Annotated in this window: 56 protein-coding genes (2 of these 56 running past the window's edge); 35 read left to right on the forward strand and 21 right to left on the reverse strand. The window is 63.9% G+C overall.

Annotated features, from left to right (window positions below):
- The 3 genes in view from ABZ942_RS13040 to ABZ942_RS13050 are tightly spaced (each overlapping or abutting the next) and all read left to right on the forward strand, a layout consistent with a single transcriptional unit that may run on beyond the window.
- A protein-coding gene (locus ABZ942_RS13040; protein ID WP_357381346.1) for a glycosyltransferase crosses the window boundary here: on the forward strand, positions 1–610 show its 3' portion. Its footprint begins 584 nt before the window's first position; only the last 610 of its 1,194 coding nucleotides appear in the window; its start codon lies beyond the left edge, outside the window; its stop codon occupies positions 608–610.
- Positions 607–1,620 (forward strand): glycosyltransferase, encoded by a 1,014-nt coding sequence (locus ABZ942_RS13045; RefSeq protein WP_357381348.1) that lies wholly within the window; start codon positions 607–609, stop codon positions 1,618–1,620. Before ABZ942_RS13040 ends, ABZ942_RS13045 begins: the two co-directional genes overlap by 4 nt.
- On the forward strand, positions 1,617–2,918 hold the full coding sequence (locus ABZ942_RS13050) for a glycoside hydrolase family 130 protein (RefSeq protein WP_357381350.1): 1,302 nt from the start codon (positions 1,617–1,619) through the stop codon (positions 2,916–2,918). The genes ABZ942_RS13045 and ABZ942_RS13050 overlap by 4 nt, the downstream gene beginning before the upstream one ends.
- 28 nt (positions 2,919–2,946) lie before the next feature.
- Here the strand turns inward: ABZ942_RS13050 and ABZ942_RS13055 are convergent, their stop codons facing one another.
- Positions 2,947–3,408 (reverse strand): hypothetical protein, encoded by a 462-nt coding sequence (locus ABZ942_RS13055; RefSeq protein ID WP_357381352.1) that lies wholly within the window; start codon positions 3,406–3,408, stop codon positions 2,947–2,949.
- A 105-nt stretch (positions 3,409–3,513) separates the two neighbouring features.
- A complete protein-coding gene (locus ABZ942_RS13060; protein WP_357381354.1) occupies positions 3,514–4,080 on the reverse strand; it encodes a helix-turn-helix domain-containing protein in 567 nt (188 codons plus the stop codon).
- Positions 4,081–4,204: 124 nt separating this feature from the next.
- Between ABZ942_RS13060 and ABZ942_RS13065 the strand changes: the two genes are divergently transcribed.
- Positions 4,205–5,527 carry a family 1 glycosylhydrolase gene (locus tag ABZ942_RS13065; protein WP_357381356.1) on the forward strand — a complete coding sequence of 441 codons (1,323 nt, stop codon included), beginning with the start codon at positions 4,205–4,207 and terminating at the stop codon, positions 5,525–5,527.
- Positions 5,528–5,582: 55 nt separating this feature from the next.
- Positions 5,583–6,527, forward strand: coding sequence for an alpha/beta fold hydrolase (locus tag ABZ942_RS13070; RefSeq protein ID WP_357381358.1), 945 nt, complete (start codon positions 5,583–5,585; stop codon positions 6,525–6,527).
- Positions 6,528–6,578: 51 nt separating this feature from the next.
- On the opposite strand, the gene ABZ942_RS13075 is transcribed toward ABZ942_RS13070, so the two are convergent.
- Together ABZ942_RS13075 and ABZ942_RS13080 are read right to left on the reverse strand one after the other, a co-directional pair.
- The gene (locus tag ABZ942_RS13075) at positions 6,579–8,198 is read right to left on the reverse strand and encodes an MDR family MFS transporter (RefSeq protein ID WP_357381360.1); all 1,620 of its coding nucleotides are present in this window, start codon (positions 8,196–8,198) and stop codon (positions 6,579–6,581) included.
- A gap of 12 nt (positions 8,199–8,210) precedes the next feature.
- Positions 8,211–8,837, reverse strand: coding sequence for a TetR/AcrR family transcriptional regulator (locus ABZ942_RS13080; RefSeq protein WP_357381362.1), 627 nt, complete (start codon positions 8,835–8,837; stop codon positions 8,211–8,213).
- A 288-nt stretch (positions 8,838–9,125) separates the two neighbouring features.
- On the opposite strand from ABZ942_RS13080, the gene ABZ942_RS13085 reads away from it, so the two are divergent.
- Both ABZ942_RS13085 and ABZ942_RS13090 read left to right on the forward strand, forming a co-directional pair.
- Positions 9,126–9,509 carry a hypothetical protein gene (locus ABZ942_RS13085; protein ID WP_357381364.1) on the forward strand — a complete coding sequence of 128 codons (384 nt, stop codon included), beginning with the start codon at positions 9,126–9,128 and terminating at the stop codon, positions 9,507–9,509.
- Positions 9,510–9,599: 90 nt separating this feature from the next.
- Positions 9,600–10,145 carry a hypothetical protein gene (locus ABZ942_RS13090; RefSeq protein WP_357381366.1) on the forward strand — a complete coding sequence of 182 codons (546 nt, stop codon included), beginning with the start codon at positions 9,600–9,602 and terminating at the stop codon, positions 10,143–10,145.
- A gap of 9 nt (positions 10,146–10,154) precedes the next feature.
- Here ABZ942_RS13090 and ABZ942_RS13095 read toward each other — a convergent pair whose 3' ends face one another.
- Positions 10,155–11,492 carry an aspartate aminotransferase family protein gene (locus tag ABZ942_RS13095; RefSeq protein WP_357381368.1) on the reverse strand — a complete coding sequence of 446 codons (1,338 nt, stop codon included), beginning with the start codon at positions 11,490–11,492 and terminating at the stop codon, positions 10,155–10,157.
- Positions 11,493–11,578: 86 nt separating this feature from the next.
- Between ABZ942_RS13095 and ABZ942_RS13100 the strand changes: the two genes are divergently transcribed.
- The 3 genes from ABZ942_RS13100 (at position 11,579) to ABZ942_RS13110 (ending at position 14,423) form a co-directional block, all read left to right on the forward strand.
- On the forward strand, positions 11,579–12,490 hold the full coding sequence (locus ABZ942_RS13100; protein ID WP_357381370.1) for a LysR family transcriptional regulator: 912 nt from the start codon (positions 11,579–11,581) through the stop codon (positions 12,488–12,490).
- A gap of 318 nt (positions 12,491–12,808) precedes the next feature.
- Positions 12,809–13,537 (forward strand): C40 family peptidase, encoded by a 729-nt coding sequence (locus ABZ942_RS13105; protein WP_357381372.1) that lies wholly within the window; start codon positions 12,809–12,811, stop codon positions 13,535–13,537.
- 61 nt (positions 13,538–13,598) lie between these two features.
- Positions 13,599–14,423: a transglutaminase domain-containing protein gene (locus ABZ942_RS13110; RefSeq protein ID WP_357381374.1), complete on the forward strand. Its 825-nt coding sequence runs from the start codon at positions 13,599–13,601 to the stop codon at positions 14,421–14,423.
- An 83-nt stretch (positions 14,424–14,506) separates the two neighbouring features.
- Here ABZ942_RS13110 and ABZ942_RS13115 read toward each other — a convergent pair whose 3' ends face one another.
- Positions 14,507–14,680 (reverse strand): hypothetical protein, encoded by a 174-nt coding sequence (locus ABZ942_RS13115; protein ID WP_357381376.1) that lies wholly within the window; start codon positions 14,678–14,680, stop codon positions 14,507–14,509.
- A 64-nt stretch (positions 14,681–14,744) separates the two neighbouring features.
- On the opposite strand from ABZ942_RS13115, the gene ABZ942_RS13120 reads away from it, so the two are divergent.
- Positions 14,745–15,086: a hypothetical protein gene (locus tag ABZ942_RS13120; RefSeq protein ID WP_357381378.1), complete on the forward strand. Its 342-nt coding sequence runs from the start codon at positions 14,745–14,747 to the stop codon at positions 15,084–15,086.
- Between the two features lie 4 nt (positions 15,087–15,090).
- On the opposite strand, the gene ABZ942_RS13125 is transcribed toward ABZ942_RS13120, so the two are convergent.
- Positions 15,091–15,837, reverse strand: a complete 747-nt coding sequence (locus ABZ942_RS13125) for a glutamine amidotransferase (RefSeq protein WP_357381380.1) — start codon at positions 15,835–15,837, stop codon at positions 15,091–15,093.
- A 408-nt stretch (positions 15,838–16,245) separates the two neighbouring features.
- On the opposite strand from ABZ942_RS13125, the gene ABZ942_RS13130 reads away from it, so the two are divergent.
- The gene (locus tag ABZ942_RS13130) at positions 16,246–17,067 is read left to right on the forward strand and encodes a helix-turn-helix transcriptional regulator (RefSeq protein WP_357381382.1); all 822 of its coding nucleotides are present in this window, start codon (positions 16,246–16,248) and stop codon (positions 17,065–17,067) included.
- A 115-nt stretch (positions 17,068–17,182) separates the two neighbouring features.
- On the opposite strand, the gene ABZ942_RS13135 is transcribed toward ABZ942_RS13130, so the two are convergent.
- Positions 17,183–17,458, reverse strand: coding sequence for a DUF397 domain-containing protein (locus ABZ942_RS13135; RefSeq protein WP_357381384.1), 276 nt, complete (start codon positions 17,456–17,458; stop codon positions 17,183–17,185).
- Positions 17,459–17,639: 181 nt separating this feature from the next.
- On the opposite strand from ABZ942_RS13135, the gene ABZ942_RS13140 reads away from it, so the two are divergent.
- Genes ABZ942_RS13140 through ABZ942_RS13155 form a run of 4 tightly spaced genes read left to right on the forward strand, consistent with a single transcriptional unit; the run spans position 17,640 to position 23,276 of the window.
- Positions 17,640–18,596 (forward strand): BTAD domain-containing putative transcriptional regulator, encoded by a 957-nt coding sequence (locus ABZ942_RS13140; protein ID WP_357381386.1) that lies wholly within the window; start codon positions 17,640–17,642, stop codon positions 18,594–18,596.
- The gene (locus ABZ942_RS13145; protein ID WP_357381388.1) at positions 18,596–20,614 is read left to right on the forward strand and encodes a hypothetical protein; all 2,019 of its coding nucleotides are present in this window, start codon (positions 18,596–18,598) and stop codon (positions 20,612–20,614) included. The genes ABZ942_RS13140 and ABZ942_RS13145 overlap by 1 nt, the downstream gene beginning before the upstream one ends.
- Before the next feature lie 12 nt (positions 20,615–20,626).
- Positions 20,627–21,943, forward strand: coding sequence for a hypothetical protein (locus tag ABZ942_RS13150; protein WP_357381390.1), 1,317 nt, complete (start codon positions 20,627–20,629; stop codon positions 21,941–21,943).
- Complete coding sequence (locus ABZ942_RS13155) at positions 21,933–23,276, forward strand: DUF4407 domain-containing protein (protein ID WP_357381392.1); 1,344 nt, start codon at positions 21,933–21,935, stop codon at positions 23,274–23,276. Before ABZ942_RS13150 ends, ABZ942_RS13155 begins: the two co-directional genes overlap by 11 nt.
- Before the next feature lie 205 nt (positions 23,277–23,481).
- Here the strand turns inward: ABZ942_RS13155 and ABZ942_RS13160 are convergent, their stop codons facing one another.
- The gene (locus ABZ942_RS13160) at positions 23,482–24,432 is read right to left on the reverse strand and encodes a serine hydrolase (protein ID WP_357381394.1); all 951 of its coding nucleotides are present in this window, start codon (positions 24,430–24,432) and stop codon (positions 23,482–23,484) included.
- A 388-nt stretch (positions 24,433–24,820) separates the two neighbouring features.
- On the opposite strand from ABZ942_RS13160, the gene ABZ942_RS13165 reads away from it, so the two are divergent.
- On the forward strand, positions 24,821–25,297 hold the full coding sequence (locus ABZ942_RS13165) for a hypothetical protein (protein ID WP_357381396.1): 477 nt from the start codon (positions 24,821–24,823) through the stop codon (positions 25,295–25,297).
- 124 nt (positions 25,298–25,421) lie between these two features.
- Here ABZ942_RS13165 and ABZ942_RS13170 read toward each other — a convergent pair whose 3' ends face one another.
- The 7 genes from ABZ942_RS13170 to ABZ942_RS13200 all read right to left on the reverse strand — a co-directional run bounded on the left by ABZ942_RS13170 (position 25,422) and on the right by ABZ942_RS13200 (position 32,857).
- Positions 25,422–25,664, reverse strand: coding sequence for a hypothetical protein (locus tag ABZ942_RS13170; protein WP_357381398.1), 243 nt, complete (start codon positions 25,662–25,664; stop codon positions 25,422–25,424).
- Between the two features lie 138 nt (positions 25,665–25,802).
- Positions 25,803–26,849, reverse strand: coding sequence for a dipeptide ABC transporter ATP-binding protein (locus ABZ942_RS13175; protein WP_357381400.1), 1,047 nt, complete (start codon positions 26,847–26,849; stop codon positions 25,803–25,805).
- A complete protein-coding gene (locus ABZ942_RS13180; protein WP_357381402.1) occupies positions 26,846–27,892 on the reverse strand; it encodes an ABC transporter ATP-binding protein in 1,047 nt (348 codons plus the stop codon). Before ABZ942_RS13180 ends, ABZ942_RS13175 begins: the two co-directional genes overlap by 4 nt.
- Before the next feature lie 29 nt (positions 27,893–27,921).
- Positions 27,922–28,902, reverse strand: a complete 981-nt coding sequence (locus ABZ942_RS13185) for an ABC transporter permease (protein WP_357381404.1) — start codon at positions 28,900–28,902, stop codon at positions 27,922–27,924.
- 80 nt (positions 28,903–28,982) lie between these two features.
- Positions 28,983–30,755 carry an ABC transporter substrate-binding protein gene (locus ABZ942_RS13190; RefSeq protein ID WP_357381406.1) on the reverse strand — a complete coding sequence of 591 codons (1,773 nt, stop codon included), beginning with the start codon at positions 30,753–30,755 and terminating at the stop codon, positions 28,983–28,985.
- Between the two features lie 48 nt (positions 30,756–30,803).
- On the reverse strand, positions 30,804–31,820 hold the full coding sequence (locus tag ABZ942_RS13195) for an ABC transporter permease (RefSeq protein WP_357381408.1): 1,017 nt from the start codon (positions 31,818–31,820) through the stop codon (positions 30,804–30,806).
- A 602-nt stretch (positions 31,821–32,422) separates the two neighbouring features.
- On the reverse strand, positions 32,423–32,857 hold the full coding sequence (locus tag ABZ942_RS13200) for a hypothetical protein (RefSeq protein WP_357381410.1): 435 nt from the start codon (positions 32,855–32,857) through the stop codon (positions 32,423–32,425).
- A gap of 121 nt (positions 32,858–32,978) precedes the next feature.
- On the opposite strand from ABZ942_RS13200, the gene ABZ942_RS13205 reads away from it, so the two are divergent.
- The 5 genes from ABZ942_RS13205 to ABZ942_RS13225 all read left to right on the forward strand — a co-directional run bounded on the left by ABZ942_RS13205 (position 32,979) and on the right by ABZ942_RS13225 (position 39,395).
- Positions 32,979–33,398 (forward strand): hypothetical protein, encoded by a 420-nt coding sequence (locus tag ABZ942_RS13205; RefSeq protein WP_357381412.1) that lies wholly within the window; start codon positions 32,979–32,981, stop codon positions 33,396–33,398.
- Positions 33,399–33,822: 424 nt separating this feature from the next.
- A complete protein-coding gene (locus ABZ942_RS13210) occupies positions 33,823–35,781 on the forward strand; it encodes an ATP-binding protein (RefSeq protein WP_357381413.1) in 1,959 nt (652 codons plus the stop codon).
- 478 nt (positions 35,782–36,259) lie between these two features.
- Positions 36,260–36,559, forward strand: a complete 300-nt coding sequence (locus ABZ942_RS13215) for a BPTI/Kunitz domain-containing protein (protein WP_357381415.1) — start codon at positions 36,260–36,262, stop codon at positions 36,557–36,559.
- Positions 36,560–38,077: 1,518 nt separating this feature from the next.
- Positions 38,078–38,638, forward strand: coding sequence for a hypothetical protein (locus tag ABZ942_RS13220; RefSeq protein WP_357381417.1), 561 nt, complete (start codon positions 38,078–38,080; stop codon positions 38,636–38,638).
- 604 nt (positions 38,639–39,242) lie between these two features.
- Positions 39,243–39,395 (forward strand): hypothetical protein, encoded by a 153-nt coding sequence (locus ABZ942_RS13225; RefSeq protein WP_357381419.1) that lies wholly within the window; start codon positions 39,243–39,245, stop codon positions 39,393–39,395.
- Positions 39,396–39,462: 67 nt separating this feature from the next.
- On the opposite strand, the gene ABZ942_RS13230 is transcribed toward ABZ942_RS13225, so the two are convergent.
- Together ABZ942_RS13230 and ABZ942_RS13235 are read right to left on the reverse strand one after the other, a co-directional pair.
- Complete coding sequence (locus tag ABZ942_RS13230) at positions 39,463–40,392, reverse strand: inositol monophosphatase family protein (protein ID WP_357381421.1); 930 nt, start codon at positions 40,390–40,392, stop codon at positions 39,463–39,465.
- A gap of 18 nt (positions 40,393–40,410) precedes the next feature.
- Positions 40,411–41,493, reverse strand: coding sequence for a hypothetical protein (locus ABZ942_RS13235; protein ID WP_357381422.1), 1,083 nt, complete (start codon positions 41,491–41,493; stop codon positions 40,411–40,413).
- 726 nt (positions 41,494–42,219) lie between these two features.
- Between ABZ942_RS13235 and ABZ942_RS13240 the strand changes: the two genes are divergently transcribed.
- From ABZ942_RS13240 to ABZ942_RS13285, 10 genes are all read left to right on the forward strand, one after another.
- Complete coding sequence (locus ABZ942_RS13240) at positions 42,220–43,059, forward strand: TauD/TfdA family dioxygenase (protein ID WP_357381424.1); 840 nt, start codon at positions 42,220–42,222, stop codon at positions 43,057–43,059.
- The gene (locus tag ABZ942_RS13245; RefSeq protein ID WP_357381426.1) at positions 43,056–45,200 is read left to right on the forward strand and encodes a cobalamin-dependent protein; all 2,145 of its coding nucleotides are present in this window, start codon (positions 43,056–43,058) and stop codon (positions 45,198–45,200) included. The genes ABZ942_RS13240 and ABZ942_RS13245 overlap by 4 nt, the downstream gene beginning before the upstream one ends.
- Positions 45,201–45,228: 28 nt before the next feature.
- A complete protein-coding gene (locus ABZ942_RS13250; RefSeq protein ID WP_357381428.1) occupies positions 45,229–46,452 on the forward strand; it encodes a UDP-N-acetylglucosamine--N-acetylmuramyl-(pentapeptide) pyrophosphoryl-undecaprenol N-acetylglucosamine transferase in 1,224 nt (407 codons plus the stop codon).
- Positions 46,453–47,070: 618 nt separating this feature from the next.
- On the forward strand, positions 47,071–48,033 hold the full coding sequence (locus ABZ942_RS13255; RefSeq protein ID WP_357381430.1) for a hypothetical protein: 963 nt from the start codon (positions 47,071–47,073) through the stop codon (positions 48,031–48,033).
- Positions 48,030–48,371, forward strand: a complete 342-nt coding sequence (locus tag ABZ942_RS13260; RefSeq protein WP_357381432.1) for a hypothetical protein — start codon at positions 48,030–48,032, stop codon at positions 48,369–48,371. Before ABZ942_RS13255 ends, ABZ942_RS13260 begins: the two co-directional genes overlap by 4 nt.
- A 20-nt stretch (positions 48,372–48,391) precedes the next feature.
- On the forward strand, positions 48,392–48,577 hold the full coding sequence (locus ABZ942_RS13265) for a hypothetical protein (protein ID WP_357381434.1): 186 nt from the start codon (positions 48,392–48,394) through the stop codon (positions 48,575–48,577).
- 28 nt (positions 48,578–48,605) lie between these two features.
- Positions 48,606–48,989 carry a hypothetical protein gene (locus ABZ942_RS13270; RefSeq protein WP_357381436.1) on the forward strand — a complete coding sequence of 128 codons (384 nt, stop codon included), beginning with the start codon at positions 48,606–48,608 and terminating at the stop codon, positions 48,987–48,989.
- 154 nt (positions 48,990–49,143) lie between these two features.
- Complete coding sequence (locus ABZ942_RS13275; RefSeq protein WP_357381438.1) at positions 49,144–49,998, forward strand: nucleoside hydrolase; 855 nt, start codon at positions 49,144–49,146, stop codon at positions 49,996–49,998.
- A gap of 32 nt (positions 49,999–50,030) precedes the next feature.
- A complete protein-coding gene (locus ABZ942_RS13280) occupies positions 50,031–50,471 on the forward strand; it encodes a DUF4254 domain-containing protein (protein ID WP_357381440.1) in 441 nt (146 codons plus the stop codon).
- Between the two features lie 81 nt (positions 50,472–50,552).
- Positions 50,553–51,404, forward strand: coding sequence for a hypothetical protein (locus tag ABZ942_RS13285; protein ID WP_357381442.1), 852 nt, complete (start codon positions 50,553–50,555; stop codon positions 51,402–51,404).
- Positions 51,405–51,434: 30 nt separating this feature from the next.
- On the opposite strand, the gene ABZ942_RS13290 is transcribed toward ABZ942_RS13285, so the two are convergent.
- The 3 genes from ABZ942_RS13290 to ABZ942_RS13300 all read right to left on the reverse strand — a co-directional run bounded on the left by ABZ942_RS13290 (position 51,435) and on the right by ABZ942_RS13300 (position 54,034).
- On the reverse strand, positions 51,435–52,142 hold the full coding sequence (locus ABZ942_RS13290; protein WP_357381443.1) for a hypothetical protein: 708 nt from the start codon (positions 52,140–52,142) through the stop codon (positions 51,435–51,437).
- Between the two features lie 87 nt (positions 52,143–52,229).
- On the reverse strand, positions 52,230–53,183 hold the full coding sequence (locus tag ABZ942_RS13295; protein WP_357381445.1) for a DNA methyltransferase: 954 nt from the start codon (positions 53,181–53,183) through the stop codon (positions 52,230–52,232).
- A gap of 152 nt (positions 53,184–53,335) precedes the next feature.
- Positions 53,336–54,034, reverse strand: coding sequence for a hypothetical protein (locus ABZ942_RS13300; protein ID WP_357381447.1), 699 nt, complete (start codon positions 54,032–54,034; stop codon positions 53,336–53,338).
- Between the two features lie 460 nt (positions 54,035–54,494).
- On the opposite strand from ABZ942_RS13300, the gene ABZ942_RS13305 reads away from it, so the two are divergent.
- The 3 genes in view from ABZ942_RS13305 to ABZ942_RS13315 are tightly spaced (at most 2 nt apart) and all read left to right on the forward strand, a layout consistent with a single transcriptional unit that may run on beyond the window.
- Positions 54,495–55,448: a hypothetical protein gene (locus tag ABZ942_RS13305; protein WP_357381449.1), complete on the forward strand. Its 954-nt coding sequence runs from the start codon at positions 54,495–54,497 to the stop codon at positions 55,446–55,448.
- A complete protein-coding gene (locus ABZ942_RS13310) occupies positions 55,439–55,834 on the forward strand; it encodes a pilin (RefSeq protein ID WP_357381451.1) in 396 nt (131 codons plus the stop codon). The genes ABZ942_RS13305 and ABZ942_RS13310 overlap by 10 nt, the downstream gene beginning before the upstream one ends.
- Before the next feature lie 2 nt (positions 55,835–55,836).
- A protein-coding gene (locus ABZ942_RS13315) for a hypothetical protein (RefSeq protein ID WP_357381453.1) crosses the window boundary here: on the forward strand, positions 55,837–56,687 show its 5' end (the start). It continues 988 nt past the right edge of the window; only the first 851 of its 1,839 coding nucleotides appear in the window; the start codon lies at positions 55,837–55,839; the stop codon falls past the right edge of the window.

The following is a 56,687-nucleotide window of genomic DNA, read 5'->3' on the forward strand; positions in this document are numbered from 1 at the left end:
GATCTCGCGGACGCCGGTCATCCTGACCTGGGGCCTGCTCGGCGAGGGCAAGGGCATCGAATGGGGCATCGACGCGATGGCCCACCTCGCCGATCTGCGTCCGGCCGCGCACTACCGGGTGGTCGGGCAGACCCATCCCCGAGTGCTGGCCCGACACGGCGAGTCCTACCGCACCGGCCTCGTCGACCGCGCCGCGCGGCGCGGCGTCACCAACGCCGTGCACTTCGACGCCCGCTACCTGTCCAGCGACGAGCTGCACCGGCTGATCCAGCAGGCCGATGTCGTACTACTCCCCTACGACTCGCGCGAGCAGGTGACTTCCGGAGTTCTGATTGAAGCCGTCGCAGCGGGTAAACCAGTGGTATCGACGGATTTTCCGCACGCGCGGGAACTGCTGTCGAGCGGCGCCGGCCTCCTTGTCGATCGCGAATCACCGACCGCCATCGCGTCCGCGCTGCGCAAGGTGTTCACCGAGCCCGGCCTGGCGGCCCGGATGAGTGCCGAAGCGAAACGCATTGCGCCAGACCTACTCTGGCCCGCAGTGAGCAGGAAATACCATGCGCTTGCCGCAGAGACGCTGCAAGCCGATGCGAAGTTGGCGACAGCATGAGTGAAACCATCACCATTTCTTACGCCCACCTGGTGCGACTCAGTGACGAGGTGGGGATCTTCGAGCACGCCAAGTTCACTACGCCACGCCTCGAAAACGGTTACTGCGTAGACGATGTCGCGCGGGCCCTGGTGGTCGTGCTCCGTGAGCCGGAGCCGACCGAGGAACTGGACGCGTTGGTACAGGTGTACGCGAGCTTCATCTTCGACGCGCTCACCGAGGACGGCCGCAGTCACAATCGCCGCGGCACCGACCGGAACTGGCAGGACGAGCCGAGCCTAGAGGACCACTGGGGTCGCGCGATCTGGGCGCTCGGCACCGTGGCCGCCCGCAGGCCGGAACTGGCAGAAAAGGCATTGGCGCACTTCACCGTCGCCGCCAAGCAGCGCTCCCAGTTCCCGCGCGCGATGGCCTTCGCCGCGCTCGGCGCGGCCGAGGTGCTGCGCGCCGATCCCGGAAATCTCACAGCGCCGAAGCTGTTGGCCGATGCGGCCAAGCTGATCGGCCCGCCGACCCGTCGCCTCGACTGGCGCTGGCCCGAGCCGCGGCTGCACTACGCCAATGCCGTGCTGGCCGAGGCACTCCTGGTGGCCGGTGCCGCGCCGGGGCAGGGTCGCACGCACGCCGACGGATTGGCGATGTTGCGCTGGCTGCTGGAGACCGAGACCGCGGGCGACCACCTGTCGGTCACCCCGGTCGACGGCTGGACGACCGGCGAGAAACGTCCCGGCTTCGACCAGCAGCCGATCGAGGTCGCCACGCTGGCCGACGCCTGCGCCCGCGCCTACGACGACACCAAAGACCACCATTGGCAAGAGGCGGTCATGTTGTGCGAGGCCTGGTTCCGTGGCTCGAACGATGTCTCGACCCCGCTCATCGACCCGGCCAGCGGCGGTTGCTGCGACGGGCTGGAACCCACCGGGCGCAACGAGAACCAGGGCGCCGAGTCGACCCTCGCGCTGATCTCCACGATGCAGCAGGCCCGTCGCCTGCAACAGGCGGCCGGGTGACCAACACCTCGGCGGTGACGACAGCTGACCTGGCCCGCCGGGGCGGCCAGGCCCTGTTCCCGGACGGGAGCCGGGTCCTGGCCAGGCTGTTCCAACCCGGCCAAGAGCTACTCGGACACGGCATTTCGCGCGCGGAGGCCATCATCGCGCGGGTGCTGCGGCTGTCCGACGCGGAGGTGTCGAGCACCCTGGCGTCCGCGCTGCGCCGTTTCGGCGACCGGCACCGCGACCTCACCACGATCTTCGGCGCGCACAGTGCGGTGGTCGAGCATCTGCTGCCCACAGTGCTCACCGCGGATCGACGGCAGCTGATCGGCGCCTGCTTCACCCAGGAGTACGCGGTCGAGGCGGCGGCGCTGTTCAATCCGTCGATGGTCGCGCACCCGGACCAGACCGGCCTCGCCCCAGGCGAATTGCGTTTCGTCATGAGCGTGCGCGCCCTCGGCGAGGGACATATCTCGAGCATCGAGTTCCGTACCGGCGTCCTCGCGGGCGGCGATTCGATCCGGCTGAACACACCGACACCGTTCCTGGAGGCAGGCCGGATCGCCCTGTCGACGGCCGGAAGCTACACGGTGACCTTTTCTGCGGACCGTCCGATGTCAGAGCGGATCCTCTTCCCCGCCAGCGCAGACGAAACCCACGGCATCGAGGACGCGCGCTTCACCCGTTTCACCGAAAGCGACGGGAAAGTAACGTATTTCGCCACCTACACCGCGTTCGACGGTGGCCGGGTCGCGCCGAGGTTGTTGCACACCGACGATTTCGTCACCTTCGACAGCACCCGGCTCGACGGCGGCGGCGCCACCGACAAGGGGATGGCGCTGTTCCCGCGGCGGGTCGACGGCCGCTATCTGATGCTCTCGCGCTGGGATCGGGAAACCATCAGCGTGGTCAGCTCGCCGGACGCGCGGGCCTGGAGCGATCCGGTCACCATCTACCGGCCGACGCAGCCCTGGGAGCTGATCCAGCTCGGCAACTGCGGGCCGCCGATCGAAACACCCAGCGGCTGGCTCGTTTTGACGCACGGCGTCGGACCGGTGCGCACCTACGGGATCGGTGCGATCCTGCTCGACCTGCACGACCCGACCCGGGTCATCGGCGCACTGCGCCAGCCCTTGCTGGCACCGACCGAGTCCGAACGCGACGGCTACGTGCCCAATGTCGTGTATTCCTGCGGCGCACTGGTCCACCAGGACACCCTCGTGCTGCCCTACGGCTGCAGCGACTCGGCCATCAGGTTCGCGTTCGTGGATATGCCCGCATTACTGCAGCGACTGACCGCCGCGAGCCTGTGACGATGCGGCGCCCGATCTGACCGGGTCATCACCGAAGCACGACAAACTGGCCGGACTCCCACCCGCCATCATCGGACGGGGTACCGCAAGTGAACCCGCTCTTGGCGCTGGAAGGGAGACCGCACACCCTCCCCGCATGCGCCAGTGCGGCCCTGCCGTCGCGATCCGTAGAGTTGGCGACCTGCTCGAAGGACGGGTTACCCCCCGGCAGTGTGTACGGCTTACCGATGTAGTCGAACCCGTCGTGCACCCACGGATCGGCGATGACCTGGGGTGACTGCGGATATGGGACGGGAAGGCCGGAGAAGGCGAATGTGGTGAGCACCGGCCGGTCACATCCGATGGTCCCGTTGGCCAGGATCGCGCAGTTGTAGTTGTCTTTGCTGAAAAAGACGGCATCGTCATCGGCGTGCGCGGTGGCGACGAGCGTGACCGGCGCCACCGCAATCAGGGCGGCAAATCCGGCGGAAAGTTTCGCGATAGTGCTCATCGAGTTCTCCTTCACGTATGCGAGATCCCGTACGCGGGCATGTCCTGAGGCATGAACCCTCCAGCGTCTATCAGCAATTATTCAGCATATTCCGGGTTTATAGCGCTAACCGGCGGTGTAACGCTGCCAAGCATGTTCGAGCTGGGCGACCATATCGATCGTCGGGTCGATCAACCACCTGGCCTGCAACCCGTCGGCTAGCGCGAAGAACATGGTGGCTGCGGCGTCGGCGTCGACTCGGCCAGACAAGGTGCCCGCCTGCTGCATCCCGCGCAGGGCGTGTGCGAACGTTGCGGTGCCCAACCGGTAGCGCTCCAGCATGTAGTCGTGCGCCGGGTGGCGCGGGTCGGCGGCGGCGGCCTGCATGTGGGTGAACAGTTCGATCAGTCCGGGCACCGTCGCGTTGCGCCGGACCACCGCCAGGAACGCGGCGGGCACCGGGCCGCGCATGGTCGCGAGGTCGGACTCGTCGCGCTTACGCAGCACCGCGACGAACAGCTCCTCCTTCGACCCGAAGTAGTGCAGCAGCCCACCCTGGCTCAGGCCGACGGCTTCGGCCAGCTCGGCGACCGAGGTGGCCAGGAAGCCGCGCTCGGCGATGGTGCGCAGCGCGGCATCGAGGATCTGCTCCCGTCGTTCGATGCCTTTGCCGTAGGGACCCCGTTTCGCCACCGGGTCAGTGTAGGCATGGGCCGGCCCGGCCTTGCCATCGAAAACCGAGCGCTGTACGGTTTTCATTCGAGGGCCGTTCGCCGAGGTCCGGCTGGTCACCACAACGAACGGGAGACACCACCCGATGCGATTCCGTCTTCGCGGCCTCGGCTTGGCCGCCCTGGCCGCTGCCACCGTCCTGACGGGCCTGCCCGCCTCGGCCGCCGCCCGCCCGGCACCGCCGGCACAGGTCGGGCCGCTCGGTCCGGATTTCCTGTGGGGTGTCGCGGCCTCCGGCTATCAATCCGAAGGGCATGCGCCGGACAGCAATTGGAGCCGCTACGTCGCCGCGGGCAAAACCGATGACCCGTACCGTGATTCGGTCGACTTCTACAACCGCTACGCCTCGGACATCGATCTTGCAGCCGGGCTAGGCGTAAAGGTGTATCGGATCAGCGTCGAGTGGGCGCGGGTGCAGCCGCAACCCGGCGTGTGGTCCGAGGACGGATTGCGCTTCTACGACAACGTGCTCGCGAAGATCACCGCCGCCGGGATGCGGCCGATGATCACGCTGGACCACTGGGTGTTCCCCGGCTGGGAGGTCGACCGCGGCGGCTGGCACAACCCGGGGATGGTCGAGGATTGGCTGACCAACGCGCGCACCGTGGTCGACCGCTACGCCGCCCTCGATCCGCTCTGGGTGACGTTCAACGAGCCGACCTTCTACGGCGTCAACGAGTTGCGCCACGGCGGCCTGCCCGGCACCGACCTGCCCGGCATGCAGGACCGACTAGCCCAGGCGCACAACACCATCTACGACCACATCCACCAGGTACAGCCCGGCGCCATGGTGACCAGCAATGTCGCCTACATCCCCGGCGGCGAGGACGCGATCAACAAGCCGTTCGTCGACAAGATCGCCGCGCGGCTGGACTACGTCGGCATCGATTACTACTACGGCCTGTCGCCGGACACCGCGACCTCGATGGTGCAGAACTTCAGCCAGCTCTGGCGGAACCCGCTGCAGCCGGAGGGTATCTACTATGCGCTGCAACACTATTCGCGCGAGTTCCCCGGGAAGCCGCTCTACATCGTCGAGAACGGCATGCCCACCGAGAACGGTAAGCCGCGCGCCGACGGCTACACCCGCGGCGACGACCTGCGCGACACGATCTACTGGATCCAGCGTGCGAAGGCCGACGGCATGAACGTGATCGGCTACAACTACTGGAGCCTCACCGACAACTACGAATGGGGCAGCTACACACCGCGTTTCGGCCTGTACACGGTGGACGTGCTGACCGATCCGAGCCTCACCCGTCGGCCCACCGACGCCGTGCCCGCCTACACCGACATCACACGCGCAGGAGGCGTCCCCGCCGACTACCGCCCGACGCACGCACCGCAGCCCTGCTCCCTGGTCGACGCCGCGGCCAGCTGCCTCGACCCGCTGACCGTGCCACGCTGACCACATCCGCGGTTACGAAATACACCGCCACGCACGAAACGACGAAGGAATCTCCATGAATACAAGGTGGCGGCGGCTGACCGCAGCGGGCGCGGCGGCGGGAATACTGACCGGAATCTGCGCGCCGGGGGTGCAGGCCCAACCCGGTGATACCCAATCGACCACGGCTGCAAGCGATATCGCCACTGCACCAAGCGTGGGCAAGAACCCGGACGGCAGCGTTCCACCCGAGGGATCCGACGACTGGACCTGCCGACCCACCGCCGCACACCCGCGACCCGTCGTACTCGTGCACGGCACCTGGGGCAACCAGAATGACTGGAACGTGCTCGCCCCGCAGCTGAAAACCGAAGGCTACTGTGTCTTCTCGCTGAACTACGGCCGCGACACCGCGAGCGTGCTCGGCGCGCTACCCGGAATGTACGGGGTCGGCGACATCCGCAAATCCGCCGAGGAGCTCGCCGCCTTCGTCGACCGGGTCCGCACCGCAACGCATTCGGCGAAGGTCGACCTCGTCGGTCATTCTCAAGGCGCCCTGATGTCTCGCCGATACCTTCGCTTCGCAGGCGGCGCCGACAAGGTAGACCACCTGATCTCGCTTGCGGGCACCAACCACGGCTCCACCATGCGCGGTGTAGCAAGCCGGATCCCGTCCGGCAGCGCCAATTCGGCCTTCGCCGCTGGACTGACGGAAATCGCCGGAACCGCCGCGGCCCAGCAGCTCGTGGGCAGCGACTTCCTCCGCGACATCAACGCCGCGGGCGATACCGACCCCGGCATCAGCTACACCGTGATAGCCAGTACCCACGACGACGCCTCCACCCCACCGGAAGCCACTTTCCTGCAGGCGGGACCCGGCGCGACCGTCGACAACGTGTGGGTCCAAGACTTCTGCGCCACAGACACTTTCGAGCACGGCGTCCTGCCGCAGTCCCCTACCGTCGCCTACATCATCAAGAAGGCGCTCGACCCCGACTACACGGGCACCGCCTGCCCCTGACACAGATTCGGGCGGTAAGGCCGATCGCCCTACCGCCCAAATCTGTTGTCGTCAGCTGTGTTCGGTGACGAGCCGAGGATCCGGCTGCGCATCCTCGGCCGGCTCCGTCTCTGCCATCACCGCTTCGCCACGGGCGACCATGCCCGCCTCGTCGGAGAGCTTCAGCTGCGGGATGAACAGCGCGAGCACGAAGACGATGACCGCGCCGGGGATCAGGTACCAGAAGCCCGGCACCAGCGCGTTCACGTACGCACCGACGATCGCGTCGTGCAGCCCCTCCGGCAGGTGCTTGACCACCGACGGCACCAGCGCGCTCGGGTCGAGCTTGGCCGCCATCACCTCCGGACCGTGCGACATGAACGCGTCGGTGAGCCCCTCGGTCAATCGGTTGGTGAAGATCGAGCCGAAGATCGCGACACCGATCGCGCCACCCATCTCCCGGAAGTAGTTGTTGGCACTGGTCGCGGTCCCGATTTGGTTGGGCGCCACGGCATTCTGCACGACGAGCACAATGATCTGCATGATCAGGCCGAGGCCCGCGCCGACCACGAACAGCATCGCCGAGACGACCCACATCGAGGTGTTCGCGTCCAGCCGGGTCAGCCACAGCATGGCGCCCAGCATGGTCAGCGCGCCGATCGGCGGATACACCCGGTAGCGCCCGGTCTTGGTGATCGCGGTCATCGACCCGATCAGGGTGATCATCATGCCGACCATCATCGGGATCAGCAGCAGCCCGGAGACCGAAGCGGAGGCGCCGGTGGCCATTTGCAGATAGGTCGGGATGAAGCCGATCGCGGCGAACATCACCAGGCCGATGAGCAGGCCGATCGCCGAGGTCAGCACGAAGGTGCGGTTGCGGAACAACCACAGCGGCAGCATCGGCTCCTCGGCCCGCGCCTCCACCATCACGAAGGCGGCCACCACGACCACCAGCGCGGCGATCATCGCGACGATCGTCGTCGAGCCCCAGGCGTACTGCTTGCCGCCCCAGTCGGTGATCAGGATCAATAATGTTGTCGCGGAAGACATCAGCAGCACACCGAGGTAGTCCGGCTTGGTCTTGGGGCGATGGCTCGGCACGCTCAGGTAGCGGAACGCGATGAACAGCGCGGCGATACCGATCGGCACGTTGATCCAGAAGCACCAGCGCCAGCCGAGCGTGTCGGCGAAGAAGCCACCGAGCAGCGGCCCGGCCACCGAGGTGATGCCGAAGACGGCACCCATCGGCGCCATGTACTTGCCGCGGTCCTTCGCGGGCACCACGTCGGCGATGATGGCCTGCGCCAGGATCATCAGGCCACCGCCGCCGACGCCCTGCAGGCCGCGGAAGACGATGAACTCCCAGAAGCTGGTCGAGGCGGCGGCGCCGACGGACGCCGCGGTGAAGGCAGTCACCGCGAACAGAAAAAGCCAACGCCTGCCGAACATGTCGCCGAATTTGCCGTAGATCGGCATCACGATGGTGGTGGCCAGCAGATACGACGTCGCGGTCCACGCCATGTGTGAGACGCCGCCGAGTTCGCCGACGATGGTCGGCATCGCGGTGCCGACGATCATCTGGTCCAGGCTGGCCAAAAACATGCCCGCGATCAACGCGGCGAAGATGAGCCAGATTCGCTTCTGGGTCAGGACAATTGGGGTAGGCGGCGAGTCAGCCGTCGTAGTCATCGGGCGCTTCTCCTAGTTTCGCTCGGCGGGCTGATCGAACATCCGGGCGGCCATCGCGCAGTGGTCTTGCACGGCCGCGGCGAGTGATTTGCTGGTGTCGGCGGTGGCGGACATCGCTGCCCGGGTGACGATGTTGGTCATGACTCCCGCTGCGAGTGCGGCGAATTCGGGAGTGACGGGCGCACCGGCCCGCGCGGACAGCAGTTCGCCGATAACGGCCTCCTGTTGTACGCCGGCGGCCATGAACGACGCGAAGACCCGCGGCTCCTCCTTGACGATCTCCATCACCAGCGAGATGGCTTCGCGCACTTCCTCTTCCGGTTCGAACGCCGAAGCGAACAGCCAGGTGAGGTCGGTCATGAGCACGCCGCTGGGACCTCCGGCGACGAACACCGCTCGCGCCTCGGGCGTGCCGATCTCCTCGATCGGGCCGACGATCGCGTCGAGCTTGGTGTCGTAGTAGTTGAAGAAGGTGCGCGGCGAAACCCCGACAACCTTCGCGATGTCTTCGACGGTCGTCGCGTCGAGCCCGTGCGCGACCACCAGTCGTCGGGCAGCCATACACAGCTCGAGCCTGGTCTTGCGCTTCTTCTGTTCGCGCAGGCCGATCGGCGGCTCCGCGCGGGTGGGTGACGACATGGCAGAAATTTAACACAAACTGCAAAATTTCAGACAGTGCAATTTTCTGTGACCATGCTCACTCGGCGTCGCGATAGCAGGACTGACACCGCGAGGTCCAAACCCGGACAACCGGTCGACCTACTACCCACCTGCGTGACTCATCTCACCAATGCCAGCGCATACCGTCTAATAAGCAGCTTCTCAGGTTCTTAATCTACTGTTCATCTCAGTAGATGAGCCCGTTCAGATCACCTGAGCTCATCAGACCAGAAAGGCAATGAGGCCATGGCGCGACGTGTATTTTCCGTGCAATCAATCAGCACCGGCGGCCATCGCCGATCGATCGCAGCGCTCGCGCTGATGGTCGGCGGCGTCGTCGCCGCGACGGCGCTCAGCTCCGGCATAGCGATCGCAGACCCCGGCGCACGCTCGGACCACACACCCGGCCGCAGCACCCGCGGGGACACCACCGGCGCGCACCACATCGACCCCTCCGGTTATCACCACACCGATGCCAATCCGCTGCGGCAGAACGAGCATCAGAACTCCTTGCGCGACTACCGAAGTCAGCAGAACCCGGCCGAATCCACGGAGAACCGCGGCAACGGTGCGGGCGCGACCTGGACCGCCGTGCCGCGAGCCGATGGCGACGGCTGGGTCGTCTGCCGCCCCAGTGCCAGCTGGTGCTGACCAGCCCTCGCACCGAACTTGCTGCACCACTTCGTATTACGGCCGGATCGCCGATGAATGGCCCGGCCGGAGATGGAAAGAGAGACGTCGATGAGAACTGCCAACGGCCCCAAGACCACCACCCGGATGAAAGCGCTCACCCTGCTCTCGATCGCCGCGGTAGTCGGCGGCGTCGCCTTCGGCGCAGGCACAGCCGCCGCCGCTGATGCCCGTACAACGTCGGCAAATGCTGGCGCACAATGCCTTTGGGCGGCCACCGCGCATCCGCAGGGCTCGACGGTCACCGCAGGCGGCCAGACCTTCCAATGCACGACCGACCGCGGGGCGCCGTATTGGCGGCAGGGACCGGCGGCGAACCGCCCGAGCACCGTCCCCAATCCCGGTTCGTACACCAACCCGACGGGCCTGTTCAGCGCGGGCGCGCGGCAACCAGGAACGGAGTACAACGACTACTGCGTCGGCGGCCAGCTCATCGAAGGCAACGAGGACATCTACCAGGCGGTTGCCGACCGCAGCGGCAAGCTGTACTGGAAGGCCGCCGCGCCGATCTCCCAGTGGGTCTTCGACTCCGGCGCGGCCCGCCCCGGTCCGTCCTCGCGGTCCGCGAGCCTGTGCATCGACGGCAACCTGACCTGACCGGAGCTGTCACGACATCCGCGCGGCCGCGTCACCGATCGCCTCGTCGAGAATGGCCAGGCCGCGGGATAATTCGTCCTCGGTGGCGGTCAGCGGCGGGGCGATCCGGAAGACGCCACCCATGCCGGGCAGCTGCACGATGTTCATGTGCAGACCCAATTCCAGGCAGCGGCGGGTGACCAGCGCGCCGAGCTCGTCCGAGCCCTGCTTGGTCTCCCGGTCGACGACGAGCTCGAGTCCGGCGAGCAGTCCGCGACCACGGATGTCCCCGACGACAGTGTGCCGCTCCGCAATTCGCTCCAGCCCACGCCGCAGGAACGCGCCGAGCTCGGCGGCCCGCTCATCGAGACGGTCGCGGATGAGCACGTCGAGCACGGTGTTGCCGACCGCGGCCACCAGCGGGTCGGCGACGTGGGTGGTGAAGAACAGGAAGCCGCGATCGTGCGCCTCCTGCTCGATCTCGGCGCTGGTGAGCACGGCGGCCAGGGGCAGCCCGGCGCCGAGCGTCTTGGACAGCGTGAGGATGTCCGGCACGATGCCATCGCGTTCGAACGCGTACCAGGATCCGGTGCGACACAGCCCGGTCTGCGCTTCGTCGAGGATCAGCAACATGCCGCGTTCGCGGCACTTCTCGTGCAGCGCGGCGAAGTAGCCGAGCGGCGGTTCGACAACTCCGCCGGAGCTGAGGATCGGCTCGACGATGCACGCGGCCAAGCTGCCGACCGACTGGGCATCAATCAGGTCGAAGGAGAAGTCGAGCTGGCGTCGCCAGTCGAGTTCGCCTGCGGCCGTGGTGAAGTCGGGCCGGTAGGGGTGCGGTGCCGGGATGGCGAAGTTGCCGGGCGCGGCCGGACCGTAACCCTTGCGACCCGCGCTGTAGGTGGCGCTCGCGGCGGCCTGGGTCATGCCGTGCCAGGAGCGGGCGAACGAGACGATCTCGTGCTTGCCGGTGACCAGCTTCGCCATCCGGATCGCCGCCTCGTTCGATTCGGCGCCGGTGGTGAGCAACAGCGCCTTGTCCAGCGGATCGGGCAGGGTGCCCGCCAGCCTGCGGGCCAGGTCGACGACCGGGCGACTGAGCATGCCGCTGAACAGGTGGTCGAGTTCGCCGATCTGACGGCGGACCGTGGTGACGATGTCCGGGTGTGAGTGCCCGAGGATCGCGCTCATCTGCCCGGAGGTGAAATCCAGTATTTCCCTGCCACTTTCGGTGTACAGGAAGCTGCCCGCGGCGCGGGTGATGATCTCGGGGGTGAAGGTGCCCGCGCCCGCGTAGCGCACGAGGTGGCGGTCGGTGTCGGCCCAGAAGTCGTCGGTGGACTGCGGCATGAAGGTGGGAGAAGCCATATTTCGACGGTAAGGGCGGTACGAGCGACACGTCCATCTCACAATTCCGGCTGTGCTGTTCGGCTCAGCCGTACAACAATCGAGGGATGCTGAACCCTTGGCGGCTGCGTTTGCTCAGCCAACTCGATTCCCTCGGCACTGTCCGCGCGGTCGCGCAGGCGGCCAACCTCAGCGCGTCCAGCGTGTCCCAGCAGCTCGCGGTCTTGGAGGCGGAGACACGCACGCAGCTACTGGAACGCACCGGCCGCCGGGTCCGGCTCACCCCGGCCGGGTTGATCCTGGCCAGGCGGGCCAGGGCGATCCTCGACCACATGGGCACCGTTGAAGCGGAGCTGCGCGGTCTCGGCGGCGAACCGGCCGGGTTGGTCCGGCTCGGCGCTTTTCAAAGCGCCATCCACTCGCTGTGTGTCCCCGCGGTGACACGGCTCGCGGGCAGCCATCCGCACCTCGACATCACGCTGCACGAGTTGGAGCCGCACGAGAGCATGCGTGCACTGCGGGTCGGTGACGCCGACATCATCATCACCACAACCGATTTCGTCGAACAGCCGCTCGGGCCGGACATCGACATCGTGCCGCTGGCCACCGATCCGATCGTGCTCGTGCTGCCACCTGACCGGGGCGCTCGTGGACCCGCCGACCTGGCCGCGTATGCCGACGAGCCGTGGGCCTTCGATACGCCGAAGTCCTACATGGCAAATCTGGCGACCCGGCTCTGCCGCGAATCGGGCTTCGAGCCGCGGATAGTCTGCCGCTTCAGCAACTACATGATGGCGCTGCAACATGTCGAAGCCGGGCTGTCGATCACGCTGCTGCCCGGCCTCGCCATCGATCCGCGCTACCGCGTCACGACCAGGGAACTCACCAGTCCTGTTACCCGCACGATTACTGCGGTTATTCGGCGCGGCGCACCGCCACGCGCGGCGGTCAATGTAGTGCTCGATGCCCTGCGCAGACACGGCGATCTACCTGGTACAACCGGGCCGATCGAGGACTGAAAACACTCGAACGAAAAGCGGATCGTTCGCCGACGAGCAGTAAATAGCCCGTGATACGGGCGGTAGCAGCCGGGATTTTCGTCGGAATGAATGGCATGTTTGCGCAGGTCAACGACATCTTTCAATACCCAATAGATATTTAGTTACCGTTTTGTTATTACTTTTCGGTGTGTCGGAAATTTGTTCGAACCTGAATGTGTCGAAGGATGGGAAATCGGATCCGCTTGGACTGACAGATCACCGTGATGTTCTCGAATGTATTCGAAGACTTGGTGAAGTCCGCCAAGGCCTTCGAAATGACCATCGGAGGACTTGATCATGGCATCGAAGACCGACGACGACGTCCGAAGTATCCGCTCGCTGCGGCGGGTGTTCTGGTGGACACTTGCCGCAGGCGCGGCCGTTTCCGGCGCACTCCTCTTCTCCGCCGCAGAGGCATCGGCCCAAACAGTGACCGTCCCCGGCGTCGGAAGTTTCGACGTTCCGAACGAAATCTCCGTTCCCCCAGGGCTTCCCGGCATCCAGATCTCGGTACCGCCACAGGAGAGCGCGCCATCCGCTGCTCCCTCCCGGACCGAATTCTCCGCTCCCGGAATCACCTTCACCCTCCCCGACATTCCGGGCTTCGAATACTCCGGCCTGGCAGGACTTCCCGGCATCAAGCCGCCGAACACGTTGCACCCGCAGGTCGCACCGATGAAGACGACCGGCGAGGTCGCCGTCGAAGCGGCCCGCGCCAAGATCGGCTCGAACTACGGAACCTCCGCCGGACCCGATGTTTTCGACTGCTCGGGCCTGGTCCAGTGGTCCTACCAGCAGGCAGGCGTCTCGGTCCCGCGCACCAGCTACGACCAACTCGCCGCAGGCACCCCGGTGTCCAAAGACGACCTGCGCCCCGGCGACTTGGTGTCGTTCTACGGCGGCGGCCACTCCGCGCTCTACGCGGGCGACGGCAAGGTGATCCACGCCTCCAGCTACGGCACCGGCGTCGTGGAGTCCCCGATGTCGTCGATGCCGTACGCGGGCGCCTGCCGATTCCGGAACTAGTACCGAATGCTGTTCGTCCACGGCGCCTTTGGGTCGCTGCCGGCGGCCTACGATCGTCTGCATGGCTACGGCGATCGAATACAACAGCCCTGGGCAGCTGACAAGCTTGCACGGTGTCGATCCGGCGGCGCTGGCGCAGATCCCGACCGACATCATCGATATCTGCCGTCTCGCCCCCGGACTTGTCATTCAACCCCGCGATGCTCAGACCCTCGATTTGCCGCCAGAAAGGTTCTCGGAGAACCAGATTCGGCCAGCCGTCAAGCTGGTCGACACGCTGCTCGCGCTGAATCCGGCGCCCCTGACCGTCCAGCGAGCACCGGACCACCGCGTGATCGGCACCTGCCGGCACTTCGCGGCGATCAGCTGCGCACTGCTGCGCCATCGAGGGATCGCGGCCCGTGTCCGCTGCGGCTTCGCCACATACTTCCAGCACGGGCGCGGCCTCGACCACTGGATCACCGAGTATTGGCATGACGTCGAACGCCGATGGGTGCGCATCGATACCGAGATCCTCGGCCGGTCGATCCTGGAGCGCCCAGAGGACCTCCGGGCCGGTGAGTTCCTCAGCGGCGGTGAAGCATGGATCGCCTTCCGAGCAGGCCGCATCGACGCCGCGACGTTCGGCGTCGGCGGAACCGCCAATTGGGGACCGGCCGAGATACGCGGGAACGCGATCAAAGATCTCGCCGCCCTGAACAAGGTCGAGATGCTTCCGTGGGACGAGTGGGGGCGCATGACCGCGTCGTACAACGGCGAGACCGGCCCGGACTACGACGCATTCCTCGACACGATCGCCGTCACCGCCGCTGGCGACGATCCAGCCGCTGTCGCCGAACTTTACGCGCACGACGACCTCCGAGTGCCTTCCGAACTCATCCGCTGAACATGTCGGAAGCGTTGGCGGAAACCACAGCCCCGGTTATCAGTTCAGGTGATTGATAGAAGTGCCGTCAATCCCTGCGCGGATCAGTCGCTTTCGGTCGGTTCGTCCGCGGGTGCGGACGCGGCAGGCCCGGCTATCCGAATGACCCCGGCATCCAGATCAAGGGCAAGCCGGGGACGGTGCGGCTGTCCGTCGCTGTCCCCGCTGCCCTCGTCGGCCAGCTTCTGTCCTGGAAAGAGTTCGCCCATGACGCCCATAACTCCACCATAGCCCCGGTACCTGGGTGTGCCCGAAATAGTCGATTCGCTCTACGCTGGCCGCATGTCTGTTCGCCGCCTGATCGTCTTGTCCGCGCTCTCCGTGTTCGCCTTGCTGGGAGCGTCCGCCTGCACGGTCGAAGGTGCGGGCACCAAGACCGACTGTGCGGTGAGCGGCTGCACGGTCACCTTCGATCGTGGCGTCAACGCCAAGGCCACCATTCTCGGGGTGGACGCGGAACTCGTTGCGGTGAACGGCAATACGGTCACCTTGAAGGTGGGTAACCAGGAGGTCAGCGTGCCGGCCGGGGATAGTCGGCCCGCCGACGGGCTGAGCGTGCAGGTACAGGAGGTCACCAGCGACAAGGTCGTGGTCAAGCTCTCCACCGGAATTACCGCCAGTTGAGGGGTCAGCGCGTACCGCTGCGGTACCTGGTGACGAATCGGCGCAGTATCTCCTTGGGCGTGGTGATCGCTTCCCGGTGCCCCAACGCGGTGAGGTAGTCCGCCTCCTCCGGGTCGAAATAGCCTGCGTGCCGGTAGGTCTCGATGCGCAGCGCGAGCCCGTCGCCGTCGAGTTCGGGGTGGAACTGGGTCGCGTACACGTGCTCGCCGACCCGGATCATCTGTACCGGGCAGTCCGCCGAGGTGGCCAGCAGCACCGCGTTCGGCGGCACCTCTTGGCACGCTTCCTTGTGCCCGACAAAGGCCCGGAACGTCTGCGGAGCGCCCGCGAGCAGCGGGTCTTCGCCTGCGCGGTCGGTCAATTCGATGGTCTGCGCACCCGGCGGCTCGTCGTATCGTTCGCCGCTCACCGTGCCACCGAGCACATCGGCCAGGATGCTCAGCCCGTAGCAGGCGCCCAGATACGGGAAGTCGCGGGCGACGATCTCGGCGACCAGCTTCTTCAATCCGGGCTCGAACCGCAGCTGATAGTCGTATTTCTCGGCCTCCGGATTGCCGACATTGCTCGGCCCACCGCCAACGATCACCGCCGAAAAATCGTCGAGCACCAGGTCAGGCAGGCCCTGCCGATCCATCTGCACGCGCACCACATCGCCGGCGTCGAGCTCACCCGCGCGCAACACAGCTCGGTATTCGTCGTCCGCAGCGGGGCGCTCGGGTCGCAGTTGGAGCAGCAGGCAGGGCTTGGGCATGCACAGATTGTGCAAGACCAGCACCGCCTGAAGGAGTGACTAAGCCGCAAGTGGTGTGTTCGTCGGTCGAATCGAGCGTTCAACGGGGGTTGTCTCAGCGCTGTCGGTTGTTCGAATGACGGTCGTACAGCCGATACTCGGCACCGATTGCTGCTGTCAAGCTCGTCGGCATACGACCGAACTCTTCTCGGGCCACCCCCGACGCAACCGAAGGCGAGCATCGAGGGACCTGATCTACCTGTCAACGCAGTGGCCGACCGGAACATCTCGCACCCGATGGCCGAGGTACGCTTGCTACACTGAATCAAATTGAATCAGTACGGGTCATTATGGTTCGCTCGAGACGGAGGACTGGCTTAGATGCAATCGGCGGACCGGCCAGCGGCCGCACTACCACGGCGCCGAGAGTTGGCGGCAGAGTTACGGGGGCTGCGTGACCTTGCCGGCATCTCAGGACGCGATCTTGCGAAGCGGATCGGCGTCAGCCAGTCGAAAATCTCTCGAATCGAGAGCGGCAACGCGGTGCCGTCACTGCCCGAAGTGCAAGCCTGGGGGCGCGAACTCGGCACGCCAGCAGAGGTACAACAGCGACTCGCGACGATGACCGCGGCGGCGCACCACGAATCCAGCCCCTGGCGTACAGCATTGCTGGGCAAAGGGCACCTGCAGCACGACATCCTGCGGAAGGAGTCGGATGCACATCAGCTGCGAGTCTTCCAGTCATCGGTCGTGCCAGGCCTGCTACAGACGCCCGAGTACGCTCGCCGCGTCTTCTCGATGTTCCAGATCCCGTACAGCGAGACAGATCTCGCCGCGGCGGTGTCCGCACGGTTGGACCGCCAGCTCGCGCTGTACTCCCGGGACAAACGGTTCGACTTTCTGATAACCGAGAGCGCCCTGCGGTGGCGGCCCGGTCCACCCAGCCTCCTCGTCGTTCAGCTCGAGCGAATCGCACAGCTCAGCACATTGCAGAACGTCGACATAGGGTTGATCCCACAGAACACCGAGGCACTCACGTTCACTTCGCACAGCTTCGTTGTCTACGACGGGTCTGATGTGTCACAAGCATCGGTCGAGACAATCCACTCTCAAATGAATATCGTCGCCGCCGAAGATGTGGAGTTGTATAACCAACGCTGGATTCAGCTTCGCCGGATGGCGCTTTTCGATGATCACGCCCGCGACTTCCTGCATCAGCTCATCGCTGACATCAACTCGACCACCTATTAGACTGAGTGTCCAAAGAGACATCATGCGTACGAGCGACATCACCATGGACTGCAACGAAGAGCCGGGTAGCGAAACTCCGCCATGGAGTAACACCACCCGGCTCGACGGTATCGGGTTATGTGATCACGCTGAGTACAATGCGAATAGCTGCGCTGATCCAGCGTACGACGACGTCTTTTATGCCGAATTCACCGGCCAGTACGCCGTACACGAACGCATCCCATTCAGTTGGCGTGAACCACAGAACCGGACCATTCGGATCCTTGGAGTCCCGCACAGCGACCCAACCATTTACTCGGGCAACTTCCACACAATCGCCACCACCCTCGCTGAAGCTGCTCTTCCGAAACAAGGCGCAATCACGGAATTCTCCCTTATTCGACACGGTCATCGGTTTCTCCTCTTTTCGTCGGCTGCATCTTGCTGCCGGTTACAAGAACAAGGACACCCGATCGAAATAGGAAAACAGTTGGTCCAGCACTGGGCGGCCAGCTGGGTGACACTGGGTTATGCACTGGGTCTGGCGCTAGCCATACACCTAACATGCAATATCGAAAGGAGTATCAAAAGAAATGGCTAACGAGATGGTGAAACTTCCTCCCGGTACTGTTAGATTCCAACTGCTCGGTCCGGTCGAGGCACGAGTGAGCTCGACTCGGGTCGAACTGGGCACCCCGCGAGAGAGACGTTTGCTCGTTGCCCTCCTCAGCTCGCCCGGTCGTCGAGTGCCGCGCGACAACTTGGCGCACTGGGTCTGGGACGATCCGCCGGACAATGCAGCTCGAAAGCTGGATGAGCCGGTGAGCGATCTTCGCAGACATCATCTGAGCGAGCTCGGGCTCGCGGACCGTTTGATCAGCAAGGATGGCTGGTGCCAGTTCGACATTCCCGCTGACTGTGTCGACGTGCACTTACTCCGGAAGCTGGTTGATCGCGCGACTCAGTTCGAGGACTCACGTCGGCGCGAGCTGCTCATCGAAGCAATGCAGCTGCGCCACGGCGAACCACTCGAAGATCTGGATGGATCAAAAATATCCGCCTATCGTGACAAACTGGCGGCGGATTATCGACACGCCGAGATTCTCTTCAATCAGTTCGATGTCAGAAATGGACGTGAGCGAGATCGCCTGACCGATCTGGAACGCCTCTACCATGCCAGACCGCAGGAAACCCGTGTCGCTGGACTCTACATATGTGCTCTCCATTACGGCGGATTGCCGGTGGAAGCACTCGACGTATTCCAACATCATCGCAAGTTTCTGGACAAATACGGAATGGCCATCCCCAAACAATTGACGAATCTCCATGAACGACTCCTCAGTGGAGAGGATAACATCAGCCCACAGTCTGACGTCTTCCTCGGCGGTCAGCATATTTCAGAACAGGCACAACACGAGGCCTCGGTCGATGAAGAAGATAGTAACGCCAAAACCCCCCGACAAAACGCTACAAATATAGTCAATAACACGCTAACCGGTGATACCAGAGCTGATTATATGGTCTTTGGGTTCGATAACCGGTCGAGCTGATGGATAAGGAAGATTCCACCCGAGAACCCGAGCCACAGCCGGAATCCGACGACGGCCGGCCAGCGACAAGCTTCGATGCAGCCACCATCCAGAACCTTGTATATAATCACCTGCCCGGCCTGAAAGGGATACAAACTGCCACGCTAGGGATGGATGCCCGACAGTTCCGGCAGGGCACACGAGCAACCGGCAAAATTACCGAATCAGAGCTTACGGAAGCGCTTACTTCATATGTAACGCCGGACGGTTTCAGCATGACTCTGGCCGCGTTGCAAGAAGACCGCATTGTCGTACTGTCTGGACCATCCGGTTTCGGCAAACGGACATCGGCATTACAACTGCTCCGCAGATGTACCGAGGGGCAGCTGGTTCTGCTGTCGCCGCAGGTGACCGCGACCGAGTTGGCCGAACGCCCATACGTCCACGGGTGTGGATACGCCGTCGTCGATCACATCGGGGACAACGGACCCGATGGCGCCTTCGGTTGGAACGTCGTTCGTGATCAACTCGCGGACACGCAGGCGTACATGGTAATTACTACCCATAGCGAGTCCAGCGACCTCGCCGAAGGAGTCCGCCGGTTCCATTGGGAGCTGCCAGATCCGGAGAGCGTGCTTCGGCTGCGAATGTCGACGCCGCTGTCCGACGAACAGCTGGCAGCACTGTCCGACGACATTAAATGCGCAGCTCGGATCAGCGATATTGTCGAGCTCGCCAGGCGGCTCGACGAGGGGGAATCTCCGGACACCGCCACCCGACATTTCGATGTGACCGCGTTCAACGAGGTCATGAAATGGTTCGAGGGGAAGCCGGATCGGCAGCAGATCGCCGAGGTCACGACGCTGGCCTTCGCACTCGGCGCGCCGGAGAGGACATTCGATGCGATGTTGAGCACGCTCGAAAAGCATCTCGATCCCAAGCTCCCCGACACCGAGCCCATAGGCAGCCGCGAAGCCGAAATTATGCCACAACGTCGGCACAGAATCACAGGTCCAGGTGGCCTGATAGTCCGGAAAATGGTCGCGACCGACCTCGGCCCTCGCGCCGAACTGACGTTCGCGGTGAACGGCTATCACCGGCATGTGGTCCGAATGCTGTGGGAGCGCTACGACAGCCAAACACTCTGGAATGCCGTACGTGTATGGCTGGACGAATCGGTACGAGACGGAAGCTGGCGCATCGCATTGGGTCTCGCGGCGTTGAGCGAAGTCGCGATCGACGAGGTGCTCGACGTCATCGGACCGTGGTCATGCGGTTCCAAGGGGGTAGGGGGTCAAAATGTCGCGATCTTCGTACTGACGACGATGGCATACAGCGATGAGCTCGCCCCGGCCGCACTCCAAATTGCTACGAAATGGATCACCGGCCCCAACCCTGCCCAACGATGGACCGCCGCAGTCACGTTCAGCTGGCAGTTGGGCGTCCGCTATCCCCACGAAGCGACCAACCGTCTGTGGCAGCTGTGCGTTCAGGCGCATACCGTCAAGGGCAGCGCCACAGCTGCATTGGCCGAGTTGTTTGTAACCCTGACGAGAGAGACATCCGATACCGGCATCGTTCTTACGATGGTGGAGTCCAAGATTCACCGCTTCGGCCGCAGCGGCGCCAATATCGAGCTCCGCTCGGTCGCGGCCGCAGCCGCGCTCAATGTGCTGTCGGCATTCGACCACGAGTCCGAACGAAGATCACTATTACTCTTCCTGAAGCATAATCCTGACCGAATACGCACGGTGGCCACCCTCTGGGCTACCGTCCTCAAATACCGCCCGACCCGGCTGGCCGCCATTCGCTTGTTCAAGTACGCCGCGAAGGATCTCGCCGCCAATGACGCGACACCCGTAGAGCTCATTACTCTACTCGGTACCGCCATTCGCGCCCACTTTTCGGAGAGGGAGATCGAACAGCTACGTTCCGAATACATCAATACTGTCATGCGTCGAGAAAAAGCCGACAAGGACGAAACGGTAGCACTGCTACGTATCTTGTTGAATATATTTGATCCACGTAAATCCAATTAGAAGGAATGCCCGATGAATAATTCATACCCAGTAGTAGAGCAACGGCCCCTCGATCCGGTTCCACCGAAGAAATTTCTAGGGCCGAAACGGTCCCGGACCGCGGACGAAATACCGCGCGGAGTATCGAACCACCGACTCGTCTACCGAACCGGCGGCGAGTACGTTCTGGACAATTATGCACTACCGCTCGACTCCGAGACGGTGCTCGATGCAACGAATGTGACCGTCGTCGACGTATCTCGCGACGCCGAGGTACTCGTACAACTCGACATTCCCTCAAAAGACGCCGACCTATTCCGGCTGCATGTCACATTCGCCTGCACCGTGACCGATCCTGTCGCGGTGGTTCGGGGCGGCGCGCAGGATTTGCAGAAGGTACTCAAACCGTATCTCAAGGGACATAGACGCATCTTCGAACTAGGTCTCGACTACGAGCTGGCACAGATCAACCAGGCACGTCGCAAGATAACAGCGCAGGTCACTGCTTTCACGACTATGTCGCCTCCGATCTATATCGGCCTCGCGACCGAACTGGCAAGTGTCGAAGTACTGACACCGCCAGATGTGTCCAAATTCGAGCAGTCGCGCCGAGAACAAGTGAACAGGCACAGCATCGAATTCGAGCGACAGCACAACAGCTACCAATTGCGGAGCGCGGCGTCCGAGTACGAACAGGACATTGCGGTACGGTCACAGAGACATGAAATTGATCTCGACGCGAGAAAACGTGATTACGAGCGATATCAATACTCGCAGCACAGCGAAGTCGCCAACGATCCGATAAGCGCACTGAAATTTTCTTACTCAGTTGGCGAGATCAGCGCGAAGGATTTCGCGGACGAATTGCTCAGGCTCGAGAAAGAGGAGCGTAACGACCGAAGAACAGAGTTGGCTCAGCAGCGAGAATGGGAGCGTGAAGATAGTCGCGGAAACCGGGAATGGGAACGAGAAACAGCCAGGCAGCACTGGGAAACAGAACGTTTGGACAAGGCCGAGAAATGGAGGATCGAGCAACGGAAGCTCGAGCATCAGGACAGCGAGCGGAAGCGCCAGCAGATCTTGGATCGTGAGGACCGAGCCTTCGAGCGAGATGACGAACGGCGCAAACTCGAAGCACAGTTCGAGATTATCCGCGAACTCGCACAACGAGGTCATCTGGATTCGGCCAATGTCAACCTCGAAAGAGTTGTCAGCACAATGCTAGCCGACGTACCGGAGCCTGACCGAAGCGGTCTGGACGAGATCGAAGCACTCAGCAGCACAGATGTGATCCCGGCAGATGCCAACGAGTTCGATGACGTGGAGGTGAGAGAGGAGGATGACCACTGATATTATCGATAGGCCATTGGTGCCCGATCCGATCCGAGATTTTGACCGACCAGACCTTCCGGACCTGAACAAAACCGGCCGCCGGCTGCGATCCATCATCGGTATCCGAGAAGTTATCCTCGACTGGGTTCCAGAGGAACGGACGCGTTATACCAGACTCGGTGCGATCGTCTTCAACACGGGTTTGATGGCTGGCCTGTCATTGATAGTCGCATTTTCCGGCCTCGCTGACGGACGGTGGTTGCTGCTTCTCCCCATCGGGATCTTCTGGGGCTACCTCATCATGACGTTCGACGGATGGTTGATCGCAAGCACTCACGGCGTGCTGCATACATCCAGAATCAAGCTGTTTCTTCCGCGGCTATTCATTTCAATATTGCTCGGAGCCGTCATTGCCGAGCCCCTCGTGATGTGGGCGTTTCGGCCATCGATTCTGACGGAAATTTCCGAATTCCGCCAGTCATCCATTGATAGCTACGAAAGCCGCCTGAAGACCTGCAATCCGGCGGATGGAAGGATCATCGACAGCCCGGACTGCGCCGCCTTCCGAGTCGACATCGAGAGCAACCCGATGGCGGTTGAACAGCAGCTCACCAGCGCGCAGCAATTGCTGGGCCAGTCCCAGCAGAATCTTGATGATGCGAACCGCCAGCTCGCCGAATTCGAGCGCCTGGCGCGTGAGGAGTGTGCAGGAACACCGGGCCCAGGTTTGACAGGTCGCATCGGCGAAGGCCGTGAATGCTCAGACAACAGAGATACCGTCAACAAATTCAGGAACGATAGTCACATCGATCAGCAACGCGATGATTTCATCAAACTGCAGGCGAAGATCGTCACCCTGACCTCGGCGCTGTCCGACGCACGTCGACAAAGTAGTGAGCAGATCAGTACAAAAATTTCTGCAAAAGTAGCCGAGAAGCAGCAGAATTTGCGCGACCGCGGTCTACTCGACGAGTTCGATGCCATGAGCCGACTGTCCGCCAAGAATCCGGTTATTTCGATAGCAGAGTGGGTCCTTCGACTTTTGCTCATCGCGGTCGACTCGTTACCAGTCCTGAGCAAGATGATGGGTGGAACCACTACCTACGACACCCTGGTATCACAGCGGCTGGACGCTGCCAGACGATCACACGGTCGGCACACACAGCTGCACGACCTGGAGGAAAGCACCAGTTTCGACCTTCGTAGTCGAGGTATCGAACGCAAGCTGCGCGATGCGACCGGGCGGATCGAAGATCAGGAACGCAGCGTAAAGGCTCAGAGAGAAGCCGAACTCGCCACCCAGATCGATCGCCTCGCAGCTGAACTCGAGCACGACGAGCACGAGATCTGAGCGATTCACCGGAGAAATCGTCGGTCGTTCGAATGACAGTCGTATAGCCGATACCCGGCACCGGTTGCGGCTGTCAGGCTGGACGGTGTTCTTCGGCTGGGATACGGCCACCCGACACGACTGAAGCCGAGCACCGAGGGGTTAATCGGCCTTCAGTACGGCAGCCGCACGCAGCCAGCCTGCGGCTGCCGTGTTTCGCGTGCCGCTACCCGGGTGGCGCTATCGCAGTGGATTTGTCGTCCTCGGTGCCGAGCTTCCCGGTCTGCCGCTGCTGGTCGACGGTGCTGCGCAGGACGCTGACGCCGGCGGTCAGTGCGGAACCTCCGGTGTTCCAGTCGATTCCGGTCGGCTGGGAGGTCAGGACGACTACTGCGTACGGCAGCTGGGTCGCACTCGGTCCGACCAAGCCGGTGGTGTCCAGCGTGGTGGAGGTGTCCAGTGCCATCCAGCCCTGTTTTACCGCCCAGCTGAGGCCGGTCAAACCGTCCGGGATGCCGAAGTACTGGTCGGTGCCGTCGGCGGAGATCTCGCTGGTACCGCGGAGCGCACCGACGACGATGTCCCGGGACGGCTCGGGCACGGCGGTGGTCAGGTAGCGGTAGATCGTGGCCACATCCCGCGCGGTAGTCAAGGTCTCGCCCCACTGCTCCGGGTCGTCGGGCGGCTGCGTGCCGGTCAGGCCGATCACGTCGATCATCCTGGCGACGATCGCGTCGCCACCGTTCTCGTCCCACAGGGCGTCGGCGACGTTGTCGTCGCTGGCGGCCAGCATCTCGCGCAGCTGTGCCGCGGTATCCGAATCCGGCTGCCAGCCTTGGCTGTTCAACGCATCCAGGGCGATCAGCAGTTTGACCACCGACGCGGTGTAGAACTGCTGATCGAGATTCAAGCCGACAAGTACTGTCCCGGAACTCATGTCGACCACGTCGATCCCGACCTGCGATCCCGGCGAGACGGCCTGAATCGCCGCCAGCATCTGCTGCGCCAGCGCCGTGGACGACGCGGCAGTCTGCGGCAGGTGCGGAACAGGTGTCCCGCGAACCGGTGTTACCGCGACGGGCGGGGCACCGCTCGTCGGTGTCGCCGCGACGGCGGAGCCCTGGTCGTGCGGCCCGGCCGTGGCCAGCGGAGCCGCCACCAACGCCGATATCGCCACTGCCGCTACGCAACCGGCGGACGCTGCGCCCCACCCCCATATCGATCCCATACCTATTTGAACCATGCGCGGCTGGTGAAACCTCGAGGCGCACTTGGCAATTAGCTGTGACCCGGCCGCGAGCCCCGGATTTCCGGATCGGAACGGCCTCAGGGTCAGCGCACGGCAGGTATCGGGGTAGGTCCGCCCAAAGGATGACATCGGACGCGACCGCGGGGCGATGCCCGTCCGGGGCGGACCCGCGCAGAATCGCTGGTGCGGTTGGCGATCACAAGCATTCTGTAGGGAAACTCCTAGCCGCAGACGATTTGATGCACAGGTGCAGTTGGCGGGGCTTCTGCGCATACCGATGAGAGATCACGATCTACCTGGTGAAATGGAGAAGACAGTGCCCGCGACGTTCCCGAGTTCCAGCACCCTGGCCGCCTCTGACGCGGTGCAGGACTACCGCCGCCGCGGATGGACAGTCGCCGAAACCGCCAACGGCGTCTGCCTGATCACCGACGAGCAGATAGCGGCCGTCGAACTCACCGGCCCCCTCGCCGCCGAGGTCCGCCGCTTCCTGCGCGCGAACAACCTGTCCGGCCCGGTCATCGAGATCCCCGGCGCCGAGCGCCGCGAGATCCACCTGGTAGTCGGCGCCGCCAAGGCGACACTGGCCATCGAAGCCCTGCACAGCGCGGGCGCGATCGTGCACACCGACGGCGCGAGCATCCCGCTCCCGCCGACGCGGCTGTCCACCGGCTCAGCCAACTGGGCCATCTCCCCCACCGAAGCCCGCTGGACCCCACCGGTAGTCGCCATCTCTGCCGCGGTGCGCGCCGCAGCCGCAGCCCGCCACCACCTCACCGACGTGGCTTGCTAACTGCCGCAACAGGTTCGGGGAGTCACCGACGTCCGATAGTCGAGTCCGGTCCGTGCGGACGGACCGGACTCGGAGTCTCGAAAGCCACTCTTATCGGCGTCATGGTGCACGCCGACTGCTTCCCCTACATCGGCTTCTTGCCCTTGCCCTTACCCTTGCCGGACTTACCAGCGCCGCCGCCCGCTTTGTCTTTCGGCGGCTTGGCCTTCTCGCTCATTCCGGCGGTTCCTTGCTGCTGTTGCGATGGCTCGCGCAGGCCACCCTGCTGCTGTTCCTGCGAGATCGGCCGTGCTGCGGCCGTCGACATGCCCGTCAGCGAGATAGCCGCGGCAGCGAACAGCACAGCCGCCGTAGTTTTCCGAATCATGCGTAACCCGTCTCGTTCGAGAGTGGTACGCCCGAGTGTCAGCCGGACGCCAGGTCAACCGATCGGTCAGCCCACCGCGTATTCGATGCCAAGAACATTCCAGATGGGAGGGACCGGAATACGGCTGGGCAAGGCCGATCAGGCGACCACGTGGCGCGGTTCCGGGAAATGGCAGGCCGCCAGGTGTCCTTCGGTGGATGAGCCCAATTGGATCAGCGGCGGTTCCTGCTCGGCGCAGATGTTCTCGGCCTTCCAGCAGCGGGTGCGGAAGCGGCAGCCGGAGGGCGGGTTGATGGGTGAGGGGACGTCGCCGGTGAGGCGGATCCGCTCACGTTGTTTCGCACTGTCGGGATCGGCCTCCGGCACCGAAGACAGCAGCGCCTGGGTGTAGGGATGGTGTGGGCGGTCGTAGAGGTCGGCGCGATCGGCGATCTCCACGATCTTGCCCAGGTACATGACCGCGATGCGCTCACTGAAGTGTCGCACCACGGCCAGGTCGTGCGCGATGAACACGAAGGCGATGCCGAGGTCGCGTTGCAGCCCCTGCAGCAGGTTCACCACCTGTGCCTGGATGGATACGTCCAGGGCGGAGACGGGTTCGTCGGCCACGATCAGTTTCGGGTTCAGTGCCAGCGCGCGGGCGATGCCGATGCGTTGCCGCTGCCCGCCGGAGAACTCGTGCGGAAAGCGGTTGTAGTGCTCGGGATTCAGGCCGACCGTCTCCAGCAGTTCCCGCACGCGGCTGCGTCGGCCACCGGGCGGGTTGATGCCGTTGATCTCCATCGGCCCGGCGATGATCGCGCCCACCGTCTGCCTCGGGTTCAGTGAGGAGTACGGGTCCTGGAAGATCATCTGGATCTCGGACCGGATGGGCGCCAGCTCGCGACGCGAACGATGAGTGATGTCCTGGCCGTTGTAGGTGATCGTGCCCGCCGTCGGCTCCAACAGCCGGGCCAGCATCCGCCCGGTGGTCGACTTGCCGCAGCCGGACTCGCCGACCAGGCCGAACGCCTCGCCGGCGGACACGCTCAAATCGATGCCGTCCACCGCGCGAACCACATCGGTTTGCCGTCTGAACAGGAACCCGGAGCGGATCGGGAAATGCATCTGCAGCCCGGTCGCGGTGAGTAAGGGTCCGCCGTGGGCTGGGCGCGAAATCGGTTCGGTGAGAGTCTGTTCGGTCATGATGCCTGCTCGATGCCGAGCGTCGGCCGGACCGCGTCGACGAAGATGCGGTCGGCTTCCTCGGTGCTCAGGTGACAGGCCGCTCCGCGCCCCGCGGCCGTGCCGAGCTCCGGCCGCTCGCTCGTGCAGCGCGTGCCTGCCACTCGGTCCACGTAATCGCACCGCGGATGGAACGGACATCCCGACGGCACGTCGATCAGGCTCGGCGGCGTACCTCGCACGGGTTTCAGCGGTATATCCACATCCCCGCCGAGGTGCGGAATCGAGGACAGCAGGCCCCAGCTGTACGGATGTCGCGGCCGTTGCAACACCTCACGCACCGTGCCCCGCTCCGCGCACCGCCCCGCGTACATCACCAGTACGTCGTCGGCCATCTGCGCGACCACGCCCATGTCGTGGGTGATCAGGATGATCGCCGTGTTGAACTCGCCCTGCAACTCCCGCAGCAGGTCCAGGATCTGCGCCTGCACCGTCACGTCCAGTGCCGTCGTCGGCTCGTCCGCGATCAGCAGGTCCGGGTCACAGCAGAGCGCGATCGCGATCATCACCCGCTGTCGCATGCCACCGGAGAACTGGTGCGGATACTCGTCCACTCGCCGCTGCGGCTGCGGTATGCCAACTTTGGTGAGCATCTCGATGGCCCGCGCCCGCGCCCGCTTCTTGGTCGCGCCGGTGTGCCTGCGGTATGTCTCGATGATCTGATCGCCGACCGTGTAGTACGGCGACAATGCGGTCAGCGGATCCTGGAAGATCATCGAGATCCGCTTGCCGCGGAACTGCCGCGCGGTTCGCTCGTCCGCCCCGGCCAGATCCGTTCCCTCGAACAAGATCTGCCCGCCGATCGTCGAATGCTCGCGATTGTGCAGGCCAAGGATTGCCATGGCTGAAACGCTTTTTCCCGAACCGGACTCGCCGACGATGCCGAGCGTCTTGCCGCGGACGAGGTCGTACGACAGCCCGTCCACCGCCTTGACGGTGCCGTCCTCGGTGCGGAAGTGCACCAGCAGATCTCGGACCGAGAGGATGGTCCCTTGGCTGGACATGTCACGCTCCAATATCGTTTCCGCCCGGGTCATCCCAGCCTCACCCTCGGGTCGATGAACGCGTACACGACGTCCACCACGATGTTGGCCACCACCACGGCGGCCGCGGCCAGCAGCACCACGGCCATCATCACCGGCAGGTCGGAGTCCTGCACGGAATTGACCGCCAACTGGCCGATCCCGGGCAGATTGAACACGGTCTCGGTGACGAGTGCCCCGCCGAGCAGCACCGCGATGTCCAGTCCGAGGAGAGTGGCGATCGGGCTCATGGTGCCGCGAAAGGCATGCTTCAGATAGACATTCGCGTTGCCCATGCCCTTGGCGCGCACGGTGCGGATGTAATCCTCGTTCAGCACCTCCACCATGGAGGAACGAGTGAACCGCGCGTAGGCCGCAGCGGTGATGACGGCCAGGCAGACCCACGGCAGGAACAATCCGGTCGCCCATTTCATCGGATTATCAAAGAACGACGAATAACTCGGCACCTTCATGAGGTGCGTCGAGTACACGAAGAGAAAGAGCAGAAACGGGCCGAGTACGAAGATCTGCTGCGCGCCACCCAGCACCGCGAAACCCATCGCGGCCTTGTCGGCGAACTTTCCCTTGCGCAACGCGGCCAGCAGGCCGAGGCCGATGCCGACGACCAGGAACATCACCACCGCACCGACGGTCAGCGAGAAGGTGACCGGGATCCGGTCCAAGATGGTGTCCAGTACCGGCCGATGGTTGTGGAACGAGTAACCGAGGCACGGGGCCGAGCAGTAGGTGTCGGCGATGGTACGGCCGGTGAAGATCCCGGCGAGGTAGTCGAGGAACTGCTGCCAGACCGGCTTGTCCGTGCCCAGTTGGTGTGCGACAGAGGCGATCAACTCGGGCGAGCAGGTCTTTCCGCAGGCCAGCCGGGCGACATTGTTGCCGGGGGCCACGTAGAACATCACGAAGGTGACCGCGCAAACAACCAGCAGGATCACAAGGCCGCCGAGGATCCGGCGGGTGAGGAAGGCCAGCATTCGGAGATCGCTCTCTGGAGGAGGAGCCGGGTGACGGGCAACCTGTCCGTCACCCGGCTCGAGACTTCGTCAGACCTGCACTACTTCTTGATAAAGGCGGTAGTCAGGTCGAGGCTCAAGCTGATCGGGTCCATGCGGGTCCCGCCGACCTTCGAGCCGAACATCAACTGTTTGCGCCAGTACACCAACGGGATTGCCGCCGCGTAATCCCGCTGGATCAGCTGATCCAGCGGCATGTACTCCTTGCCCTGGGCGTCGATGTCCTGGATCGCCTGGATGCGGTTGAGTTCGTCGTCGACCGCCTTCTCCTTGAGCTGGGCGTAATTGTTGCCCTCATCCTTGACCGCCCCGCCGTAGTACACCGCGCTGTACACGGTCCGGTTGGTCGGCCAGTCCGGGCCCCACGAGTTCCAGATCAGGTCGAACGGATTGTCCAGGCGCCCGACCGCGTCGTAGAAGCCCTTGTCCGGCACCGGGTTCAGGTTGACCTTGAAGCCGGCGGCCTCCAGCGCGCGCTTGATCGGCGTACCCCACCGGTCGGCGGTCGCGGTGGAGTCCCAGGCCACGTTGACCGGGTAGCCGAGTTTGTTTGCGTCGGTGAGGATTTGCTTCGCCTTCTGCGGGTCGCCGTTGTCGCCGACGCCGTACGGGTTGGGCTGCGCCGCGTAGCCCACCGAGCTACGCGGGCTGAGCGTGTTGGCGATATTGCCGAAGAAGGGACCGCCCTGCGTGGTGACGACGTCCTGCTTCGGGAACGCGGTGGCGATGGCCTTGCGAACGTTCACATCGGTCACGCGGGCGGTGTTGATCGCGAAAGCCTGCACGGCGTTGGTTTCGGCATCGACGGTGCGCTGCTTCAGGTTCGGATCCTGCATGATGGCCTGTACCTGATCGGTGTCGATACCGCTGTAGTAGGAGGCCGCGCTCGGGTCGGTGTCCGCCTTCAGCTGATCGGTTTGCTGCTTGGCCATCACGCCGAACTGGAAGTGGATCTGATCCAAATACTGGTGCCGGATCGGGTCGGTCTTCGGATCCCAGTTCGGGTTTCGCACCAGGGTCAGCGTCTTGTCCACCTCGTGTGCGCCGATCTTGTACGGCCCGGTGGCCATGTCGCCGAGCCCGTTGGCGTCCAGGTCGGCGGGCTTGGCGTCCTTGTCCTTGCGCACCGGGACGGTCTCGGTCATCGAGGCGGCGAACGGGAAGTCCGACTCCGGTTCGGCCAGGTGGAAGATGATGGTCTTGTCGTCCGGCGTCTCGATCTTGTCGGAGCCGAGTTCCTGGCCACCGAACGGACCCGGGTAGACCGAGCTGAAGTCGTCCTTCCCGGCCAGCCACAGCTGAACCCACTTCGGCCCGGTCGCGAACGTCGGATCGAACGTGCGCTCGACGCCGTACTTGATGTCCTGGGACCTGATCGGCGTGCCGTCGGCGTACTTCACGCCGTCCTTCAGGGTGTACTTCCAGGTCTTACCGCCGTCGGAGGCCTCGCCGGTATTGGTGGCCAAGTCGCCGACCAACGCCATCGAGCCGTCGTCGTGCTGGTTGAACACGGTGAGTCGGCGGTTGATGAGCCGGAACGTTCCGTCGTCCGGGGCGGTGTAGACCTTGGCCGGGTCATAGTGCGGGTGGTCGGCCCGCCACATCAGGTCGAGTGTGCCGCCCTGTTGAGCGCCGGACACCTCGGCGGCCGGACCACTCGACTGCTTACCGGTCGGGTCGAGGGTGAGTTTGCTCTGTACGGCCTTGGGCTGGTCGCCACTGCCGACATTGGTGCCGCCGGCCGAACAGCCTGCCGTCACCAGTGCTAGCGACACGGCCACCGCGGCGGCCTGCGCGAGATGCGTACTTTTCATTCCAGTTCCTGCCTCCTCTTACCGCCGGAAAGCCCGGCGACCCAACGGTTATCGGCTTCCCTTCGGGTCGAGGGCGTCGCGCACCGAGTCGCCGAGCAAGTTGAACGCGAGCACGAAAAGCATCATCCCGATACCGGGGAAGACCAGGTACGTGATGTCGGAGGAGATCAGGCCGGATCCGTTCTGCACCATCACACCCCAGTCGGGCGTCGGATCCTTGATGCCGACGCCGAGGAAGGACAGCGCCGCCTCCGCCGTGACGTACGCGGGCAGGTCCAGCGTCGCCAGCACCAGGATCGGGGTCCACAGATTCGGTAGCAGTTCCCGGACGATGATTCGGCGGGGGCCGGCCCCGGTCACCTTGGCCGCCTCGATGAATTCGCGCTCCCGCAAGGAGAACACCTGGCCGCGCAGCAGCCGAGCGTTGCGGGTCCAGCCGAACAAGGTCAGCAGTCCGATGAGGCTGGCCGCCCGCACCCAGGGCGGAACCTCTTGTCCGGTCGCCTGATAACTAGCCCAGGCGACGGGCATGAAGGCGAGGATGAACAGGGTGGACGGGATGGACAGCAGGATGTCGGTGATCCGGCCGATGACGTAATCGGTCCGGCCGCCCACGTATCCGGCGATGACGCCGAGCATGGTGCCGATGACCGTCGTCAGCAGCACCACGGCCAGCGAAATCAGCAGGGACATACGGATTCCGTAGACCAGCACGATGAGGACGTCGCGGCCGGTATGCGGTTCGATGCCGAACCAGAACTGGCTGTCGATGCCGCCGTTGGGCTTGATCGGGAAGCCGGTGTCGGTGAGCAGTCCATTGGCGGTCGTGGCGTACGGGGTGTACGGGTCCTTGCCGTAGACCAGGGAGATCAGCGGCGCGCCGAGGCCGACGACGAAGAAGAACAACACGACGATGCCCGCCACCACGCCGGTCTTGTCCCGCTTGAACCGAAGCCAGGCAAGCTGACCGGGCGAGCGCCCGACCGGATCCCCCTTGACGGCGGGCACCGTATCCGGTGAAAGCTCATCCGTGAGCAGGGTCGCCACGACTTCCCCTTTGATCACCCCAACAACAATGGGCGAAACGTACGGCCCGTACCCTCCGACGTCAACCCTCGCACTCGTTTACTTAACAAACTGTGCACATAGATCGAGCGGTCGCCGGGTGAACACCACAAACAGGCCACCATTGCGCCGGTTTTGTACCAGAGGCCAACCCCATCCGAGTACCGTACTACTCACCCCTGCCTCGAAATCCCCCGACCCCCAACAGATCTCAGCGTCGCGCAACCGACCGGACGACGCCCCCCGTCGGCCGGATTCAACTGGGGAATTCCCCAGTTGCCAGGTTGCGTGGCGAGCGCAAATACGTTGCGCCCAAAAATGCCAGGCCGATCAATACCGCGAGAGCAGGTCGATCCCAGACGAATGCGGTGCAATTAGAGCACACAGCTCGAGCTCGCGGCCTCAATGAATCGATGCGCGCCGCGTTGCGTTGCCGACTGCCGCATGCAGAGCTATTCGCTTTGCGACGAAAGGGCAACCAGCGCAGCGACACCGGGCTTGGAACAGGCAGGTTTTTCGGCCGCCGGCGCCACCGGGTCCCGCCCGCGCGGGCGTCCGCAAATGCCTGCGGGTTCAGGCGTTCGGATGAGGTGGCCAGAGGGCTACGGTCGATCTCGAGCAGGCTTATCCACAATGAGGAACAGCATGGCGCCAAGGGCGGCCGTTTGCAGGAACAGCTGGCCCATCGGGTCGCCGAAAGCCGCGCCCGTGCGGATGATCGAGGTGGTGAGGCCTGCCACGATCACGGCGGCCACGACGAGCGCGACAACCGTTCTGCGCGTTGTCCATCGTTTCCGCGGGCCGGCTACCGAGACGGGTTCCAGCACCAGCGAAAGCAAGACCAGCAGGCCGACCACGACACCGGTCAGGCCTAACAGATGAGTCGCCGTCAGGTCGTTCCAGTCCTTGCTGACCGCCAACCTGGTCACGGCGGCAAGGTACAGGCCGATGACGACAAGCGCGGCGACCCATCTGAACGGCGACCATCGCTTCTTCGGCCCCTCTGCGGCAACCGATCCCACCCCTTTTGCGGGCATAGCGGGAGCCTCCGAGTCAGCCGATTGGCCTGTATAGTTCGCTTCGACTCCAAACGGGGGAATCCATTGCTAGAGAGAGTAATTCAACGTGCTTAAATCCAACAGGGCGGCCGCCGCTACAGTGGCGACGCTCAGTGCGCTGGCCGCGGCGATCGCGTTCGCCGCGCCGCAGGCGGGGGCAGCAGTAACGAGCATCCGGGTCGAGCAGGGCCAGAGCTTCGGTAGCTCGGCAGACGCCCGCGGCACCGGCTGCTCCTACCCGATCACCGTGCTCACCGAACCCGGCCGGGAGTTGATCGTGCTCGACCAGATCGGTGACGACCCGAAGACCGCGGACCACAAGCAATTCCAGCCGAATTCGGTGGTAGCGGATGCGTCCGGAACGGCGCGCACCACGTGGACCCCCGACCGGAAGGGCCCGCACAAGATCGTCGTCCTCGAGCTCTTGAACGAGGACGACGCCGACGTCTACACCCTCCGCAATCCGATGAACGTCGGAACCGGCGTCAACCTCGGCCCCGCCTGCGCCGTACTGCCCTGATGTCCTTCGCCGCAGACCGGCGTGTCGTCCTCGGCTCTCCCCTGGGCAACACCCGGCCTGCGGCCCTGATCGCCCGGCGAGCTCATCACAAATCCTGCGCCGAGCTGCACCTGCGGCGGAGTCGCCTGGTGCCCCCAGGGCGGCACGTACAGCATCCACAACAAACCGCGCGCGCGGTGAACTGCGGATTTCCGCCGAATTTGCGATCGATCGGCGGCGCTACCGGGTTGTTGATAGCGCTGCAACGCGATGAAAGATGAGGGGCGGACGTGACAGCGCTGATCGGTGGCAAGGTCGAACCCGCATCGGACGAGGTAGCCCGCCGGACGCTCCAGCTGACGGGGATCCGAATCCCGCAGACCGGCCTGCCAAACACGAGTCACAACCCAGTACATGGGTTGGTTCCCTCATAGATACTGCATCTGTGACGAATCGCTTCCACATCGACGCGCAAGCAGACTACGTACTGCGCATCGCCCACCGCGATGACCCGGTCCGCGCAGTCATCGAGCTCGTGTGGAACGGGCTCGACGCAGAGGCAACAACGGTCACCGTCGGGGTGGAACCAGACGGCCTCGAAGGGATCGCCAGGGTCGTAGTCGAGGACGATGGCCACGGTGTTCCTCCGGAACTGATAGGTACGCACTTCGGTCGGCTTGGAGGGTCGTGGAAGAAGACCGCCAAACTCTCACCGAACACCAAACGACGCTTGAACGGACGTGATGGACAAGGTCGCATCCGAGGGTTCGCACTCGGCGAGAGCATCAAATGGACCACGACAGCGATAAACACACCCGGGGATCTCAAGCGCACGGTTATCGCTGGTAATGCTTCGGACCCGACGAACTTCTCCGCCGACCCGCAGCCGACCATCGAAGGCGATACGACGGGAACAGTTTTCGAGGCGCTCGACCCGCCCAAGTTCATCACCCGGCTGTGTGCGGACGGAGTTCGCGGGCGACTGACGGCGACCTTCTCGGTGTTCCTCACCGAGCATCCAGACGTCGCGATCATCTTCGATGGCGCCAAGCTCGACCCGAAGGCCGCTGAACGAACTCGGTTCGAGACGGCACTGGCCGACTTCACGGACGACGCGGGACGTTCACCCGTGCTGCGGATCATCGAATGGCGCGAGCCTGCCGATCGAGTCATCCATCTCTGCGACACCGACGGGATCATCCGAGCAACCTATCGCCCGGAGATTCAGACACCAGGGCTCGACTACACGGCTTTCGTCGTGTGGGACCACTTCAACGATCAGCCAGAGGAGGAGCTCGCCGCAGGCGAACTCGACGGCGAAATCAGCGATGTGCTGACACGGGCACGGACCGAAATCAAGAAGTACTACACCGGTCGCGACCGAGAACGCCGCGCTGAACAAATCGAGACGTGGAAGACCGATGGCGACTACCCGTACACCGACGAGCCGAAGGACGAGCTCGAGCGTATTGAGCGGGAGACCTTCGACTTTGTCGCGACCACCATCGCACGCAAGTTGCCCAGACAAGCGATGGCGCGGCGGAGCACCCTAGCACTGCTCAAGGCCACGATGTCGAGCCAGCCGAGCGAGACGATGCGCGTGCTCGAAGAGGTTATGCACCTGCCCAAGCAGGAGGTCAAGCAACTCGCGAGCCTGCTGGACCGCACACAGATCACCGAACTGATCGCGGCCAACACCAAACTCGTAAACCGCCTCGACTTCCTCAAAGCTCTCAAAGAGATCGTGTTCGACCCCGACGGGCGCAGGACAGCAATGGAACGCAGCCAGCTTCACAAGCTCTTGGAGCGAAATACCTGGGTATTCGGCGAAGAATACGATCTCATGGCGAGCGACAAGAGCCTCGATGCAGTCCTTGAACGACACCTGTCCGTGATCCGCGACCCTGAGGACCCACCGCTACAGCCGGTGCGCCGCGAAGACGGATCGGTTGGGATCGTTGATTTGGTGCTCGGGCAGACACGCCCTGCGGTCAACCGTGCCGACTATCTGGTCGTGGAACTCAAGCGCCCAAATGTGCCGATCTCAGCCAAGGAAGTCAATCAGATCAAGTCCTATGCCGACGTCGTGACCAACGATCCGCAGTTCCAGGGACGCAAGTCGCACTGGGACTTCTTGCTCGTGTCGACAACTATTGGCCGGGTCACTCAGAAAGACATCAAGGACAATCCGAAAGGCCTACTGGCCGACTGGACCCACCTGGACCCACCTGCACGCATTTGGGTGAAGACGTGGGCCGATCTCATCGATGAGCGCGAAGAGCAACTCCGCTTCTTCAAGGACGCGCTCAACTACGACGCCTCTCGAGAGCACGCCATCGACTACATCAACAGCCACTTCCCCGAACAACAGGTTCCGCCGACTCTCCGTGTCGCAAACACGTGACGGCACTGGTAGCCCGTGTGGTAAGGGAGTGCCGTGTAGGGTCCCGGAAGTCGAGGCCACTGCCAAGCGGCTGAACTGCAAATTCTCGCTAGTCTCACACGGTGGCCATTGCAGCTTGTCTCAGAACTATGGCCAATCCTCATGCTGCACACGATGATCGGGTCATCACGCACGTGGTTTGCCACCGCCGTGGGACCACCGCGTTGCCAGTCGCGGGACCCTCGACAGTAGGTGATCACTTGGGAGAACGCGTGCCAGATCCGCTATTCGAACCGATCATGGCGACGCCAGCCGAACGCGCGGTAATGCCGATTACCGCCCACTCCACATATGCCAGCTGCGTGGTTGAAGCGATGGCGGCTAGCGCTCAACCCTGCACGTCGGACGCGCGGACCCATCCGCTGCTACCAGCTGAAACGAATATTGCTCGTACCGTGACGCGGTATCTGTCCGAATCGGCTGATTACGGAGGTTGGGTATGCGAAAGGTCCCTGTCTTGGTCGGCATCGCTGTAGCGGTGAGCATGGCGGGCACGGTGCTAGCGGGTCCCGCCTCGGCGGTAAGCCAAGTTCCCGCCGTGAAGATCCCAGCACGCGCGCCGAGTAAGGCGGCTTGCAAGCTGCCGCCCAAGACCGGCACGGGCAAGGCATATTTCGAGATGTACTACTACGACTCGAAGACTCGATCGTGCGAGACATTTGTGTACGGCGGCATCGGAGGCAATCAAAACAGGTTCGACACTGAGGAGGAGTGCCTCGACGCATGTAGCGGGGCCTGACAGGCGCCGTAAAGACGATCGCTTGTTGGACACCGGTCCCGCCGGGCCGAATCGGCAAGATGACCGAGCGGGGCCGGTGTCGATCAAGCTCCGTCAAACCTTTCACGCGAAGTCTCCGACATGCCGGGCCAGATAAGACGGATGTCTGAACGTCCTCTTCTGCCGCGACCCTCCCGTGGATGCTGGATCGGAATGCATCCGATATGTGAGGACTGTTCTGGTGGCCCCTCGCTGATCAGCGGCAGCTGATATTACTGTGGCAGGCCCGATCCCATCCAAGCTTGCAACTGGAACGAATACAGATGCGAAACCGACACGGTCACCTTTATCCAACATGAGGAGCACAGGAGCACAGATGAATGCTGCGACCCGGTCGAGGCTTCAGATCACGACGTTCGTCTGCGGACCGGACACCTGATCCGACTATGAATCCGCTGCAGTCCACGCCGTTCTCGGCCACGAATGTTTATGTCACACAAGCGGCCGGTTCGAACTCTTCACCGTTTCTGATCCGACCAGTAATGCGTCCTGACAAGTATCAATAAAGAAGGGCTCACGATGAAACGATGGATGAAGCGACTCGCCTTGGTAGCGTCAATGGCGGCGACGGGCTGTCTCGTAGCCGTGCCTTCGACTGCCGACACTGCTAATGGATGTGGAACCCATATCGAAGACTACTACGGTACATGGAAGGGGAAATTGCATAATACCGACGACTACGTTATCGCGTACGTATTGTACCCGCCAAACAAGGTGGATGTGACGTCGAGAAATATTACTGGGGGCACTTTTAAGCTTCAACTCAACAAACCTAAATCCCAGCTTTTAATAGAAGGAGTTCGTGGCATGTTCCCCCAAGCGTTCGAGCCCGTGTGTCCACGTGATACCACGAGGCCCGATATACTCAGGCATCATTACGAATATGGCGAAAGCTGGAAAAACAAGAACACGTCGTACTCCGACCTTCGTGCACAGTAATAGGGCTCAGTCGGTGCGGCGCCGGGCTGAAAGTTAATCGCCATGCGGCCCGGCCGATGCGGGTGGCCGGGCCCGCTGCGGCGGCCAGGGCGTTCGAGCTCGCGACCTCATTCGAGCCCGCGACCTCATACGTGCTCGACTTGTTGTCGCGCCTGGCCCACAATCGCATGGGATTGTGGCCCGCAGCGGGGCGGGGGTGATGCCACGGCGACGCGGTCGACCTTGAGCGAGAGGTCGGCCGTGGGTGGTCTTGCGAACGTCCTATATTGCTTGCGGGTTCAGCGCGGTGGGATCGACTACGGCGCAGAACGTCCGCGCATGCCGAATACGTGGGCCGTGTGGCTCGGTCGGCCGTGCCGCGCCCGCCGCGCGACAAGAGCCATCCGATCTGGGTGGTGGCTGTCGTTGCTCGTGGCTGACGTGCCGGGCACGTCCCATCCTTGTCGGATCTGGCTTCGAATAGGCTCTCGGACCGGTTCTGTTTTCGGTGTGGATCGGCTGCCATCGGTTTCGTCTTCGTCGTCTTCGCAGGAGGCTGGAATGGATGCTCGCGTACGGGTGGTCGGCTCGGTGGTGGCGCTGGCCGTGGCGGTGCTGTGTGTCGGGATTGATACTGCGGCATCCTCGTCCGCGGTGCCACCGTGGGGGACGCACTGTACTGGCGCGAAAGCCAAGGCGGGGAAGGAGAAACCGTTCATCGTCCAAGCGTGTCAGCGCGCCTACAGCGCTGCTGCCCGGACCCGCGCCAGTGCCGCCCGCGACACCACCCACGTCACCAAAGCCACCGCCGACGCCGCCCGTGCCGACAACGCCGACAACGCCGTCGAAGCCACCGACGCCGCCCGCGACGCCGCCCATACCGCCGCGTATGCCGCCGACGACAATGCAATCGCCCACGGCAACGCGGATAATGCCGCCGCCGCCCACGCCGCCGAGTACAACGACGCGGCGCGCGAGGCCGACACTGCTGCTTTCAAAGCCGCGAAAGACCCTACCGATGTGGGGCTTGCCAATAAAGCAGCGTCTACCGAGGAGAGGGCTGTGGAATCAGCGCGAGCGGCTTTCAACGCTCCTGAACCGGTGGAGATTCCACAATTGTAATGGAGTGGGCGGGGAGGATCATGTAGCGAAGTACAACAATGCACGACGCGGCCGATGGCCGTGACTCAGTCGGCCTTCCCGGAATGAGCGAGCACTATGCGTCGACGTGCTCTTGGAGACCGTGCTCGCGAGCCGGGAAGGCTCCACCGAGGGGCGTTTCATCTGTCCGGTCACCGAAGAGGTGATACCTGCAACCCACTGAAGAGCCTGGCATTCGGGATATCGTACGGGCCCAACCAAAGTCCGCTCATCAGCGCAAGACGTTCTGCACCAAACCTATCCATGCTGACTTCGCTCGGAACGAGTGCGCTCTCATGCCGCATATCGGTCGTTCGGCAGCGCGACATCCGCCAACCAGGAGCGCGGTAACCCGTTCCACTTCTGCGCAGCTGCCGGTTGTCCCACGACTGGCAACGTGGCGGTCTCTCGGCGGTGGCAAACGACACCACGCAGGGCTGTTACCTGCGGAATCTCACGCCAGCGGCCAACTGGCCAATTCTGGGACCCTACATGCCGTACGGATAACGCGCGGCCTGCTGAGGTCAAGCAGAGGTCAGTCAGATGTCGCAGGGAACCCATTTCGGGGCGTTCAAGTCAAAATTGCATGGACTACGACGAGCGCAATGCCCTGCGTGCGATGGGAGTGGATCCCGACGATCTGCGGATGCAGCTGCGGCGGGCCGCTGTGAGCTACTGGTTGCGTAAGCATGCGATCGAAGGCGGCATCCGGCCGCTTCACCATCCCCGGCGACAGTGAAGCGGCCACGAAGCGTGCTGGGCGCGCGGTTGTCGGCAGACGGCGTCATAGCCTGTAGGAACTCGTCTTAGTGACGCAATGATCGCTGGATTTCCTTGGCCAGGTGGGTGTTTCCTGCGGCGATGAATCGGCGTCGATGGCCCATCGCTTCCCTGATGTTGGTCATCGAGGTGAGGTCGTAATTCAGCGTCAGGGGCGTGCCTTGTAGGTCGGTGACGATGCCTCCAGCGGCGTGCAGGATGAAGTGGCCGGGTGAGAGGTCCCAAATCGCGAAGCCTTTGGCAAATTCGATCATCGCGTCGGTGAACCCGGCAGCGACGTGGCACAGGCCGACTGATCCGAAGTCGACACCGATACGTCCGCGAGCTCTGCCGTCTGCGGATTCGGTCGCCAGTGCCGCAAGGAAGGGTTGCTGGTTTGTTAGGGGTTTGAAGCGTTGTTCGGGACGCATCAAGTAGTTGGTGACAAGTGCCTCGGACAGACGTGCTTGAGATGGGCGATCAAGGAGGTGCTCGTGGCCGTCCCTGGTGATCAGGAATGCGCGATCGGTACCGGTGTGGTCCTGGGCGGCGAGGTAGAGCTGGAAGTGGTGGAAGATGTCGCCGACGGCTGCGGCGATGGGTCGGGCTTGTCGGCGTGAGTACACCAGGACGTGGGTGTAACCGTAGAGCCCGCGCACGGCGAGTTCGCTGGTGTCGAGGGGGTCGACGAGCACGCACAGCTCTGGGTCGGGCTCATCACCGATGACTTCGGGGTCGGCTTCTTCCGAGGCGTAGACGAACGACGGAAGATGCGGGCGGAGAAGCTGTTTGTAGCGTTGGTGCATCCACAGGTCATAGTCGGAGAGGAAATTGTCGCGGTGACGGAGGTTTTCGCTCTCGCCGCGGTCGCCGGTGAGTGCAGCTTGGATCAGGCGAGGCCGGATTTCGTCCATGGCTTGGCGCACGATGGTGGCGAGGTGTCGGGCGAGTTCGGGGATGGCGCTGGGGTTGGTCACTGGTGTGGCCTTTCGGGGTTAGCGCAACTCGAGTGGGGGTTCGATGCCGGGTGGGCTCATGGTGGCAGCGATGAAGATGGCTTCGAAGTCGGCGGCGTGCATGATTGTCGCTCCGGTGAGGTCGTCGAAGCTGGCGACCGCGAGGTCGCGGTCCTTGGTCATGGCGCCGAAGACTGCGAAGTAGAGTTCGGCGCCGGGATAACGGTCCCGTATTCGGCGAGCGATGTAGCCGATGACGTCAGCATGTTTGACCTCGAAGTCGCAGATGACGATGGTGGGTTCAGCTCTGGCGGTTGGGAAATAGGAGGCTTCGTCGAGGTCGATCCCGTCACGGATCTTGTTGCATCGCAGATACCCAATGGGGCAACGGGAGAATCGGGCCGAGGCGAGGAAGGTGGCCATGACGAGCCCGGCCTCATTGATTCCGAAGCAGATATCGACATCGAGGCGTTTCCCGACGTTCTTGATCTGTGAGGCCAGTCGTTGGATTCCGAGGCCGAAGGTTTGCCACGTCAGGTCCAGCAGCTTCCCAGGGCGCGGGTTGGGCAGGGTGTACACGCAGATTTCGGAGTTGCCGTACTCGACCGTCGGCGCAATGAGGGTGAACTCACCGCCCACTTGGCCGGCCGAGTCGATCGCGATGTGCTCGGCTGACCGAGTGAGCGCGGTTGGCTGTGCCAGCGCGGCAGTTCGATTCGAGGATGGGCTGGACGCGAACTGTTTGAGGGAGAGTTGGTCTTCAATCGGGAGGCGTTCGTAGGCTTCAGCGATCAGAGCCGCCGGTGAGATCGGCTCCTCGGAGACGCCGAGTGGCCCACGGCCGTACGCGGTGCACAGGATCAGCAGACTTGCCAATGATGGCGGGGATCCTTGCCCACGTCCGCGTGCCCAGCTTTCCCACGCGTTGATGGTGGTTCCACCAAGGCTGGTCTGGTACCCGGTGACCTCGTTGTAGCGCACGGCAGCGCTGTCTTGAGACAGGCCAGCGGCGTAACGATGTGCTTGCAGGCTCGGCACATCCGGGTGTTGAGCCATCAGCTCCGCCGCCGCCGAAGCCACCGAGCCGAGCTCGCTCCAGAGCTTGCGACCAACCGCAGCCATCGTCCGACCGCGTGCCTGAGGGCTCAGCTGTTGCTTCGACCGTGCGGGGTTCACGTTCGGCGGCGGTGCGGAGGGTTCCACGGTGCAGGGCCTTTCATGGCCGGAGACAACGAGGGCGCGCTCAGACTACCCATCGCAATGGGCAATGCGAGACAGTAAGGACAGCATCGCAGTTCACGCCAGCCCACGAATCGGGTGATATTCGGACTGTCTTCCAGGTGTGTGCCCGCACCGCAAGATGCGATGGTGAATCAACGTCGTAGATAGCCGGGGGCAGAGCTTGAACGAGATTGCATCATTCAGCAGCATCGGGCTGAAAAATGCTGCACTGCAAAAGAAGTCGAGCCTCCATGCACGGTGTTGTAGTGACAGCGTGAGCTGTCCTCCTAAGAGCGGAATGCCGTGCTGAGGCATGGCGCACGGAGCGAACTGACTTGGAACACAACGGATTCGAAGCCCGCCGAGACCGGCGTCAGGGAACAGCGCGGCAGCGATAACGACGACCACACCTCAACTCACGCGCCGCGTATGTGGTAGCCAGCTGCGCTCAGAAAAGTTGGGCCTCGATCGGCCTCGGCCGACGGTCTGATCAAAGTGTTGGAAAGGGGACCTTGAATGCCATCGCATCCATCCACCGACCTGTACATCGAAAACCGTATCGACCTCGGCGCCGACCTTGTCGCCGGGCTGCTCGATGTCTGGGCAGGGTTACCGCCGATCACGCTTGTGGAGGGCCTGCTGTCCCCAGATGTCCACGAGCGGTATTCCGTTGTCGCACATGGGCTACCGCGCATGGGCGAAGTCCTCTCAACCGTACACCGTCACCTACTCGGAGCCGACAGTGACGGATACCTGGTGCTGGGCTGTCGTGGGGCGCTTGACAGCGTTGGTGATGACGAGGCTGCGTGTGAGTTGCTCACGGTTGTGCTCGCGGCCTTAGGCGTTCCTTTGCGGGTCTTCGACAAGTGGGCGTTGTGGAAGCCGATCACCAGCCGTTTGGATGTTGAGCCGATACGAGCTTTCGGCGTCGGCTACAACCCGTTGCACCTCGACTTGGTCAATACGACTCGTCCGCCCGACATCAGTGGGCTGCTCTGTGTCTGGCCCGATCCGCTCGGTGAAGGGTTCAGCTTGGTGTCCCAGATTCGGCGGGCAGTCGCTCGACTCGATGCGACGACCTGCCAGGCTCTGGCCCAACCCGTGTTCCGCGACGGGGCCTTCTTCGACGTTTCGGGTGTGGGGGCCGAGTACAACCCGTTTCCGATCCTGGACGAACTGCCTGCCGATCGCGGGTTCGTACGCTTTACCGCGAAGATGCTCGGCGACCGAGATCCTGACGACCCGGCGACCCAGGCTGCTCGCCGACTGGAGCAGGAGCTTATCGCCACCCAGCGGCGATTCCGGCTCGAGCGCGGTGATCTGCTGCTGATCAATCAGCATCTGTGCTGCCACGGCCGCGAATCGCTCGGGCCCGGTCAGGAAGCACTGCGCGAACATCAGCGTCGGCAACTTCGACAGGTGTTTGTCAGCACCCACCCTGAAAGTCTGGCCGGTGGCCTGTCGTGAGTGCGGTGATGATTCCGTTGACCGTCCGGCAAACTGAGCTGCCGACGGTCGATCTGCGAGTGTGGCTGGTCGATCTGACCTATACCCAACTCGGTGTGTCGGCCGAAACGATCCCTCAAGCCGTCGGCGGCCTAGCAACCCACGCAGCAACACGCATGCAACTCACCGAACCGGTTCGGGTGTTCAAATACCCTGAACGGCTCGCCGCCGCGTTACGCGCTGATGGGCCGCCGGATGTGATCGGTTTCAGTAACTACGTATGGAACTCGAATCTTTCACTGGCCTTCGCCGCACAGATCAAGAGACGGGCTCCCGAGACCGTAGTCGTCTTCGGTGGACCGCACTACCCGACCATGCCCCAGGAGCAGGAACGCTTCCTGCGGCACCGGCTCGGACCTGCGGTCGACTTCTACGTCGACCGAGAAGGTGAAGCCGCGTTCGCAGCACTGCTCTTGGCACTCGCCGAGCACCGACGTGAGGACCTACACGGGCATCTGGCCGGAGTGCATTCCATAGACGGCGAGGGCCATGCGCACCTGCCTCCACCAGGGCCGCGGCTGTTGGATCTCAGCGAGGTCCCGTCGCCATATCTAGCCGGTTTGATGGATGGGTTCTTCGATGGCCAGCTCGTACCGACGGTGCAAACCAACCGTGGTTGTCCCTTCACTTGCACGTTCTGCGTCGAGGGCAGCCGATACCACCAGAAGGTCGCAAAGAAGGCAGCTGAACGCATCACCGCCGAACTGCGGTACATCGCGCAGAGGATGGTGCCACTGCTGGCCGATGGGCGCGGGCGCAACGAGTTGCTGATCACCGATTCCAACTTCGGCATGTACCCCGATGATCTCGACACCTGCCGGGCCATTGCCGAATGCCAAGAGCAGTACGGGTGGCCCAAGTACGTCAGCGTGACAACCGGCAAAAACCGACGCGACCGAGTGCTGGAGGCGGTAAGCCTGGTCAACGGGGCGATGGTCCTCTCCGGAGCTGTCCAATCGCTCGACCCCGATGTGCTCGCCAACGTCAAGCGCACCAACATCAACGCCGACGCGATCATGGACATCGCTTTGACCGCGGCGACTCAGGCCGGCGGAGCCTATAGCGAAGTAATCCTTGGTCTGCCCGGTGACAGCAAGGACCGGCACTTCCGCACGCTGCGGACGCTCCTCGACGCAGGCTTCGTGCGCCTGAATATGTTTCAGCTCTCGCTGCTGCCAGGATCGGACCTGTGCAGTGAAACCTCTCGCGCGCAGCATCAGATGGTTACGCAGTGGAGAGTGATGCCTCGCTGCATCGGCCAGTACACCGTGCTCGGTGACACCATCCGGGCGGTCGAGGTAGATGAAGTGTGTGTTGGCGGCCCGGACCTGCCGTACGGCGATTATCGGGAGTGCCGCTTGATGAATCTGCTCGTCGCGACGTTCATCAACGACGGCGCCTTCGCCGCGCTCGTGCAAGGGCTACGCGCCGCCCAAGTCCCGGTCTTCGACTGGCTCACCACCATGCACGCCAGCCTGCTTGCGCGTATCGACGAACCCGATTCGTTCACCGCCTTGGCCGCGGCGTTTCTCGCCGATACCGACCGGCAGCTGTGGCCCGACCGAACCGCCTTACAGGACAACGCCACCAGCACCATCGACAACTACCTTTCCGGCACCGACGGCGCGAATCTGCTCTACACCTACCGCGCTCGCGCACTCACCGAAACCCTCGATGACACCTGCCGCCTCGCCCGCAACGCCTGGACAACCACCGTCGCCGAAGCATCCTGCGAACCACTCGTGACCGAATTCGCCACCGAGGCAACCGAATACCACCGACTTCGGATGATCGAGGTCTTCACCCCACGCGCCGCGACCAGCCGCGAACAACCAGCCCACTTCGACCTCGACGCCCTCATCGCCACCGCCACGCCGAACCAGCTGAACACTTATCGGCTCGACGCACCCCAGACAAGGCACTTCGCCCTGACCCGCCAACAGATCCAGACCATCACCGGATACCTCGCCCAGTTCGGCAATGACCCACGCGGCGCCGGACGCATGCTCACCAAGGTGCGCATGACCGATCTGCTGCGCCGACCCCACCTGGCCACCACCTGTGACCAGCCCGGCATAGTGTGCGACATCGCGCACGCGTAGCCGACCCCACCTGATCAGGAGCGCCACCGTGGACCGCCCTCTCGACCGCCACGACATCCTGCAACGTCTGACAGGCCATGCACCTGTGCGCGTCATCCTCTGCGGCGGCGGAACAGGCGGCCACACCTACCCCGCAGCAGCCACCGCCCGAGCATTACGTGCGTTGACCGCAGAAGCCGGGACCACGATCGATTTGCTGTGGGTCGGTACACCAGACAGCCTCGAACAACGCATCGCGGCCGAAAACGACGTCCCCTTCGCCGCAATACGATCAGGCAAGCTGCGCCGCGACCGCAATCCGCTCAAGATGCTCAACATTGCGAACGCCAAAGACGCCCTACGACTTCCGATCAGCGTGCTCACCGCGCACAACCTCGTACGCCGATGCCGACCCGACGCCATACTGTGCACCGGCGGGTACGTCTCAGCCCCCATCGGAATCGCATCCGCCCTCAACCGCCGACCTCTCGTCATCCACGAACAGACCACCGGAATCGGACGGGCCAACCACCTGCTCGCCCGAGCTGCCACCCGCATTGCTCTCAGCTCAACGGCATCCCTTGACCTGCTCCCCACCAAACTGCGCACCCGTGCAGTTGTCACCGGCAACCCGATCCGGGCCACGCTGACAAGCGGCGAGCCACACGAGGCGATCGAAGCTCTCGACTGGTCGGGCTACAACTCAGCCTTGCCGACCGTCTACATCACCGGTGGTGCGCAAGGAGCGGTTCAGATCAACGAGCTCATCAGCGCCGTTCTACCCGAACTGTTGAACGAGGCCAACGTCATTCACCAGTGCGGACGAAGCTCCATTGACAAAGCTCGGCATCAAGCCACCGAACTGCCCAACCGACTGCGCCCTCGCTATGTGCCTCGTGAATTCGTCGGCACCGAACTTCCGCACGTACTCGCCCTCGCCGACCTCATCGTCTCCCGCTCAGGCGCCGGAACCCTGGCCGAGCTCACCGCCCTCGGCAAACCATCAATTCTGATTCCATATCCACACTCTGTAGACGGCGAACAAATCCGCGGAGCACGCCACCTAGCCGACCACGGAGCCGCACGAGCCCTCATCAACGAGGAAGCAACACACACCAAGCTGCAGCACGCACTGCACACGCTGCTGACCGAACCCGGTCAGCGGGCAACCATGTCTCAAGCTGCTAGGGCTCTCGGACGTCCACACGCCGCCGAAGACCTTGCGTTGCACATACTTGACCTCGCGGTCGATGCACCCGCTCTAGTGCCATGACGCAGGGAGCGGGAGGCCCGAACCGGCACGACTTTCTCAGTGTCACAGGGCGACGAACTCGCCCGCCACCACGCCTTTGGCGAACGCATCCCATTCTTGCGGGGTGTAGTCCAGCGCCACAGTCTGCCCGCGCGGGCCTTTGCCCTTGATTGCTGCGCTACCGTCGTTGCGGAGCTCGATGGCGAGGGAGCCTGCGGTACCGCCACCAGTGTGCCGTGGAAATCTTGAGTGCGCTCGCGGCCGTCTTGGGGTCGATCTTCTGCTCTTTTTGCAGGTGGTTGAGGCGTAGCAGCAGTTCCCAGCGTGCGACCGTGGGTGACATCGGCGGCAACGCGACTCCCTTCGGTCCAGGTCCGGCGCAAATCCTACAGGTCCAGCGAAATCCTACGCTGCATGTTGTTTTGACGACTAGTCAACGCTATCGTCAGATGTGTCGTCAATCACATCATCATCTATTCGTCATCTGCATAGAAGTGAGACAAGGAGACAAGTCAATGCTGAGTCAAAAGGTCGATTCCGCACCGGTGGCTAGCAACCTGACGCCACCTGGGGCACATCGCGGCGGATTCACGCCAGGGGGCGGTAACCCTCCCCTCCTGGCTTGCTGGGGGAGTGCGAATGACCATTGAAATGTATGGGTATATGCAGCTCCCGCTGGTGGGATCGCAGTACGCCGAGGTAGAGGCCCAGATGGAGACGCTCGCTGCTGAGTGTGGTGGCAGTCTCGCCGGTCGGGTGTTCTGCGAAGCTGGTTCACCGACCGCCGTTTTGTGGTCGTTGCTGGTCGCCCTGGATGAGTGTTCGGATGGCTGGGTCATGGAGCAGCTGCACGAGATCGCGTCCCGGAACGGTGTCGAGCTGGCCCGTTTGGTTGCTTCTCCGCCGCCGACACCGGCGTTCATGGCGATGTTGAATGCGTTGTCGCGGTGGGGTGGCGAGTATGTGATCGCACCGGACCCCGCCCATTTCGATGGTCTCGGTGCTCCGAGAAATGTTGTACTGGAACGCATCTCGCAGGCCAGTCGGTCTGCGTCGGTGGAGTATGTGCATCCGGTCTCGACGCCGCGTGCGGTGCGGTTGGACCGAGGCGAGGATCGTCTCGCCGAGGAAGACGAGGGATGGGATGAGGACCGCCCGGTGGAACTGGGTGTCGAGCAGGTCGACGCCTACGGTTTGGCACTCGAGGTCATCCGGCTCAGTTCCCACCGGCACCTCTCCCGGACCGGACTCTGCGATCTGGTCGATCAAGTAGATGCGCTACTGACCGAAGTCGTCAGGGCGGCAGTCCGTTTCACCGCTCGTGCGAATCAGGCGCCGGGTGCGAACCAATTAACTGTGTGCTGGCTGCGCTATCCGGACCGGTTGGTGGTGACGTTCGAAGAGACCCGCGACCACGCCCACGAACCGATCAGTGTCGCACTACAGGAGCTGTGCGATCAGCATCGCGCCAGTGTCGGCCGCGACCGGCGCGAAGGCGGGGGCACGCTGACCTGGTTCGACCTCCCGCTGCCGCTATACAGCTCATACGGTAAGGCACCCCGGCCGCCATTCACCTGCCAGGCTCCTGGGGGCCGGTCATGACCGTGCACGCGTATGCGATTGTGCGCCTGGATCTTTCGGGTTCACAGGGCGATGCCCATGTTGCCAGTCTCGAAGCGCTTGCCGCCAGTCGCAGAGTTCAGTTAGCCGCTGGCGGAGTTCTTCTGGCGCAGTCGGATTCGAGCTTCTGCCAGTTGCTCGCCGGTCTGGATTTCGAGGCCGTCGATGTCGTGATGGTGCCCTCGGCCGCGCAGATCAAGGGTTGGCTGGGCGTGTTGCGGCACAGCGCTGAGGTGTGGACAGCGCTACTCCCGCAGCGCTGGCCTCGATGCCGCGTAATGGCAAGCCAGACTGCCGAATCCGTTCCCAGACCGATGTAGCCGGACGGGGTGTGGTCGCGATGTCGCAGTGTCATCTGACTGTCTGTTTCTACGACGGACCGGTCCTGCATTTTTGCGGCGAGGAATGCGCCGCCCTCGCCTTCGCGCACGCGGCCAACCTCCAGCATCTGGCCATGGTCACGATCGACCACAACCTGACCCCCGGGTTGAAACCCTTTCCCTGCCAACGGTTGTGGATGCCCTAGACAACTACACCAGAAAGCTCGGTGCCCCATGACTTCTGTAGAGCTGACCGACCCGCCGCCGATGGATTGGGCGGCGTTGGCCACCACCGCAACAGCGCCCATGGGAGCTGACCCGGTCGGGCGGGCGGTCGAGGCGGCGTCCTGGTTCTGCCAGCACTGGAACGTCCACCAGGCCGCGCTATTGGTCGAGAAAACCACGCGGCTGATCGTCGCCGACGTCGTGAACCGCTGCTGGTTCGAGCACCAACCCTGGCTGCGCGCACAAGCGGTCAGTGTCCGGATCCGCTGGAGCGACATCAACACCCTGGTCATCGAGGCATGGGACACACCGCCAGATCAACCCCGCCCAGATGCACCGCGCCTGCGGTATCGGCTGTTCCAGACCACACGACTACGGGTCGGCCACGGCTAGCCAAGTCCGTGCGCTCCGGCCAGCGCCGCCCTCATCAACCCCCACCAGACCAGCACGCCCAGAGAGATTAGGAAACCCGATGATGCTCGAAACCACACCGCTCGCCAGTCAACAACCCGCACCACCCCTCCGACCAGACCCCAGCAAGAGTCTGATGATTCTGGACACCGATATCGGTTACGACCCAGACGATTTCGTCGCCTTGGCGATAGCCGCACGCACAGTAGATGATCTCGCCGTCATCACCGCGGACGAGACGCAGGGGCGTCGTGCTCGGCTGGCTCGGTGCGCACTCGATGCCCTGGACCGCCACGACGTCCCCGTCATCACCGGCATAGACATGGGCGGCAATCACCGATTCGTGATGCACGACCACCCGTGCCAGCCACCCCGCCGACCCGACGACCCCGTCAATATCGTCGGCGAGCTCCTCGACGCGATCGCCGGAGTATGTGAAAGAACGAGCGGGCCGATCGTGTGGGTCGGGATGGGACCGATGACCAACCTCGCTCTGGTCTTGTGCAGCTTCCCCGATCTGGCCGACCGCCTGTCGGTGGTCCAGATGGGGGGCTGGCTCGATCACTACCGCGATAAAACCCGCGCATCACACAATCTGCACACCGATACCTCCTCGGCAGGACTGGCACTACGTGCGGTCCAGAGCCCGCGACTGGTGCTGTCGGACTTCACCAACTCCCCCCACATCGACATCACCGCCGACTCAGCATTGATGCGCCACTTACTATCCACGACCGCCACCGCGTGGCAGCGCCTGCTCGCGGCGAACTTCCAGGCATGGTTCGCCCGCCGCAGCGGCAGCTGGATGCACGACCCACTCACCCTCAGCGCTGCACTCGATCAGCGTTTCGTCGCCTTCCGCACTGAACGGATACGGATCGAACGCGACGCCCGCCTCTACCGCGACCCCCACGGCCGCCCGATCGACGTCGCGTGCGCGGTGGACTACCCGGAGTTCCTGGAATGGATGCACGAAACGCTGCTCCGATGAACCACCACCGCCCCGACCTCAGGAGGTCCGCTGTGGACCCCATTCCCGGCAAGGACCTGCTGCTGGCGGCATGTCGCGGGATGCCGATGCTCGACCCGACCCATCCGATGCTCGATGCCGCTGCCGAACTGGCGAAGGTCCACGAATGCCTCGAGATCACCGCGGACTGCGACGGTGGGAGGTTGGTGCTACGGCGCATCGAGTTGATCCGAGAGATCGACGAATGGATCGCCGACGCGGCCCCACCGCCGTCCCCCGCCGCCACCCTGCACACCGAAACCGTTGGCCGAGTCGTCGATCGACTCGCCCGGCTGACCAACCAGACCTACGTGGCCCTCGCTCACGCCCCCGACGACGTCTATCAGGACTCCTGTGACCGGCTGTGGGATCTCGCCTCCGGCTACCAAGACCTCGTCGACGAACTCCACAACGGCACCCGCCGCCTACCAGGCTTCTTCCTGCACCTCTGGTAACCACCACACGGCCCGGCGGGCGGCATCACCCCCACCCGGACCCGAACCGGCCCCACCGCCGTCACTGAAGGGATAGCACTAATGCCGACCGTGATGCTCGACCACCCGGGCTGGTTTTACGCCCCCGACGGACGCACCCACCGCGTCGTCACCGACGACGCTCACAAGCTCTCGCTCGTGACCGCGGATCACCTCGCTCAAGGATTGTTCATCGACTGCTCACCCGTCGGCCCGGTCGGGACGCGCACCGTGGTCGGCTACTTCGATCCGGGCGAACTGTGCGGCCCGCTGTCCCTGACCGCACCACTTCGCGCCCTGGGCACCGTCTCCCGCCTGGCCAACCCCTGGCTCTGGGATGCCCTCGGTACCGCCATCCTCGGACAATTCGCGACACCCAAACAGGTCCGACACCTCTACACCCAGCTGTGCCGCGCCTACGGGCGCCTGGTCCGAACCCACGTCGGCGAGGTGTCGCTGTTACCCCGCCCAGAAGTGCTGGTCGGGTTGGGATTGGAAGATTTCATCGACCTGCAACTGCGCGTGAGGCAGCCGACCCTGCAACTGGCCGCCAGCGCCTACCTCGACCACGGCGAGGGATGGAGCCGGTTCCTGAGCTCCGACGGGAAACCCGTCGAGCTGGTCGAAGCGATCGCGGCAGTCCTGCCTCAGCTCGACCGGCAGACGATCCGTCGCGCTGTTGCCGACTACAGCAACGACTTCACGATCTATCCGGTCGACTCCCTACTGCGATCGAGCGTGTGCCGACTCTCCGCACGCCACTCCTGGCCCGTCGACAACCGCGAATTCCACACCGAATGGCAGGCCATGACCGGCGACCAGCAATCGGCGTGGACCGTGCTGACCCTGGCGGCAGGAACCAACTGCTATTTGAGCGCCTCATCCCAGGACGAGAGCACTAACCCCGATGTGTAAGCCTCACGAGGTTATCCGCAGGGCCACGCATCAGCGCCTCGATTGCTCCGTGGTGTTGTCGCGTTCACTGTCGCGCGCACCGTCGGGTCGTTGAAGGGGGGTGTCGGGTCTGTCGCGGTTGCTGCCTGCCGCGATGATGCGAGCGACAGTGGAGTGATGTAGGCCGAATGCTTCCCCGACTTCGCGGGTCGAAGGGATCTGCTGATATAGGGCGCGGATTTGTGTGTCTCGGTGTGTGTCGCTGGGATTGTCGGCCGTTGTTGCCGGACTGTCGTGGTGGTTCGTCGCGGTCGCGGTGGCGTCGGTGGGTTGTGATTGCGAGAGCAGTGCGAACCCGGAGATGACCATCAATCCGTCGAGTACGACGGGTCCGACGGCCGAGCCGAGGGGCCCGTAGTCCCAGGCGGTCAACACGTCATAGACGTGACCGTAGGAGATGATCGCCGAGCCGATTGCGACGCTACCTGCGCCGAAGTATCGGCCCAGAACCCACGCCAGCCCGCGCCGCCAGCGCGTGCGGGACAACACCTCGACGCTGAGCAGCAGGCCGATCGGCCAGACCGCTGACCCGATTTGTGGTGCGACACCAGGACACCATCCGTCGGGCATTGTCGCGGCTGGAAGCCAGGTATGCAGCCAGTTCGCCGCCACCGACAGCACTGCACCGAACGCGAATCCAGCCCATGCGACACCGGCGCCCACCACCAACTCGGCCCGAACACCCCTGCGCGACAGCACGATCGCGACACACGCGACGCTGGCGCGTCGCCCGCCCCGGTGTGACCGGACGCCAGCGTCGACGGGGTCGGCTCGATGCTCGTGAGGTCATGCGGCGAAACCGAGTAAGGGCGGCGCGCTGGGAGCATCGGCATGGTCCCCCGTTTTTCTGGCCCCTGTCGCGTGTCCGGTGTCCGCTTGGAAGATCAGGACGTCTTCGTGTGCGATGACGTGGGCGGGTATTCCGGCCTGGCGTTGCTTGACGACGTGGTTGCGTTGGAAGAACGAGGCGTGGGAGACCAGCTCGCCGTCGTTGGTGAGGCGCCCGAGCAGGGCGACGCAGCGTTCGACCGGCACCAGTCCTGCTTGGGTAGCACACGTAGTCAGGTAGGTGGGCAGGTCGATGAGTTCGGCGCGGTGTCGCCAGGGCCGGGCGGTGATAACGATGTGCCCGCCGGGACGCAGGTAGGGGACGGTGGCAGCGAGGATCGTCGTGAATCCGGACAGCAGGCGGCCCAGGCCGACGTTGGCGAGGTTGCCCCGGTCGCGGGGCGAACCGTAGCGGTGGTCGAACTTGCGCACACCCTGGCCAGGTGTGGTGATCACGTGTCCACCAGTGGAGTCGCCGTAGGGGGGTGAGGTAAGTACTAGGTCGACAGTGCCGAGGTAGTCGGCGGGCAGGATGGTGGCCAGTCTGCGGGCGTCGCCGGTGTACACAGCAGCGTGTTCGTCCCATCCAGCGTCGCGGGCCATGTCCAAGCTGGTGCGAGCGATCCCGGCCCATCGCGCCTCGTATTCGACGCCGACGGCCCGGCGTCCGCAGCGAACGGCTTCCACGAGGCTGGTGCCGATTCCGCACATCGGGTCCAGGACCAGATCGCCGGGGCGGGTGTACTGGGTGATGGCGTGCGCGGCCAGGGCGGGCAGCATTTTCGCGGGGTGGGCGGTGCCGTCGCGGTGGTAGCGACCCTGTCGTTGGGTGGCGTGGACCTGTTGCCCGGTCGCCCACACAGAGACCGGCGCGGTTTCGGGTGTCGGGCGCGGGGGCTGGATGTCGGTCACGGTGTTCTCGCTCTCGCGTGAAGTGTCATGGGGCGGGCACAGGTCGGCAGCGGTGTGGTTCCAGAGCAGGCTTGCGGCCGGGGCAGGTCGAGTTGGTGGTACTAGCGACGGCGAGCGCCGACGTGGCAGAGAGCTGGGCGCGGGTGTGCGGCTCATGCCGCCTTGCCTTCGAGGCCGGCGTGTGACTCGAAGGCGTCCTCGTAACCGGGGCGCAGGAACACCAGGAGGTCGAGGTGGGCGTTGTAGTGGGCGCTGTGGTGTGGGGCTGTGCTGGCTGGGGCAGCGGGGACGGCGCCGGTGACGGGCGCGGCGACGATGTGGGACAGATACACCAGGTCAGCGGCTTGGGCGGCGGTCACTACGGCACCAGTGGGGTCGAGCAGGCGGCCATGGCGGTCGTGAGCGTGGCGGGTGAGGACCACCAGAATTCCGCCCGCGTGTAGTGCGTCGGCCGCGGTGAGGGTGAGCGAGGTCAACAGCTCAGGGCCAGGTAAGGCGGGCATCGGCGGCAACAGGCTGGCGATGATCAGCTCGGCGAGGTCATCGCCGGAACCGATCGCCGCGAGGGTCGCCGCCCTCGGGGGCCGCCGTCGCCGGTCCAGACCGGTGTCGAGCAGCTGCATCACCTCGGGGGCGCTGGCCTGCTGTCGGGGGGACAAGGCCGCCAGCAACACCAACCCGCGTGGACTGCTGAATTCCTGCACCGCGCGGGAGAGCACCGGAATCGGACCGAAGCCTGTGCGCTCGAACCCCACAGTCCCCGCAGTCCACAGGGTCGAGGGCGGTGAGGCCGACGACCGGCGGGGGACGCGCGGACGGCGCGAGGATCGGCGGGGAGGGAGTGGGGTCATGACAGGCGCTCCTTGGATTCGGAAAGAAACGTGTGCATGACCGCAGTTGCATGAACACCCCCGTTTTGCGACCCAAGGCCGAGAAATCATGCAATTACCCAACGAATTCATTTGCTGAACTCTTTGGAGCATTTCGACGCCACGAGCTACAGGCGAGAACTACTCGCTGACAAATTTCAAGAATTCTTGCGCAGCCCCCCTTGCGGTATTGCCGGTCGAACCTCCCGCCTGTCACCGCAGCGCCACAGAACACGCACACGCGCAGTTCAGAGGCATGTGCCCGGCTTTGAATCGGTCGATTGGTTCACCGAGGCGCGCCGGTAGTGCGTGTTTATCGGAGGTCGTTTGGTGGCGCTTTCGAGGTCGTTTGGTGGATTTTTAGTGGATTTTTTGTGGCGGGCATCAGGTGTCCTTGCCGGGTCGGAATATTTGCCGATCCCAACGAGGGAGATGAATGGTCATGAATTCGCAGAATCGGATTTCCCCGCAACCGCGTGGTGAAGGTGTCGCGCTGTTGGCGTCGGTCCGGGCGGCATTCGAGGTGATAGCCGCAGACCCGGTGCCCCCGCCTCTGGAACAGGTGGTCGGACGACCTGTGGGCAGCTGGAACGGGTTGCGCGAGCTGCTGTGCTATCCCGGGTTGCCGCCGTCGCTGATGGACAAGGTGTGGGCGTGGCTGGTGCGGCGCGCACGACCCGACGCCCAGGACGCGGTGCTGGTATGTGCGGGGCTGGCCTTGCCGATGCTGGGCGGGATGGCGCGGCGCTTCGGCGAGCAGCAAGCCTGCGATAGCCACGACGTGGCAGCCCACATCGTGGCGGCGTTCCTGATCGAGCTGGCGCGAATCGATCTGGACCGGCCAGGGGTGTGGCCCCGGCTGCGATGGGCGGCCTACGTCGGCGGGCGCGCGTGGGTGAGCAGAGAGACTCGCGCAGCCCTTCCCACAGAAGAGCTCACCATCGCGGCCGAGACCATTCACGGAGCCCGACCGCATCCTTCGGGGTGCGCGCCGAGCGGGCACCCCGAGCTGTTGCTGGTCCAAGCGGTAGCCGAGGGCGTGATCAGTGCAGGCGCGGCCGAGTTGATCGCGGTCACCCGCCTGGAAGCACGCAGCCTCACCGCGGTGGCCGTCGAGTGGGGTGAGCCGTACAAGCGGTTGGAGAAGCGCCGCTCGCGCGCCGAACGCCAACTCGCGGACTGGCTGAAACAGCGCCTCGCCGACGCGGACCCGCGCAATGAGGTCGAAGCCCAGGCACTGGACGCGGCTGCCCGCACTACTCGCGGACACGGCACAGGCGTTTCTGCCCGGCCGGTGTCGCAATCGGGGCTGGTACCTGCAACTACCTCGCACACGAGGACAACACCTGTCCCCGCGTATCCGGCTCCTGTGGAGGTGACTCGCCGATGCGCATAACCCGCGTTCTGGCCCCGATATCTGGTCGAGAGTGTGTCGACAGTTTCCGCAAAGGGCTCGCCCGCGCCTTGGTGTGCGCCGCCGCACTGTGCTGTGTGGCGGTGTACGCGACCGGACCGGCTGCCGCGCAATCGATCTCGATCCTCGCTGTCGCTGGATCCTTCGATGAGGTGCTCAACAACCTGCGCAACTGGCTGGTCGGCATCTTGGCGCTCATCGCGACGGTCTGTCTCACCGTCGGCGGTGCGCGGTATCTGATCTGCGCGGGTGATCCCGGCGAGGTAGAACGCGCCAAGACCGCCTTGAAGGCGGCGTGCGTGGGATACGCGCTGGCGATGCTGGCCCCGCTGGTGGTGGCAGTGCTCAAGTCGATTGTGGGCGGCTGACAATGACTGCCCAGCTGCGCGGCGGCTCGCCGCCGATACCGCGACCACGCCGGATCGTGATCGTCCTCGCCGCGGTGCTGGCGATCGGGGTGTTCGGGACGGGTCCCGGTGCCGCTGAGCCCACCGGCAGCCCGGCCCCGCCGCCCACATTGACCACCCCGGCCGCGCCTGTGCCTGGGCCCGTGCCGCCGGGCGCTGGCACGACCCCATCCGGTGTGCCGACAGCGCCGGGTACGCCCGGACCGGCGCGTCCCGGACAGCCGGGCACCCCACCCGACCCCGACGCGGCAAACAGCGGCAGTGAGCCCGAATGCGGGGTGCGTCACATCTCGGGATGCGTCGCTGACGCCATCGACGGGTTCTTCCGCCGCCTGGTCGATTCGGCGCTCAACCCGCTGTTGGAATTGCTGTCGAGTTCTCTGCTGACCACCCCGGAGCTCTCGGACCTGCCCCGGATCGGGCAACTGTGGTCGGCGAACTGGCAGCTGGTGCTCGCGATGTACGGCGTTCTGGTGGTCGCGGCGGGGATCCTGCTCATGGCGCACGAGACCCTGCAGACCCGATGGGGGTGGCGCGAGCTTCTGCCCCGGCTGGTGGTCGGGTTCGTCGCCGGGGCGATGAGCATGACTCTGGCCGCCCACGCCATCCGCCTCGCCAACGGCCTCGCCACGGCGCTGGCAGGGTCCGGAGCCGACACCGACTCCGCGACGGCAGCGCTGAGGGACATGATGCACTTCGGCGCGGGCACCGCAACGAATCTGTTCGCCCTCTTGATGCTCAACGCGCTGACCGTGGTGCTGGTGACACTGCTGATCACCTACGTCATCCGGGTCGCGATCACTGTCGTGCTCGT

The organism is Nocardia sp. NPDC046473, from assembly GCF_040645995.1.
Lineage (GTDB): Bacteria > Actinomycetota > Actinomycetes > Mycobacteriales > Mycobacteriaceae > Nocardia.

Coding starts and splice junctions, on each gene's coding strand:
- ABZ942_RS13045 (WP_357381348.1), top strand. CDS start 607: ATGAGTGAAACCATCACCATTTCTTACGCCCACCTGGTGCGACTCAGT.
- ABZ942_RS13055 (WP_357381352.1), bottom strand. CDS start 3,408: ATGAGCACTATCGCGAAACTTTCCGCCGGATTTGCCGCCCTGATTGCG.
- ABZ942_RS13065 (WP_357381356.1), top strand. CDS start 4,205: ATGCGATTCCGTCTTCGCGGCCTCGGCTTGGCCGCCCTGGCCGCTGCC.
- ABZ942_RS13070 (WP_357381358.1), top strand. CDS start 5,583: ATGAATACAAGGTGGCGGCGGCTGACCGCAGCGGGCGCGGCGGCGGGA.
- ABZ942_RS13075 (WP_357381360.1), bottom strand. CDS start 8,198: ATGACTACGACGGCTGACTCGCCGCCTACCCCAATTGTCCTGACCCAG.
- ABZ942_RS13080 (WP_357381362.1), bottom strand. CDS start 8,837: ATGTCGTCACCCACCCGCGCGGAGCCGCCGATCGGCCTGCGCGAACAG.
- ABZ942_RS13090 (WP_357381366.1), top strand. CDS start 9,600: ATGAGAACTGCCAACGGCCCCAAGACCACCACCCGGATGAAAGCGCTC.
- ABZ942_RS13095 (WP_357381368.1), bottom strand. CDS start 11,492: ATGGCTTCTCCCACCTTCATGCCGCAGTCCACCGACGACTTCTGGGCC.
- ABZ942_RS13100 (WP_357381370.1), top strand. CDS start 11,579: ATGCTGAACCCTTGGCGGCTGCGTTTGCTCAGCCAACTCGATTCCCTC.
- ABZ942_RS13105 (WP_357381372.1), top strand. CDS start 12,809: ATGGCATCGAAGACCGACGACGACGTCCGAAGTATCCGCTCGCTGCGG.
- ABZ942_RS13110 (WP_357381374.1), top strand. CDS start 13,599: ATGGCTACGGCGATCGAATACAACAGCCCTGGGCAGCTGACAAGCTTG.
- ABZ942_RS13115 (WP_357381376.1), bottom strand. CDS start 14,680: ATGGGCGTCATGGGCGAACTCTTTCCAGGACAGAAGCTGGCCGACGAG.
- ABZ942_RS13120 (WP_357381378.1), top strand. CDS start 14,745: ATGTCTGTTCGCCGCCTGATCGTCTTGTCCGCGCTCTCCGTGTTCGCC.
- ABZ942_RS13125 (WP_357381380.1), bottom strand. CDS start 15,837: ATGCCCAAGCCCTGCCTGCTGCTCCAACTGCGACCCGAGCGCCCCGCT.
- ABZ942_RS13135 (WP_357381384.1), bottom strand. CDS start 17,458: ATGACCGTGTCGAATAAGGGAGAATTCCGTGATTGCGCCTTGTTTCGG.
- ABZ942_RS13140 (WP_357381386.1), top strand. CDS start 17,640: ATGGCTAACGAGATGGTGAAACTTCCTCCCGGTACTGTTAGATTCCAA.
- ABZ942_RS13145 (WP_357381388.1), top strand. CDS start 18,596: ATGGATAAGGAAGATTCCACCCGAGAACCCGAGCCACAGCCGGAATCC.
- ABZ942_RS13150 (WP_357381390.1), top strand. CDS start 20,627: ATGAATAATTCATACCCAGTAGTAGAGCAACGGCCCCTCGATCCGGTT.
- ABZ942_RS13155 (WP_357381392.1), top strand. CDS start 21,933: ATGACCACTGATATTATCGATAGGCCATTGGTGCCCGATCCGATCCGA.
- ABZ942_RS13170 (WP_357381398.1), bottom strand. CDS start 25,664: ATGATTCGGAAAACTACGGCGGCTGTGCTGTTCGCTGCCGCGGCTATC.
- ABZ942_RS13175 (WP_357381400.1), bottom strand. CDS start 26,849: ATGACCGAACAGACTCTCACCGAACCGATTTCGCGCCCAGCCCACGGC.
- ABZ942_RS13180 (WP_357381402.1), bottom strand. CDS start 27,892: ATGTCCAGCCAAGGGACCATCCTCTCGGTCCGAGATCTGCTGGTGCAC.
- ABZ942_RS13185 (WP_357381404.1), bottom strand. CDS start 28,902: ATGCTGGCCTTCCTCACCCGCCGGATCCTCGGCGGCCTTGTGATCCTG.
- ABZ942_RS13190 (WP_357381406.1), bottom strand. CDS start 30,755: ATGAAAAGTACGCATCTCGCGCAGGCCGCCGCGGTGGCCGTGTCGCTA.
- ABZ942_RS13200 (WP_357381410.1), bottom strand. CDS start 32,857: ATGCCCGCAAAAGGGGTGGGATCGGTTGCCGCAGAGGGGCCGAAGAAG.
- ABZ942_RS13215 (WP_357381415.1), top strand. CDS start 36,260: ATGCGAAAGGTCCCTGTCTTGGTCGGCATCGCTGTAGCGGTGAGCATG.
- ABZ942_RS13220 (WP_357381417.1), top strand. CDS start 38,078: ATGGATGCTCGCGTACGGGTGGTCGGCTCGGTGGTGGCGCTGGCCGTG.
- ABZ942_RS13225 (WP_357381419.1), top strand. CDS start 39,243: ATGGACTACGACGAGCGCAATGCCCTGCGTGCGATGGGAGTGGATCCC.
- ABZ942_RS13235 (WP_357381422.1), bottom strand. CDS start 41,493: ATGGCTGCGGTTGGTCGCAAGCTCTGGAGCGAGCTCGGCTCGGTGGCT.
- ABZ942_RS13255 (WP_357381430.1), top strand. CDS start 47,071: ATGACCATTGAAATGTATGGGTATATGCAGCTCCCGCTGGTGGGATCG.
- ABZ942_RS13260 (WP_357381432.1), top strand. CDS start 48,030: ATGACCGTGCACGCGTATGCGATTGTGCGCCTGGATCTTTCGGGTTCA.
- ABZ942_RS13265 (WP_357381434.1), top strand. CDS start 48,392: ATGTCGCAGTGTCATCTGACTGTCTGTTTCTACGACGGACCGGTCCTG.
- ABZ942_RS13270 (WP_357381436.1), top strand. CDS start 48,606: ATGACTTCTGTAGAGCTGACCGACCCGCCGCCGATGGATTGGGCGGCG.
- ABZ942_RS13275 (WP_357381438.1), top strand. CDS start 49,144: ATGATTCTGGACACCGATATCGGTTACGACCCAGACGATTTCGTCGCC.
- ABZ942_RS13285 (WP_357381442.1), top strand. CDS start 50,553: ATGCCGACCGTGATGCTCGACCACCCGGGCTGGTTTTACGCCCCCGAC.
- ABZ942_RS13300 (WP_357381447.1), bottom strand. CDS start 54,034: ATGACCCCACTCCCTCCCCGCCGATCCTCGCGCCGTCCGCGCGTCCCC.
- ABZ942_RS13305 (WP_357381449.1), top strand. CDS start 54,495: ATGAATTCGCAGAATCGGATTTCCCCGCAACCGCGTGGTGAAGGTGTC.
- ABZ942_RS13310 (WP_357381451.1), top strand. CDS start 55,439: ATGCGCATAACCCGCGTTCTGGCCCCGATATCTGGTCGAGAGTGTGTC.